Origin of the sequence: Thiocystis violacea, from assembly GCF_016583565.1 — a bacterium.
GTDB lineage: Bacteria > Pseudomonadota > Gammaproteobacteria > Chromatiales > Chromatiaceae > Thiorhodococcus > Thiorhodococcus violaceus_A.
In genome coordinates this window covers 57672-115342 of the sequence record NZ_NRRF01000002.1, presented here as the reverse complement: position 1 = coordinate 115342, position 57671 = coordinate 57672, and the positions used below count along the sequence as shown (strand labels likewise).

At 64.6% G+C, this 57671-nt stretch carries 52 protein-coding genes; 34 read left to right on the top strand and 18 right to left on the bottom strand.

Annotated features, from left to right (window positions below; translation table 11 throughout):
- Window positions 1-310: 310 nt before the first annotated feature.
- The 3 genes from hemP (at window position 311) to CKO23_RS01315 (ending at window position 2394) form a co-directional block, all read left to right on the top strand.
- A complete protein-coding gene (gene hemP / locus CKO23_RS01325; RefSeq protein WP_200327940.1) occupies window positions 311-502 on the top strand; it encodes a hemin uptake protein HemP in 192 nt (63 codons plus the stop codon).
- Between the two features lie 125 nt (window positions 503-627).
- Window positions 628-888: an ATP dependent RNA helicase gene (locus tag CKO23_RS01320; RefSeq protein ID WP_200327939.1), complete on the top strand. Its 261-nt coding sequence runs from the start codon at window positions 628-630 to the stop codon at window positions 886-888.
- Window positions 889-1218: 330 nt separating this feature from the next.
- Window positions 1219-2394: a hypothetical protein gene (locus tag CKO23_RS01315; protein ID WP_200327938.1), complete on the top strand. Its 1176-nt coding sequence runs from the start codon at window positions 1219-1221 to the stop codon at window positions 2392-2394.
- A 52-nt stretch (window positions 2395-2446) separates the two neighbouring features.
- On the opposite strand, the gene dnaB is transcribed toward CKO23_RS01315, so the two are convergent.
- From dnaB to rpsF, 5 genes are all read right to left on the bottom strand, one after another.
- Window positions 2447-3853, bottom strand: a complete 1407-nt coding sequence (gene dnaB, locus CKO23_RS01310) for a replicative DNA helicase (RefSeq protein ID WP_200327937.1) — start codon at window positions 3851-3853, stop codon at window positions 2447-2449.
- A 286-nt stretch (window positions 3854-4139) separates the two neighbouring features.
- Complete coding sequence (gene rplI / locus CKO23_RS01305; RefSeq protein WP_200327936.1) at window positions 4140-4589, bottom strand: 50S ribosomal protein L9; 450 nt, start codon at window positions 4587-4589, stop codon at window positions 4140-4142.
- A 41-nt stretch (window positions 4590-4630) separates the two neighbouring features.
- Window positions 4631-5542, bottom strand: a complete 912-nt coding sequence (locus CKO23_RS01300; protein WP_200327935.1) for a hypothetical protein — start codon at window positions 5540-5542, stop codon at window positions 4631-4633.
- Between the two features lie 87 nt (window positions 5543-5629).
- Window positions 5630-5854: a 30S ribosomal protein S18 gene (gene rpsR, locus CKO23_RS01295; RefSeq protein ID WP_164653615.1), complete on the bottom strand. Its 225-nt coding sequence runs from the start codon at window positions 5852-5854 to the stop codon at window positions 5630-5632.
- Window positions 5855-5904: 50 nt separating this feature from the next.
- Window positions 5905-6303 carry a 30S ribosomal protein S6 gene (gene rpsF, locus CKO23_RS01290; RefSeq protein WP_200327934.1) on the bottom strand — a complete coding sequence of 133 codons (399 nt, stop codon included), beginning with the start codon at window positions 6301-6303 and terminating at the stop codon, window positions 5905-5907.
- 207 nt (window positions 6304-6510) lie between these two features.
- On the opposite strand from rpsF, the gene CKO23_RS01285 reads away from it, so the two are divergent.
- Window positions 6511-6996 carry a cyclic nucleotide-binding domain-containing protein gene (locus tag CKO23_RS01285; protein WP_200327933.1) on the top strand — a complete coding sequence of 162 codons (486 nt, stop codon included), beginning with the start codon at window positions 6511-6513 and terminating at the stop codon, window positions 6994-6996.
- A 116-nt stretch (window positions 6997-7112) separates the two neighbouring features.
- Here CKO23_RS01285 and CKO23_RS01280 read toward each other — a convergent pair whose 3' ends face one another.
- Window positions 7113-7622 carry a hypothetical protein gene (locus CKO23_RS01280; protein WP_200327932.1) on the bottom strand — a complete coding sequence of 170 codons (510 nt, stop codon included), beginning with the start codon at window positions 7620-7622 and terminating at the stop codon, window positions 7113-7115.
- Window positions 7623-7923: 301 nt separating this feature from the next.
- On the opposite strand from CKO23_RS01280, the gene CKO23_RS01275 reads away from it, so the two are divergent.
- Window positions 7924-8130: a YgaP family membrane protein gene (locus CKO23_RS01275; RefSeq protein WP_200327931.1), complete on the top strand. Its 207-nt coding sequence runs from the start codon at window positions 7924-7926 to the stop codon at window positions 8128-8130.
- Window positions 8131-8256: 126 nt separating this feature from the next.
- Here CKO23_RS01275 and CKO23_RS01270 read toward each other — a convergent pair whose 3' ends face one another.
- Window positions 8257-8835 carry a hypothetical protein gene (locus CKO23_RS01270; protein ID WP_200327930.1) on the bottom strand — a complete coding sequence of 193 codons (579 nt, stop codon included), beginning with the start codon at window positions 8833-8835 and terminating at the stop codon, window positions 8257-8259.
- 246 nt (window positions 8836-9081) lie between these two features.
- On the opposite strand from CKO23_RS01270, the gene CKO23_RS01265 reads away from it, so the two are divergent.
- The 6 genes from CKO23_RS01265 to CKO23_RS01240 all read left to right on the top strand — a co-directional run bounded on the left by CKO23_RS01265 (window position 9082) and on the right by CKO23_RS01240 (window position 13578).
- Window positions 9082-9756, top strand: a complete 675-nt coding sequence (locus tag CKO23_RS01265; RefSeq protein WP_200327929.1) for a Fe2+-dependent dioxygenase — start codon at window positions 9082-9084, stop codon at window positions 9754-9756.
- 87 nt (window positions 9757-9843) lie between these two features.
- On the top strand, window positions 9844-10401 hold the full coding sequence (locus CKO23_RS01260; RefSeq protein WP_200327928.1) for an FmdB family zinc ribbon protein: 558 nt from the start codon (window positions 9844-9846) through the stop codon (window positions 10399-10401).
- A 110-nt stretch (window positions 10402-10511) separates the two neighbouring features.
- Window positions 10512-11051, top strand: a complete 540-nt coding sequence (locus CKO23_RS01255) for a glycine cleavage system protein R (RefSeq protein ID WP_200327927.1) — start codon at window positions 10512-10514, stop codon at window positions 11049-11051.
- A gap of 108 nt (window positions 11052-11159) precedes the next feature.
- A complete protein-coding gene (locus CKO23_RS01250) occupies window positions 11160-11633 on the top strand; it encodes a peroxiredoxin (protein WP_200327926.1) in 474 nt (157 codons plus the stop codon).
- Window positions 11634-11739: 106 nt separating this feature from the next.
- The gene (locus tag CKO23_RS01245; RefSeq protein WP_200327925.1) at window positions 11740-13158 is read left to right on the top strand and encodes a PhoH family protein; all 1419 of its coding nucleotides are present in this window, start codon (window positions 11740-11742) and stop codon (window positions 13156-13158) included.
- Between the two features lie 6 nt (window positions 13159-13164).
- Window positions 13165-13578, top strand: coding sequence for a hypothetical protein (locus CKO23_RS01240; protein WP_200327924.1), 414 nt, complete (start codon window positions 13165-13167; stop codon window positions 13576-13578).
- A 130-nt stretch (window positions 13579-13708) separates the two neighbouring features.
- Here the strand turns inward: CKO23_RS01240 and CKO23_RS01235 are convergent, their stop codons facing one another.
- Window positions 13709-14977, bottom strand: coding sequence for a glycosyltransferase (locus CKO23_RS01235; protein WP_200327923.1), 1269 nt, complete (start codon window positions 14975-14977; stop codon window positions 13709-13711).
- A 127-nt stretch (window positions 14978-15104) separates the two neighbouring features.
- A complete protein-coding gene (locus tag CKO23_RS01230) occupies window positions 15105-16139 on the bottom strand; it encodes a hypothetical protein (RefSeq protein ID WP_200327922.1) in 1035 nt (344 codons plus the stop codon).
- 892 nt (window positions 16140-17031) lie between these two features.
- Here CKO23_RS01230 and CKO23_RS01225 point away from each other — a divergent pair.
- The gene (locus tag CKO23_RS01225; protein WP_200327921.1) at window positions 17032-18222 is read left to right on the top strand and encodes an alkaline phosphatase family protein; all 1191 of its coding nucleotides are present in this window, start codon (window positions 17032-17034) and stop codon (window positions 18220-18222) included.
- Window positions 18223-18237: 15 nt separating this feature from the next.
- Here the strand turns inward: CKO23_RS01225 and CKO23_RS01220 are convergent, their stop codons facing one another.
- From CKO23_RS01220 to sufB, 4 genes are all read right to left on the bottom strand, one after another.
- Window positions 18238-18642, bottom strand: coding sequence for an SUF system Fe-S cluster assembly protein (locus tag CKO23_RS01220; RefSeq protein WP_200327920.1), 405 nt, complete (start codon window positions 18640-18642; stop codon window positions 18238-18240).
- Between the two features lie 93 nt (window positions 18643-18735).
- Window positions 18736-20055, bottom strand: a complete 1320-nt coding sequence (gene sufD / locus CKO23_RS01215) for a Fe-S cluster assembly protein SufD (RefSeq protein ID WP_200327919.1) — start codon at window positions 20053-20055, stop codon at window positions 18736-18738.
- On the bottom strand, window positions 20052-20807 hold the full coding sequence (sufC, locus tag CKO23_RS01210) for a Fe-S cluster assembly ATPase SufC (protein ID WP_200327918.1): 756 nt from the start codon (window positions 20805-20807) through the stop codon (window positions 20052-20054). The genes sufD and sufC overlap by 4 nt, the downstream gene beginning before the upstream one ends.
- 22 nt (window positions 20808-20829) lie before the next feature.
- Window positions 20830-22275 carry a Fe-S cluster assembly protein SufB gene (gene sufB, locus CKO23_RS01205; protein ID WP_200327917.1) on the bottom strand — a complete coding sequence of 482 codons (1446 nt, stop codon included), beginning with the start codon at window positions 22273-22275 and terminating at the stop codon, window positions 20830-20832.
- 429 nt (window positions 22276-22704) lie between these two features.
- Here sufB and CKO23_RS01200 point away from each other — a divergent pair, with 429 nt between their 5' ends.
- A complete protein-coding gene (locus tag CKO23_RS01200; protein ID WP_200327916.1) occupies window positions 22705-23145 on the top strand; it encodes a hypothetical protein in 441 nt (146 codons plus the stop codon).
- A 156-nt stretch (window positions 23146-23301) separates the two neighbouring features.
- On the opposite strand, the gene CKO23_RS01195 is transcribed toward CKO23_RS01200, so the two are convergent.
- Both CKO23_RS01195 and CKO23_RS01190 read right to left on the bottom strand, forming a co-directional pair.
- A complete protein-coding gene (locus CKO23_RS01195; protein ID WP_200327915.1) occupies window positions 23302-23907 on the bottom strand; it encodes a hypothetical protein in 606 nt (201 codons plus the stop codon).
- Window positions 23908-24203: 296 nt separating this feature from the next.
- Window positions 24204-25457 carry a hypothetical protein gene (locus tag CKO23_RS01190; protein WP_200327914.1) on the bottom strand — a complete coding sequence of 418 codons (1254 nt, stop codon included), beginning with the start codon at window positions 25455-25457 and terminating at the stop codon, window positions 24204-24206.
- Between the two features lie 321 nt (window positions 25458-25778).
- Here CKO23_RS01190 and CKO23_RS01185 point away from each other — a divergent pair, with 321 nt between their 5' ends.
- Entirely contained in the window at window positions 25779-26744 is a 966-nt protein-coding gene (locus CKO23_RS01185) for an HAD family hydrolase (RefSeq protein WP_200327913.1), read from the top strand.
- A 111-nt stretch (window positions 26745-26855) separates the two neighbouring features.
- On the opposite strand, the gene CKO23_RS01180 is transcribed toward CKO23_RS01185, so the two are convergent.
- Entirely contained in the window at window positions 26856-29249 is a 2394-nt protein-coding gene (locus CKO23_RS01180; protein WP_200327912.1) for a phosphoketolase family protein, read from the bottom strand.
- 715 nt (window positions 29250-29964) lie between these two features.
- Between CKO23_RS01180 and CKO23_RS01175 the strand changes: the two genes are divergently transcribed.
- From CKO23_RS01175 to clpX, 18 genes are all read left to right on the top strand, one after another.
- Complete coding sequence (locus CKO23_RS01175) at window positions 29965-31191, top strand: LbtU family siderophore porin (protein ID WP_200327911.1); 1227 nt, start codon at window positions 29965-29967, stop codon at window positions 31189-31191.
- Between the two features lie 165 nt (window positions 31192-31356).
- Window positions 31357-32238, top strand: coding sequence for a metal ABC transporter solute-binding protein, Zn/Mn family (locus tag CKO23_RS01170; RefSeq protein ID WP_200327910.1), 882 nt, complete (start codon window positions 31357-31359; stop codon window positions 32236-32238).
- Between the two features lie 511 nt (window positions 32239-32749).
- Entirely contained in the window at window positions 32750-33160 is a 411-nt protein-coding gene (locus tag CKO23_RS01165; protein WP_200327909.1) for a YMGG-like glycine zipper-containing protein, read from the top strand.
- Between the two features lie 377 nt (window positions 33161-33537).
- Window positions 33538-34440 carry an alpha/beta fold hydrolase gene (locus tag CKO23_RS01160; protein WP_200327908.1) on the top strand — a complete coding sequence of 301 codons (903 nt, stop codon included), beginning with the start codon at window positions 33538-33540 and terminating at the stop codon, window positions 34438-34440.
- A gap of 37 nt (window positions 34441-34477) precedes the next feature.
- Window positions 34478-37657 carry a response regulator gene (locus CKO23_RS01155; protein WP_200327907.1) on the top strand — a complete coding sequence of 1060 codons (3180 nt, stop codon included), beginning with the start codon at window positions 34478-34480 and terminating at the stop codon, window positions 37655-37657.
- A gap of 4 nt (window positions 37658-37661) precedes the next feature.
- Window positions 37662-38756 carry a response regulator gene (locus CKO23_RS01150; protein ID WP_200327906.1) on the top strand — a complete coding sequence of 365 codons (1095 nt, stop codon included), beginning with the start codon at window positions 37662-37664 and terminating at the stop codon, window positions 38754-38756.
- Between the two features lies 1 nt (window position 38757).
- A complete protein-coding gene (locus tag CKO23_RS01145; protein ID WP_207168382.1) occupies window positions 38758-40083 on the top strand; it encodes a hypothetical protein in 1326 nt (441 codons plus the stop codon).
- A gap of 264 nt (window positions 40084-40347) precedes the next feature.
- Window positions 40348-41676, top strand: a complete 1329-nt coding sequence (locus tag CKO23_RS01140; RefSeq protein ID WP_200327904.1) for a hypothetical protein — start codon at window positions 40348-40350, stop codon at window positions 41674-41676.
- 9 nt (window positions 41677-41685) lie between these two features.
- Window positions 41686-42090 carry a hypothetical protein gene (locus CKO23_RS01135; RefSeq protein ID WP_200327903.1) on the top strand — a complete coding sequence of 135 codons (405 nt, stop codon included), beginning with the start codon at window positions 41686-41688 and terminating at the stop codon, window positions 42088-42090.
- 176 nt (window positions 42091-42266) lie between these two features.
- Window positions 42267-43430, top strand: a complete 1164-nt coding sequence (locus tag CKO23_RS01130) for an efflux RND transporter periplasmic adaptor subunit (protein ID WP_200327902.1) — start codon at window positions 42267-42269, stop codon at window positions 43428-43430.
- Between the two features lie 108 nt (window positions 43431-43538).
- Window positions 43539-46787: an efflux RND transporter permease subunit gene (locus CKO23_RS01125; RefSeq protein ID WP_200327901.1), complete on the top strand. Its 3249-nt coding sequence runs from the start codon at window positions 43539-43541 to the stop codon at window positions 46785-46787.
- A gap of 339 nt (window positions 46788-47126) precedes the next feature.
- Complete coding sequence (gene nifV / locus CKO23_RS01120) at window positions 47127-48275, top strand: homocitrate synthase (protein WP_200327900.1); 1149 nt, start codon at window positions 47127-47129, stop codon at window positions 48273-48275.
- Between the two features lie 21 nt (window positions 48276-48296).
- Window positions 48297-49079: a serine O-acetyltransferase gene (gene cysE, locus CKO23_RS01115; protein ID WP_200327899.1), complete on the top strand. Its 783-nt coding sequence runs from the start codon at window positions 48297-48299 to the stop codon at window positions 49077-49079.
- A gap of 4 nt (window positions 49080-49083) precedes the next feature.
- The gene (locus CKO23_RS01110) at window positions 49084-49626 is read left to right on the top strand and encodes a hypothetical protein (RefSeq protein ID WP_200327898.1); all 543 of its coding nucleotides are present in this window, start codon (window positions 49084-49086) and stop codon (window positions 49624-49626) included.
- Between the two features lie 115 nt (window positions 49627-49741).
- On the top strand, window positions 49742-50086 hold the full coding sequence (nifW, locus tag CKO23_RS01105) for a nitrogenase-stabilizing/protective protein NifW (RefSeq protein ID WP_200327897.1): 345 nt from the start codon (window positions 49742-49744) through the stop codon (window positions 50084-50086).
- Window positions 50070-50579 (top strand): nitrogen fixation protein NifZ, encoded by a 510-nt coding sequence (locus CKO23_RS01100; protein WP_200327896.1) that lies wholly within the window; start codon window positions 50070-50072, stop codon window positions 50577-50579. The genes nifW and CKO23_RS01100 overlap by 17 nt, the downstream gene beginning before the upstream one ends.
- 2 nt (window positions 50580-50581) lie before the next feature.
- The gene (gene nifM, locus CKO23_RS01095; protein WP_200328000.1) at window positions 50582-51475 is read left to right on the top strand and encodes a nitrogen fixation protein NifM; all 894 of its coding nucleotides are present in this window, start codon (window positions 50582-50584) and stop codon (window positions 51473-51475) included.
- Entirely contained in the window at window positions 51472-52758 is a 1287-nt protein-coding gene (clpX, locus tag CKO23_RS01090) for an ATP-dependent Clp protease ATP-binding subunit ClpX (protein ID WP_200327895.1), read from the top strand. The genes nifM and clpX overlap by 4 nt, the downstream gene beginning before the upstream one ends.
- Window positions 52759-53191: 433 nt before the next feature.
- Here the strand turns inward: clpX and CKO23_RS01085 are convergent, their stop codons facing one another.
- On the bottom strand, window positions 53192-53638 hold the full coding sequence (locus CKO23_RS01085) for a hypothetical protein (protein ID WP_200327999.1): 447 nt from the start codon (window positions 53636-53638) through the stop codon (window positions 53192-53194).
- Between the two features lie 257 nt (window positions 53639-53895).
- On the bottom strand, window positions 53896-55479 hold the full coding sequence (locus CKO23_RS01080; RefSeq protein ID WP_346014539.1) for an alpha/beta hydrolase: 1584 nt from the start codon (window positions 55477-55479) through the stop codon (window positions 53896-53898).
- Window positions 55480-55603: 124 nt separating this feature from the next.
- Here CKO23_RS01080 and CKO23_RS01075 point away from each other — a divergent pair, with 124 nt between their 5' ends.
- Both CKO23_RS01075 and CKO23_RS01070 read left to right on the top strand, forming a co-directional pair.
- Window positions 55604-55801: a Trm112 family protein gene (locus CKO23_RS01075; RefSeq protein WP_200327997.1), complete on the top strand. Its 198-nt coding sequence runs from the start codon at window positions 55604-55606 to the stop codon at window positions 55799-55801.
- A 264-nt stretch (window positions 55802-56065) separates the two neighbouring features.
- Window positions 56066-57223 (top strand): GGDEF domain-containing protein, encoded by a 1158-nt coding sequence (locus CKO23_RS01070; protein ID WP_242482144.1) that lies wholly within the window; start codon window positions 56066-56068, stop codon window positions 57221-57223.
- The last annotated feature ends 448 nt before the right edge of the window (window positions 57224-57671 follow it).

Here is a 57671-nt window from a genome sequence, read left to right as displayed (position 1 = left end):
ATGGAGAAGCAAGAAACAAACCGCCTTCCTCGACTGACGCAAGACACCTATGCATCTGTTTAATCAGCATTCTCGAAGATGTCAGGATCGACACTGACGCCTGCGCCGCACCATAAGAGTGCGCACGCGACTCAGACCGGGCGCAGCGGACCAATAACCGCACAAAGACGGAGCATGGCGTTTGCGCCTTGAGTCACCCGAAACCCTCGCGACGCCTTCGTTGACGCCTTAGTCTGGAATCGATATTCTTAATACGAATCGTTCTCACTAATGAAAACGTACCCGACCGAAACCAGCGCCGAGGGTCACCATGATTGCAAACACCGCACCTACAAACCGCCAACTCAAGATCCAATCCTCCGACCAGAGCGGCCAGGCACAGCCGCGTCGCATCGACAGCCATAGCCTCATGGCTGGACAGCCCCTGCTCATGATCGAGCACGCCGGCAGCCACTACTATCTGCGAATGACCCGAAACAATAAGCTCATATTGACGAAGTAGCCGCCAGACCTCCCCGGCCACCGTCCGGGTAAACCTCGCCAGCCGGTCCGACACCTGCTTCGGTTCGCCAGCCAGGTACTTGCAAGGCCTCAGATTCCGACTGCCCACAATTGGAGCGCCCGAGCATGCAAGAACTCATCAACCAACTCACGATCGATGACCTGATCCGCCTGGAGCTCGACACGCTGAAGGCCAGACTGCGGGAGCTGATCAACCGTGGCGAGGACCGAGAACCAAGAGCCGCGGCGCGAACGGCTCGCGCAGAGTCCATACGGCTGCACAGCCTCGCGCTCGGGCTGCATCCCGACCATCGCCCAGAGCAGGCATGCGCCTACCGCCATTTCGCCCTGCACCTGCGCTACCGCCGCGATGCGACCCCGTCTTGACGAGCGCATCGACAGACCGACCAACCGTGCCGTCAGATCACCGGTGAGGCCAAGGATGGCCACAGGCCAGACGCCGTGCCCACACCCTTGACATCTGGTAACCTCCGAGCAGCCGCGTCTCGACCTGACTGCGGCCTGCCGTTCGGCGATGCGTCGGTTCGAACTCGACCAGGACACGGCAAGGCTCTTGCGCGACGACCCTTTCGAAGCCTCGACCCAGCCGTTGCGCCTTGCCTGATTCAAGTGATTCAAGAGCCGTTCGCCCCGCCCGCGTTGGTTGCCGGATCAAGCGGCTGCATCGAGGTCGCGCAACCGAGTCAAGTCGACACCATGCCTCGCGTCATTCTCCACATCGGCCTCGAAAAGACCGGGACCACCAGCATCCAACGATTCCTGAGCGCGAACCACCGGCGCTTGATCGAACGGCACCGGGTGCTCTATCCCCTGCATCCATCGCTCTGCCGCGACGACGCACACACCCCGCTCACTGCGGGGCTCCTCCCCGCCTCGGCCTGTGACTTCATCTCGCCCGAGGCAAGACCCGGCGTGACGGACATGATCGATGCCTTGGAAGCATCCCTGGACAAGGCTCCAGAGACCCTGATCTTCAGCGCAGAGCATCTGTCGTCCCGACTGGATCGTGCGTCGATCGCCCAGCTCGCTCAGCTGCTGTGCCTTTTCGCAGTCGAGATCCTGGTCTATGTCAGGACCCAGGCGGAGATGGGCGTCTCCGCCTTCTCCACCCACCTCAAATGCGGCCGGCGCGACTGGTTCCTGCCGCGGGAAATCTCGCCCAAGAATCCCTACTACGACGTCGTCGGCATGCTCGCACCCTGGGTCGAAATCTTTGGCCAGGACGCCATTCGGCTCCGAGTCTTCGACCCGCAACAGCTTCACCGTGGCGACATCATCGACGACGTCCTCGCCATGATCGGCATCCAAGATACAACGGGGCTGGAGCGCGAGGCACCGCTCAACACCTCCTTGAATCTCGCCGAGGCCGCACTGCTCCATCGATTCAACCAATGCGTGCCAACCTGGGAAGAGGCGGTGGAGCAAGGACGTCCGCAGGACTATCACCACGTACACCAACTGAGACTCAAGATCCTGGAAGAGGCCGCGAGTATCCCAGACCTACGCAACGCGCCGCCGCTGTCATCCTTGTTGACGGCCTGGGACCGGCTTCGCATCGGCCAACGTTTTGCGCGAACGAACGCTCGAATCGCACGAGACTACCTCGGCGGCGACCAGCTCTTTCGGGAGAGCGCCCGCCCAGGCATTGCCTCCCAACAGCTCATCATGCGGCCGAAGCCGCCGCTCGACGCGCAACAGCTCGCCGAGATCCTGCTTGCCCTGATGGATCGGCTCGACGGGCACGTTGAGATCCCGATCAAGACGCGACTCGCAGACCGCCTGACCGCGTTGCTCCGCAAGGGCGCGCAATGGTCACTCGCGCAACCGGTCGATAGATCGCGCGACAGAGGCGCGGCCACCCTGGACGCATAGGGGACGAACTCGTCCATCGGCCAGCGGAATACCGCCCGAGACAGCCGCCCGCTCAATCACCACTGTCGCCATAGTAGTTGCCGATGTAGTTCTCGAACTTGGTGTACTTTCCGAGGAAGGTCAGTCGCACGGTTCCAATGGGGCCATTTCGCTGTTTGCCGATGATGATCTCGGCAATACCCTTGTCATTGCTGTCCTCGTGATAGACCTCGTCGCGATAGATGAAGACGATGAGGTCGGCGTCCTGCTCGATGGCGCCGGACTCGCGCAGATCGGACATCACCGGGCGCTTATTCGGCCGCTGCTCAAGACTGCGATTGAGCTGAGACAAGGCGATGACAGGGACACTGAGCTCCTTCGCCAGACTCTTGAGCGATCGGGAGATCGCCGAGATCTCCGTCGCGCGGTTTTCGTTGGATCCAGGCGCCTGCATGAGCTGCAGATAGTCCAGCACGATCAGCCCCAGATCGCCCTGCTCGCGCTTCAAGCGCCGCGCACGCGCGCGCACCTCCGTCGGCGAGAGCGCGGGCGTATCGTCGATGAACATGGACGCATTGGCCAGGATATTGACCGCCGAGGTCAGCCGCGGCCACTCGTCATCCTCGAGCTTGCCGGTGCGCACCCGGTGCTGGTCGATCCGCCCCAGGGACGACATCATGCGCATGGCGAGCGAGTCGCCCGGCATCTCCATACTGAAGACCGCGACCGGGCGCTTGGATTGGATGGCGACGGTCTCGGCGACGTTCATCGCAAAGCTGGTCTTCCCCATCGACGGGCGACCGGCGACGATGATGAGATCGGCGGCCTGCAGACCGGAGGTCATCATGTCGAAATCCGCGAAGCCGGTCGCCAGCCCCGTGATCGGCTCGTCGCGCTGGTAGAGCGCGTCGATGCGCTCGACGGCCATGGTCAGGAGGGTCTTGATGGGCTGGAACCCGCCGCCCCCGCGCGCCTCCTGCTCGGCGATCGCGAAGACGCGCTGCTCGGCTTCGTCGAGCAGCTCCGCCGCATCGCGCCCTTGCGGGTTGAAGCCGCTATCGGCGATCGCCGTGCCGGCGGAGATCATCTGGCGCAGCACCGAGTTGTGCCGCACGATCTTCGCGTAGGCCTTGATGTTGGCCGCGGTGGGCGTCTCGTTCGCGAGGGTGCCGAGATACGGCAGCCCCCCGGCATCCGCCAGCCGATCCGTCCGCTCGAGCGTCTCGGCCAGGGTCACCACATCGAAGGGCTGATCCTCCGCCGCCAGCCGGGCAATGGCGCCGAAGATCAGGCGATGCTCGCGGCGGTAGAGATCACCCTCGGTGACCATGTCGGCGATCCGGTCCCAGGCGCTGTTGTCCAGCATCAAGCCACCGAGCAGCGCCTGCTCCGCATGGATGTTGTGCGGCGGAACACGCAGCTCATCCATGGGATCAGCCCCGCTGGACATCATCATTTCGTCAGCATTGGATTCGAACATGCTTCCCCGTCAGGACACCGCTGCCGGCGCCAAGAGTGGTCGAAGTGGAACATCTGGATCCGCGCGATGACGCTCGGAACAGGGAAGGATCCGATCCCTGTGAGAGGGATTTTCGGCGGGCGGCGCCAGCGCGACAAGGCATCAGAAATCAGGCCAAGTCCCGGCGAGAAAGACAAACCGACGCGAGAGATCAGAAGCACGCCAGCGCGAGATCGGCGCCAGCTGGAGATAGCCGTAAGTTCGGGGAGACAGCCTGCCCCGGTGTCACACCGGGGCGGCTGGACGATCAGTCGCCGGGGACGACGTCCACCTTGATCTGCGTGTCGACATCCGCGTGCAGGTGCAGCAGGACTTCATACTCGCCAACGGCACGGAAGGGGCCCTGGGGGAGGCGAACCTCGGCCTTGTCCAGCTCATAGCCGGCGTCGACTGCCGCCTGCGCGATGTCCGCAGTACCCACGGAGCCGAACAACCGACCCTCGTCGCCCGCTTTACGGGCGATGGTGAGCGTCATGCCGTCGAGTTTCGCCTTACGGGCCTCTGCTGCGGCCAATACCTCAGCGGCGGCCTGCTCGAGCTCTGCGCGACGCGCCTCGAATGCCTCGAGATTCTCAGCGGTTGCGGACACGGCAAAGCCGCCGGGAAGCAGATAGTTGCGCCCGTAGCCCGAGCGGACCTTCACTTTATCGCCGAGCACACCCAGGTTGCTCACATTCTTCAGCAGGATCACTTCCACGTTCGTATTCCTCTCAAAATAATCTGGTTACCTTGGCGCGCTCAGCGCTGCCCGGAAACACGTTGCGCAACCCGCGCGCGAATGTTCGCCCAGAGATCGACCAATCCGACGCTGGCCAGTAACAGGCCGACCTGCGGCATGAACAGAACCAACAAGACATAGAGGCCAATCAGCCAACCCCGCTGCGCGCCCAAGAGCGCGCGCAGACCATGGGCCACGGACAGACCCTGGAGTATCAACAGAACGCCAAGCACGGGGATGAGGTCCAGCGCCAGCCCAGCACCGTGCGAGAAGGTTGCCCAAGCCAGGAGCGTCAAAAAGACGGCTCCGACCGACCAACCCAGGTTCAGACCGCGGAACTCCTGCCCAAACCCGCCCGGGTTGTACAGCTGCGCCTGCCAAGCACGCGCAACGAACAGGCTTATCAGGTACTGAAAGACCAAGGCCGCCGCGAAGGTCCCCGTCATCCACTTGGACAACTGCTCGAAGAGCGTCTTGCTGGCATCCGCCTGGATCAACCCATCGGTGACCAAGGACTGCCGCACCGGCTCCAGAAGCTGCTGCCAGTAGGCTGCCGGATCCCCCAGGGTCAGATGGATGATCAGCACCATTACCAAACCGCCCAGACCCGCGAGTTGCGCCACGAACCCCAAGGCGCGAGTCGAGCGCAGGATGGCCGCCAATCCCCAGATCGGCACCCAGAGCACCACCAGCACTCCGACCGCGACCCAGGGAGACCCCAGAGCGATCAGTGAGATGAATGCTGTCGCCACTGCGGACAACCCCAGCAGCACGAGCCCCTCGCGCGGCCCCCTGCGCAGCGTGACCAAGCCGACGACGCCCGAGCTGATCAACCCGAAGAAGGGCATCAACAGGGAGAGTACAGCACTCGCGGTCGCGACCAGCGTCGCCTGCGAGTATCCCCGCATCACGAAGTTTGCGAGCGCTTTCATGGTCGCGAATCAGTGCCGGAGGGCAAGGCGCCGGACATCCCGAGCAGGCTGGGCAAACACGCAGCTACCCAGCCCGGCGCCATGCTGTCAGTGCCCGTCGGTGTAGGGCAGCAAGGCCAGGTAGCGTGCGCGCTTGACGGCCTGCGCAAGCTGGCGTTGGTACTTCGCCGAGGTGCCGGTAATCCGGCTCGGCACGATCTTGCCGGACTCGCTGACGTAAGCCTTCAAGAGGTTGAGATCCTTGTAGTCGATCTCGGTAATGCCTTCAGCGGTGAAGCGGCAATAACGCTTGCGGCGAAAAAAGCGGGACATGGTTCTCTCCGTTGCGTGAGCGTGATGGTTCGAGCGTCGCTGAGCGCGGCTCAGTCGTTGCTGTTATCGGCGTCGTTGTCGCGATCGTCATCGGAGTCGCGGTCCGAGGTCTCGGAACGTTCGCGCTCGTCGCTGCCCTTGGCGAGCGGAGACGCCTCGGTCACGGCCGATTGACGATGGATGATGAGATTGCGCAGGACGGCGTCGTTGAACCGAAACGTGTTTTCAAGCTCGTCGATTGCCTCTTGATCGCATTCGACGTTCATGAGCACGTAGTGCGCCTTGTGGACCTTATTGATCGGGTAGGCCAATGGGCGCCGACCCCAGTCCTCCATGCGATGGACCACACCGCCACGCTTCTCCAGATTGCCCTGATAACGCTCGACCATGCCGGGCACTTGCTCGCTCTGGCTCGGATGCACCAGAAAGACTACTTCGTAGTGTCGCATTGAAGCTCCCTTCGGATTGACAGCCTCCCGCATCGCGATGCGGTGAGGCAAGGAGTAACCCCAGGATTTGGGGAATCGCCCATCATAGAGCCAAGCGAGCTCGATGGGAAATCTTTTTACACTTGCTGACGCACGACACTTGCCCTTCAATCTCGGCTGCATCACACTCAGGATTGAATCATTAATTTAGAATATTGGAGGACTCCGATGAGTATCGAGCAAGACTTCGCTTCGCTGCGGCGCTCCAGCTTGAGCGCCAGCTTGAGCGACGAAGAGGTCACGGCGCTCGCCGGCATCGCCTGCTGCCGGCGCCTGGCGGACCAAGAGGTGCTGATCTCGGAAGGCAACATCGACAACAGCCTGCACATCATCACCGAGGGCGCGATCGCGGTCACGCGCGAGCTGGGCAAAGGCGACTACACCACCATCCATGTACTGCGCACCGGGGACTTGGCGGGCGAAATGGGGTTCATCAGCGGGCAACCCCACACCGCGACCCTGCGCTCGCTGGGCCGGACCCAGGTCTGCAGCTTCGAGCGCGAGGCCTTCGAGCAGCTGCTGCCCGAGCATCCCTGGCTCGTGTATCGCGTCATGCAGAACATCGTCAAGGTCGGGCAGGACATTCTGCGCCGGATGAACGCGCAGCACGTGGAGCTGACCAAATACGTCAACCGCTCGCACGCACTCTACTGAGGCGCCCGCCCGCCGCGCACAGCCGCGCCAAGCCCCTGGACGTCGATCTCAAGACGGGCCACTCAGCGGCGACCCCGCAAAGCGCCCCGTCCAGCACAGCCAGGTCGCCCCGCGAATCAGCGCTGCGGCGCCCCGCCGAGATGATCCTGTACGCCTTGCGCGGCCTTCTGCAGGCCGCGCTGCACACTGTCCAGGAGCTCGCCACCCTGCTTGAGCATCGCCTGCTTGATCGCCTGGGCGAGGCGTGGATTGGTGATCACCTGATCGTTGAGCGTCAGGCTGTAGGGGGATGTCGAATAGGCCGACGTTGGATCAGCCATGGTCAGCGCCGTTTCGTCCACGGCGTCGTAGCGGTAATAACAGGCCGCCCGCATGGGTTCGACCCGCCCGCTTGCCGGATCGGCGACCTCGAATCCGAGGTCGACGATCAAGTGCTCGGATCGCCGCATCTCGATGCGGGCATCCCGCCAAACCAGAGACACCGGATCATCGAGCAGGCCGCGCGCGAGATCCTTGCAGAGTCTGACCCGCACGTTCTCACCAGGATTCGAGCAGCCGGCAACGAGCCAGCCAAGGAGCAGACAGAGGCCCAGGCGGCCCATCCTTCGCAGAAGCAAGTACGTCACCGAGCTTGGTCTCCTCTGGAATCGATCGTCTTCATCAGGTGTCAGGTGTCAGGTGTCAGGTGTCAGGTGTCAGGTGTCAGTGTCGCGCAAGCTGCCGATCGAGGCCACATCGCCGGTCATCCGAGCAACCACAACGGTAACCGCGGACCACGATATCGCAATCCCCTCCGACAGGGCCGTGCGTATAATGCGCGCGTCCCTGCATCGACGGTCGCAGGGAACCACCAGGCGCACCGTCGCACCCACGCGAGAGCGCATGCACGCGCCTCTCGTACCGACTCCCCACCGAGGAACTGAAGCTATGGCCCTAACCAAAAACGTTGGCCCGATGGACAAGAACATCCGCCTCGCCGCCGCTGGCGTGCTCATTCTTGCCGGCCTCATGGTGTCTTCCGTGACCATGAAGATCGTCTTGACCGTTGCCGGCCTCATCGTGCTGGCCACTGCCGTCCTTGGCGTGTGCCTCGCTTACATCCCGCTCAACATCAATACCAACAAAGACAACTAAACCAGCACAGACAACGACAGCCAATCCGCCGAACGACCCGCGCCGCCCTCTCCGGGCGGCCCGGTTATTCAGGACGACCGACCTCCGCCCCCAGCACCCTGACCGCAGCGCGACCGCCACTCCCGCTCAGTGACGCCTTTGGCCAAGCAGCGCTTCATAGCGCGCCTTGAAAGCCTGCTGACGCAGACGCGCCGCCTCCTCCTGCGTCGCGGCAAGCGGAGCATCTTGCCAGCTGCCGGCCGCATGATCGAACACCGAGAAACGATAGCCGCGCCCCACCTTGAAGACGTTGGTCACGTCCTTGCCTGCCTGCTCCATGGCGTCGAGCTTGCTCATGCCACCCGCGCTGGCCTGCGGAGCCTCTGGCGCAGGCGTCAGCGCCTCGGCGATGGTGAAGTTGTTGTTCTGAATCTCGCCCTGAACGTCCAGCTCGACCGACTCAACGCCTGGCAGACGGGCGAGGATATAGCCCGCCATGAGCAGCCCAAGCTTCTCATTCTCGGACTCCAACGCCGTCAGCAGCTTATCGGCGACGATCTGGCAGCGTTGCAGACGATCCGGCTTGCTCACCCACTCACGACTCATCTGCCAGCCTGCATCCATGTCCAGATCCAGTCGATCGAAGTAGTCGCGCGCCTGAGAGAGCAAGGCATCTGGGACATTGAGCTGGTAGACGTGATCATCGATCATAGCTTTCAGAATCATGGTGCGCCTCTCTTCATCAGGGTGTTGCGGGTCATGAGGATGTACGCCCGGTCTTCATGGGTCTCGGCCCGCGCGGGTCGATCCCGATTCTCCAATGCTGGGGCTCGCCCTGCCAAGCTCGGAATCGACTCAGCGCGTGATCACAACGGATGTCCAAAGGTTGGGCCAAGGCACGAGCCCCAACGAAACGGCGAATCTTGGCCATAAGACCCACTGACTGCCACTCCAGCCAACATGAGGCCCGCGATGCTCTTGACCATCCCCGAGCTCCTCAACGCCGCCCAGCTGCAAAAGATCCACGAAACGCTCGCCAACGCCACCTTCGTCGACGGCACGCTCTCCGCGGGCTTCGCCGCCGCCCGCGTCAAGCACAACCAAGAGCTGCAGCCCGACCCCGAACGCATGCAGCGCCTGATCCGCATTCTGATGGCAAGTTTGGGGCACCATCCGACCTTCCGCTTCGGCGCCCTTCCCCATCGGGTCGCGGATCCCATCTTCGCGCGCTACACCAAGGGCATGGCCTATGGCGACCACGTGGATGACCCGATCATGGGCTCGACGGGGCCACGCTTTCGGACCGATGTGTCCATGACCATCTTCCTGAATCCACCCGAGGCCTATGCGGGCGGCGAGCTCGTCGTGCGGACCCCTTTCGGCGAGCAACGCGTCAAGCTCCCGGCCGGTCACGCGGTCATCTACCCCTCCGCGAGCCTCCACCAGGTCGCCGAAGTCCAATCCGGAGAGCGCCTGGTCGCGCTCACCTGGATCCAGAGCTATGTGCGCGATCCGGCCAAGCGGGAGCTGCTCTATGAGTTGAACCTGGCGCGCGAGCACCTGCTCAAGGAGGCGCCAGGCAGCGAGACGACGGGCCATGTCGACCGCTCCTACGCGAATCTGCTCAGGATGTGGAGCGATCTCTGAAGGCCCGGAAGCGCTCCGCAGCCCTGACACCTGACACCTCAAAAGAGACGATAGAATTTCGCCCGCATCCAAGTCGAGGTTATCCAGATGCCCGTCTACGAGTTCTACTGCCGGGATTGCCACACCATCTACAGCTTCTTCTCACGCCGGGTCGACACCCTGACCCATCCCGCATGCCCGCGCTGCGGACGCGCCGAGCTCGACCGTCAGGCAAGCCTTTTCGCCATCAGCTCCGGCCGGGCGGAGGGGGGCGAGAGCGCAGACGATTCGCTGCCAGCCGGCATGGATGAGGAGCAACTGATGAACGCCCTCGCCTCCATGAGCGGCGAGTTGGAAAACCTCGACGAAGACGACCCGAAGCAGGCCGCGCTGGCCATGCGCAAGCTCTTCCAGGCCAGTGGACTCAAACCGGGGGACGCCATGTCCGAGGCGATCCGACGCATGGAAGCCGGCGAAGAACCCGATCAGATCGACGCCGAGCTGGGCGACGCCATCGAGCAGGAGGATCCTTTCGCGACATCCGGCGGCAACCGCACCCTCGAGACGCTCAAGCAGCTGCGCCGGGACCTGCTCGCGCCGACCCGGGATGAAACCTGGTACCCATTGCACGCCCCGCGCGGCGACAGCAAGACCACTGAAACCTGACGACCGCGAGCTCCCGACCGCGCTAGCGCCCCGTATGGTTGCAGCCCCCCCCATGCTACACTCGGGCGCCAATTACACAGACACTCACACCTCCGACCATCGGCAAGGACATGACCAGGCAGAAGACCTATCTCGTGATCTCGGCCCTGGGTGAAGACCATCCAGGCATCGTCAATCAGCTCTCCAAGGCCGTGCTGGAGCACGACTGCAATATCGAGGACAGCCGCATGACGGTCCTGGGTGGAGAGTTCGCGGCGATGCTCCTTGTCGAGGGCAAGTGGAACACCCTCGCGAAGATCGAAAACGGGCTTCCGGAGCTCGAACGCCAACTCGGCATGACGATCATCTCCAAGCGCACCGGCGAACGCGCCAGCGGCCGTAACCTGCTGCCCTATGCCATCGACGTCGTCTCCATGGACCATCCAGGCATCGTCAACAACCTGGCGGGCTTCTTTGCCGAGCGCAGCATCAATATCGAGGACATGGCTACCAGCACCTATGCCGCGGCCCATACCGGCACGCCCATGTTCGCCGTGCACATGACGGTCGGCATCCCGGCGGATGTGCATATTGCCGGACTGCGCGAGGAGTTCATGGACTACTGCGACGGCCTCAATCTCGATGCCGTACTGGAGCCGCTGAAAGGCTGAGCCAACTCGCCGGTCTTTTTTGGACAGACCCTGGTCATCCCCACCTTGGAGCAGGCAACAGCGCAGCCTGCCTGAGCGCACAACTCTCGACATTCGGAGTCAATGACCATGACACTCAAGACCGGCGAGACCATTCCCGACATCGCACTAGCCGCCACCGGAGACAAGCACATTCAGCTCTCGGACTATCGAGGCAAGAACCTGGTGCTCTACTTCTATCCCAAGGCCAGCACGCCAGGATGCACGCAAGAAGGCCAGGACTTCCGCGACGCGACCGATGCCTTCACCGCGGCCAACACGGTCGTGCTGGGCGCCTCGCGCGACGGGATCAAGGCCCAGGAAAACTTCAAGACCAAGCAGGACTTCCCCTTCGACCTACTGTCAGACAAGGACGAAGCCCTGTGCAAGGCCTTCGACGTCATCAAGCTCAAGAAGATGTATGGCAAGGAAAGCCTGGGCGTCGAGCGCAGCACCTTCCTGATCGATGCCCAGGGCGTCCTGCGCCAGGAGTGGCGCGGCGTCAAGGTGAAGGGCCATGTCGATGAGGTGCTGGCGGCCGCGCAGGCGCTGAGCGCCGACTAGCCGCGGCGGCAGCCCGCCGATCAGCCGGCGCAACGCCGGCTCACCGACCCCCGGACACTCCACCTCAGCCAGCCCGCGCGGCACGGACACCTCGGTCCCCAAACCCATGATCAAACGCGAAAACGACAAGCCCTGCCTCTTCGTCCTCGACACCAACGTGCTGATGCACGACCCGACCGCCCTGTTCCGCTTCCAGGAGCATGACATCTTCCTCCCGATGGTCGTGCTCGAGGAGCTGGATCGAGCCAAGAAAGGCATGTCCGAGGTCGCGCGCAACGTCCGCCAGGTCAGCCGCTTCCTCGATCAATTGATGAGCAACGCCAACAAGGAGGAAATCGACGCGGGCCTGCCGCTCGGTCCGACCTCAGCGAACGGCGGCGGTATCGTGCTGCCGGCGGCCGGGCGCCTCTTTTTCCAGACCGAGCTGCTTGCGCTCAAGCTGCCGGCATCGCTCCCCGGCACCATCCCGGACAACAACATCCTCGGCACCGTCCAGGCACTGCGTGAAACCCACACAGACCGCCAGGTCATCATCGTCTCCAAGGACATCAACCTGCGCATCAAGGCGGCCGTGCTCGGGATCCCGGCCGAGGACTACTCCAACGACCAGGTCCTGGATGACGCCGCACTGCTCTACACGGGCCTGGAGGTGCTGCCGGAGGACTTCTGGGAGCACCACGAAAAGACCATCGACGCCTGGAAAGAAGAAGGCCGGACCTTCTATCGCGTCGCGGGACCCGACATCGCCGACTGGTATCCAGCCCAATGCGTTGCCCTGGGCGAGGATGGCGCCTTCGAGGCCATGGTGCGCGAGAAGCGCTCGGAGACCGAGGCCGTCATCGAGCTGGTGGACGACTATCGCCAATCCCGCCACAACGTCTGGGGCATCAGCGCACGCAACCGCGAGCAGAACTTCGCGCTCAACATGCTCATGAATCCGGAGCTGGACTTCGTCACCCTGCTCGGCTCCGCCGGCACGGGCAAGACCCTGCTCGCCCTGGCCGCCGGCCTGGCGCAGGTGCTCGACCGCACTCTCTATCGCGAGATCATCATGACGCGGGTCACCGTCCCGGTCGGCGAGGACATCGGCTTCCTGCCAGGAACCGAGGAAGAGAAGATGACCCCCTGGATGGGCGCGCTCATGGACAACCTCGAAGTCCTGACCCAGCCCGAAGGCGGCGAATGGGGCCGCGCCGCGACCAACGACCTCATCCGCAGCCGCATCCGCATCTCCTCGCTCAACTTCATGCGCGGCCGGACCTTCCTCAACAAGTACATCATCCTGGACGAGGCCCAGAACCTGACCGCCAAGCAGATGAAGACCCTCATCACCCGCGCCGGCCCAGGCACCAAGTTCGTCTGCCTGGGCAACATCAGCCAGATCGACACGCCCTATCTGACGGAGACGACCTCCGGCCTGACCTATGTCGTGGATCGCTTCAAGCACTGGCCACACAGCGGTCACATCACCCTGATGCGCGGCGAGCGCTCGCGGCTGGCGGACTTCGCCTCCCAGGAGCTTTAAGGTCGCATGTCAGTCCGACCGGCCACGCCCGAACTCGAGCGCTTCGTGCGGGATCGCCTCGGCTGCACCTGCCCAGCCGAGGTCTTCGAGCAGGTCGACGATGCGCCTTCCGAGACTTCGCGCGCGGCCGGCATCGCGCAACGCCTTGCGATCGGCGGGCGACTGCTGGTCTATCTGGCCGAGGCGGACGATGCGCATGACGCGCTTGCGAAGCTGCCGCAGTGGGTCTCGGCCGGGCTGACGGAGCGCGATCGGATGCACATGAACCGCCTGCGGTTAGCCATCGTCTTGAGGCAAGCCGACGAAGACGCAAGCGCCGCGCTCCAGAGCGCCTTCCAGGCACTCAGGGCTCGGACCGATGAGCGTGTGCACCTGCACGTCATGGATCCGGCATCTGCCGCGGTCTTGCGTCAGACGTAAGCCGAAGAGGCAAACCGCCCCAGTCGCGCCGGCTAGGCTGTCAGAGGGATCGCAGTGAGCACGCGGGAACGCAAGACCGTCGCTTCCCAGGCTTGAGGCGCGGCACGGGCTCTATCTGCCGCGCCACGCTTCATCGCGATCTGCGTGACAGGAACTGCTCGATATGATCGCAGGCAACGACCGCCCCATCCTCCTGCGCGACCTCAGTCGACGCCTTGCGCAAGCGCGCAGCCATTGCGTCATCACCCAGCACGGTTTCCAAGGCGCTGGCAACCGCCGAAGCACGATAGCCTCGCCGTGGTAATACCTGAGCCAGGCCGCCGCGCATTGCGCGGAAGCTGTTGTCGAACTGGTCATCCGCGCCGGGAACCAACAAGGATGGCCGGTTGCATCTGATTGACCAACCAATGGTGCCGATCCCACCCGAATGAACCACGGCAAGGACATGCGGAAAAAGGAGCGAGTAAGGCAGGTAGGACGTCACACAGACATCGGCGGACGCGGGAATCGCCGCGTGAAATCGGCTCGAAGCCACGATCAAGGTCCGCATCCCAAGCCTGCGACTCGCCTTCAGGCTTTCTTGAAAGAAGCTGCCCGGTCTAGAGCGGGCGTTCCCCCCCAGCGCATAGAGCAACGGAGGACTGCCGCCTTGCATGAAGGCTAGCGCGCGTTTCTCTTTCTCCGAATCGCGAAGGAACCAGGGTTCCAACCAGGTCCAGCCCGTAACCACGGCATGCGGTGGAGAGACTGGAAGCCGACCGAATAGGCGGGGAGACGTGAGAATCAGGTTCAGCTCTCGCGAGAACAATCCCGCGAACCGCGGATGCCCAAGATGCCTGAGCCCCAACCGGACTTGAGCCCGCGCCACGAAGGAGCTGAAAAGCGAGCTGTAACCGCGAACCAAGGCCAGACTGCAAGCGTCAACCAATGCGTTTCCAATGAACGGTCGTTGCAGTCGATGAATCAGGGGAAAAAGGCAGGGATTGTCTTGAGAGGCCAGACCAAGAGGAGAGACGGCACAGTAAATCCATGGACACCCCCGAGATCCCGCGACCAGTGGCCCCGAAATCGCGAGTTGATTCCCGATGACGACATCCGAAGTGCGCGCCAGGGGCATCAGCACCTCCAGCTCGGCCTGGAAGGAGCGCCGCGTCCCCCCAAGGGCATCGTTCGAAATCCATGGAAGGAAACGTGACGAACGCGCCTTTGAGCTCGACGACAGATCGTCGCATCGATCAATCCGCGCCACGTCCAGACCAAGGCTGTGTGCGGCATGAAGATGGCGAGCCTGGGTGGCGAAGAGCACCCGATGCCCTCGGCCCCTGAGCTCTTTGGCGATGGCATACATCGGGATGATGTCGCCGAACGAGCCTTTCGCAATGATCAGAGCGCGCCCCAACCGCCCCTCCCGTGCTCGGACGAGCGATCACGCGACCTGGAAGAGCCTTGATTGCAAGGGTCGCCGATCGGCCGCAAGGACGCGGCACAGCGAAACAGCGGCCGCGCGCAATTGACAGGGCGCGCCTTCAAGACAGTTTACTCACCCTGTCTTCCAATTGACCAAGACGTCGGTCGAAATGCACCAAGAATCCCGTGATGATAGACACTAGATCATTGGCGTCGAACGATAGATGCCTCAAATCCACATAACCCGCCTCTTCGTACGCTGGAAACGCCTCACCGTTCGCATAGCAAGTCGCGAATAAGGCATTCTGCTCAGAGAAATACGCCAAGATCTCTTTCACCAGCTCCGGCGCCAATATATCGTGCGTTGCATATTCCTCAGAACGCCCCGTCAACGCACTATTATTCAGCAAGATGTCCGAGAACCTCATCCTTGGAGTATATTGGTTCGCAAGCAACAGAAGCTTGAGCTCCGCGGGTGACGGGCTCGTATTCACCGATGGCTGCGGCCTAAGCCATTGCGGACAAACGCCAAACATCCGTTCTAGGAAATCACCCGCAAGACCTCGTGGGTGCTTCCTTGTCGACTCGTAAACACCGGCGATGACATTCCCTTCGCCAAAGACGCCCTCAAAACGCCGCGCCATATCGTAGTAGTTCAACAGCCTATTGTTCCGATAGGCGCCCTTGACGAAATCTTCCGGATAACCTTTAAAGCGATGACGCTTGACTCTCTGCATATAACCGGAAATCAATGCTTGATCCTGCCTTCTGACGTAATAGATGAACTTACATCGACACTCTATGTTCGCCAGATCATCAAGCAGTTCGCGATAGGCATCTTCACCGACGAAAGAAAAGAACTCGGATGAAACAAGACACTTCGCCGAACCTGATGCCTGAATACGCTCGATCAACAGACCATAAGACGCTCCGTTATCTTGAAGATAGCCCTCGTCCGACTCGCGCAACATCGACCTCGACAAAGACCCCGCATTGCCGGATGTGATGCCGCCCTTCTCAGCCCGACTCAAATCGCTCAACTCAAGATAATCGACCCCTTCAGACAGAAGAAGCGTCCTGTTTCTCGCAAAAAACACCTGCAAAGCGGATGAACCACTTTTCGGCATACCCGCATGAATCCACAATTCTTTCATATCGCGTCCAAACGTCTCAGCGCACCAAGAAGCAGTGCCAAGATCGACCGTAATCTCAATGTGAAGCTCGCCATCCAGTCACTGAAGATCGAGCACTGAAGATCGAGCAGACTCTCGCGAACGCAGAAGGCCCCAAAGCGGGGCGCCAGGAGCTCAAGGATAGGGGCGATGCGCAAACCTCAACCGATTCTCGCGGCCAGAACCATCATCGGGACGAAGCCAGCCATCAGTCCCTGCGTCGCCGGAGTCTGATGATCATCGCAGCCCGTCTCCGGGATGACCTCGTCGGCGACGACCACGATCCTGGCGCCAGCGGCAACCCCCAGCCCAAGGGGCCAATCCGCCACCGAGCCCCACCCCGAGCAAAGATACGCAGAGGGCCATGCCCCCAGCATCCGCCGGGTTCTGCCAACCACTATCGCGAGGATCGATACAAGCGCGAGTCCCAAACCCAGCACGGTCCCTAGATGGCGGTGTGCCTGCCCTACCCAAGCGGCCGCCGCCTTGCTCGACGCCGTCCATGGGCACGAGACCTTCGAGAGCACGACCTCGGTGGCAGGACGATACCGCATCTTACCGAGATGAAGGAGTGGCGTGTCGGGAGGCGGGGCGAATGGGACAAAAGCAACGTTGGAGAGCGCCGCGCCCCGGAATCCGCGATCGCCCAAGAGAAAGGACTACCCGGATGTCCTTGGTAGACTCTGGCGATTTGTGCTACTCCTTTCGCCTCGATCAGATTCCGGTCTCAACCAGGCGCCAGTCTCGATCGGACTCAAGACAACGGAGGATCGCCTATGTCACGCGGCAGGCTCCGCCCAACCAGGGTTTCATCGCAAGATCTCGACGTCGGCTATCCCCGCGGCGCCATCCTGCTCGGCGGGGCCGCCTCGCAATGACGAGCGCCAAACCGGACTATCAGGGCGGCGGGATCGTCAACCTCATGAGCAGCATCATCGGGGGCCGCGGCGGCCAACCGGACAGCCCGCCCTTGGATCTGCTGCCGATCCACGACCTGGCGCATGCGACCAACATCGTCCTGCTTGTCATTGACGGCTTGGGGGCGGATTGGCTCGCGCGGCGTGGATCCGACACCTTGCTGGGGCAATCCGTGCGCGGTGCCATCACCTCGGTCTTTCCCTCGACGACGGCTGCAGCGATCCCAACCTATCTCACCGGCGATGCCCCGCTCCAACACGGCCTGACCGGCTGGTTCACCTACCTGCGCGAGTTGGGGTGCGTCATGACCGTCCTGCCGGGCGTGCCACGCTATGGCGGTGTGCCCTACCGGCGAGCCGGAATCGATGCCCGGGCTCTGTTCGGCAATACCTCGGTCTTCGAGCGCATCCGCACGCGCGGTATTGCGGTTTCACCTGCCTTCATCGCCCATTCAGACTTCAACCTGGCCCACACAGGAGGAGCTGAAATCCTGACCTTCGAAACGCTGGAGCAGATGTTTCGGCAGTGTCTGCGTGTGATTCGACCCGCTCCGCGCTGGGGACGTGCTCGCCCCTCGCCCGCCCCCAGCTTCCTCTATCTCTACTGGCCCAAGCTGGACAGCATCGGGCACGCGATGGGCATGGAGAGCGACGCGGCTCAGGCACACCTGATCGAGCTGGATCAGGCGCTCGGAGACTTTCTCGTCGCCGCCAAGGGGACGGACACCCTGATGCTCGTCTGCGCCGATCATGGCCAGCTGGATACCCAGGCATCGGACGTCATCGACCTGGCCGAGCATCCGGATCTCGCCGAGTGCCTGCTCCTGCCGCTGTGCGGAGAGCCGCGAGCGGCCTACTGCTATGTGCGACCGGACGCGGTGCGACGGTTCGAATCCTACTGCCGGGAGGAACTCGCGGGGCTAATCGACCTGATTCCGAGCCGGCAGCTGGTCGAGGAAGGCTACTTTGGGCAGGGCCGGATGCATTCCAGATTCATGGACCGCGTCGGAGACTACTGCCTGCTCCCCACGGGAAATCACATCATTCAGGAGCGCCTGCCGAACGAGCAGCCGCATCGACAGGTGGGCGTTCACGGCGGCCTCAGCGAGGCCGAACTCATGGTGCCGCTCTGCGTGCTGGAGACCTGAGCCGGCACCCGTCGATTACATCAGCCCAAGCTGCAATCTCGCCTCGTCGCTCATGTTCGACTGGTTCCAGGGCGGATCCCAGACGAGGCTCACATCGACCTCGCCGACCCCCTCGACCCGTGCCACGGCACTCTTGACCATCAGCGGCATCATTCCGGCGACGGGGCACCCTGGCGCGGTGAGGGTCATGTCGACATGCACGTCGGCGTTCTCCGCGATATCGATCCGATAGATGAGGCCCAGATCGTAGATGTTGACCGGGATCTCAGGGTCGTGGACCGTCCGCAGTGAGGCAATGATGGGCTCCCGCAGCTCCTCCGGGTCCATCTGTTCGACGGCTACGTCCTCTTCCAGGACGGCCGCCTCTCCCTGTTCTTCGCTCTTCCTACCAAAACCGGCGAAGCGAGCGAGTCTGTTCATGATCGACCTCTCGACAACAGGCTATAGCCACAATGACAACAGGATCGCGTGCGACCCCGACACTTCGATGCGCGCGACATCGCCCCGCGCGAATCAACTCAGCGGAGCAGACTCCAGGCGTTGACCCACCAGCTCCGAGACCTGATCGCGCAGCGCCTCGGCGCTCAAACGCTCGATGATCTCACCGGCGAAACCGAGGCAGAGCATGCGTCGCGCAAGCGGGGCCGAGATCCCGCGAGACCTTAGATAGAAGAGCATCTCGGGCTCGATCTGGCCGACCGTGGTGCCATGGCTGCACTTGACGTCGTCGGCATTGATCTCGAGCTGCGGCTTGGTATCCACCTCAGCGCTCTCGGAGAGCATGAGGTTGCGGTTGGACATGGCCGCATCCGTCTTCTGCGCGTCCTGAGCGACGAAGACGCGCCCATCGAAGACCGCGCGCCCCTTGCCATAGAGGATGCCCTTGAAGTTCTCACGGCTCGCGCAGTTGGGGACGGAGTGATCCACGTCCAGGTGGTAATCCATGAGCTGACCGTCTCCGGCCAGATAGAGCCCCTGAAGGTCGCACTCGGCATGCTCGCCGCCGAAGGTGGCGTTGAGATCGGTTCGCGCCCAGCGGGCACCCAGCCCCAGGTTCACACCGAGATAACGGCTGTTGGCGTCCTGCCGAAGATAGAGCCCCGAGATATGGAAGGCGCTGGGGCTTTCGGTCTGAATGCGGTCGTGCTTCAGCACGGCATCCCGCCCGAGCGAGACCTCGGTGACACAGTTGGTGCAATAGAGCGAATCGCCCAGACTCAGATAGCGTTCGATCACGATCGCCTGAGCACCAGCGCCGAGCACGATGACATTGCGCGGCTGCGCCACGCGCGGCTCGTCCAGGCCGACGGAGACGTGAATCAGCTCGATCGGCCGCTCCAGGAGCACGCCCCGATCGACGAGTGCGACCACGCCATCGTCCAGACCCGCGGTGTTGAGGGCGGCGAACAGCGCCAGGTCGTCCCCCGCGACGGCGTTCAGCCTGTCTTTCAAGACGTCGGGATCGCTCGCCAAGAGGCTGGCGAGCCCGCTCACCCGCACGCCGGGCGGCAGATCCTCCAGCAGCGAGAGTTCAGGCACGAAACGCCCGTTGACGAGGATGACCCGGTGGCTCGCGAGACCAGGCACCAAGACTTCCTCGAGATCATCCGGCTGCAGTGCCGTGATGGGCTCGTCGGGTTGCAGAAAGCCCTGCTCCAGCAGACCCTTTAGATTGGTGTAACGCCAGCCCTCGTCCCTGCTGCTCGGCACGCCTTGCTCACGGACACGTTCGGCCGCGTTGCGCCGCCGCGCGTCGAGCCAGTCGATGCCCGCGTCGCAGGAGCGCTCGTGCGCGAGCCAGCTCGCGAAGCCCGTCGGCATGTCGCCGTTCATGCCGCCTGGCCCTCCGCGTCGATCCAGCCATAGCCCTTCTCTTCCAGCTCCAACGCCAGCTCCTTGCCACCGGAGCGGATGATGCGGCCCTTGGAGAGGACGTGGACGTGATCGGGCTGGATGTAGTCGAGCAGGCGCTGGTAGTGGGTCACGACGATCATGGAGCGCTCCGCGCTGCGCAGGGCATTGACCCCATCGGCCACGACGCGCAACGCGTCGATGTCCAGACCCGAATCCGTCTCGTCGAGAATGGCGAGCTTCGGCTCCAGCAAGGCCATCTGGAAGATCTCGTTGCGTTTCTTCTCGCCGCCGGAGAAACCGGCGTTCACGGCGCGCTTCAGCAGCGAATCGTCGAGGTGCAGGATCTTCAGCCGCTCCTTGATGAGACGCAGGAAGGACACGGCGTCCAGCTCCTCCTCGCCGCGCGCCTTGCGGATGCTGTTGAGCGCGGCCTTGAGGAAGTAGGTGTTGTTCACGCCGGGCAGCTCGACCGGGTACTGAAAGGCGAGGAAGAGCCCCAACTGGGCGCGCTCCTCGGGCTCCAGCGCGAGCAGATCCTTGCCTTCGAAGGTCACGGAGCCCGCGGTCACCTCATAGCCCTCGCGGCCCGAGAGGACATGCGCGAAGGTGCTCTTGCCAGAGCCGTTCGGCCCCATGATGGCGTGCACTTCACCGGGGCCGACCTCGAAGTCCAGGCCGCGGAGGATCTCTTTATCGCCGACGTTGGCCCTCAGGCCTTTGACAGAAAGCATCATTCAGACTCCGAATATTCGTTCAACCGACCGCGCCTTCCAGGCTGATGCTCAAGAGCTTCTGCGCCTCGACGGCGAACTCCATGGGGAGTTCGTTGAAGACCTCCTTGCAGAAGCCGTTGACGATCATGGACACCGCGTCTTCCTCGGTCAGGCCGCGGGAGCGACAGTAGAAGAGCTGGTCGTCACTGATCTTGGAGGTCGTCGCCTCATGCTCCATCTTCGCGGACGGATGCTTGACCTCGATGTAAGGAAAGGTATTGGCCGTGCAGCGGTCACCGATGAGCAGTGAATCGCACTGGGTGTGATTGCGCGCGCCCGCGGCGCGCTGCCCGATCCGAACCAGCCCCCGATACGTCTGCCGGCCCTCGCCGGCGGAGATGCCCTTGGAGACAATGGTCGAACTGGTGTTCTTGCCGATGTGGATCATCTTGGTGCCGGTATCCGCCTGCTGACGGCCCTTGGTCACGGCGACCGAATAGAACTCGCCCACCGAGTCGTCGCCGCGCAGCAGGCAGCTGGGGTATTTCCAGGTGATGGCCGAGCCGGTTTCGACCTGGGTCCAGGAGATCTTCGAGCGTGCCCCCCGGCAGTCGCCCCGCTTGGTCACGAAGTTATAGATGCCGCCCTTGCCCTGGGCGTCGCCGGGATACCAGTTCTGCACCGTCGAATACTTGATCTCCGCGTCTTCCATGGCGATCAGCTCGACGACCGCGGCGTGCAGCTGATTCTCGTCCCTCTGGGGCGCGGTGCAGCCTTCCAGGTAGCTCACGTAGCTGCCCGCTTCCGCGACGATGAGCGTGCGCTCGAACTGCCCGGTATTCCGCGCGTTGATGCGGAAATAGGTACTGAGCTCCATGGGGCAGCGCACGCCCTTGGGGATGTAGACGAAGGTGCCGTCACTGAAGACGGCTGCATTGAGCGCCGCATAGTAGTTGTCGGTGTGCGGGACGACCGAGCCGATATGCTGCTTCACCAGCTCAGGGTAGTCGTGGAGCGCCTCCGAGATGGAGCAGAAGATGACGCCCGCCTCGGCCAGGGTCGCGCGGAACGTGGTCGCAACGGAGACGCTGTCGAAGACGGCGTCCACCGCGATCCCCGCCAGGGCCTTCTGCTCTTCGATCGGGATGCCGAGTTTGTTGTAGGTCTCGATCAGCAGCGGGTCGATCTCGTCGAGGCTCTTCGGCGCGTCTTCCGGTCGCTTCGGCGCCGAGAAATAGGAGATCGCCTGGAAGTCGATCTTCGGGTAGTGCACCGCCGGCCACTGCGGCTCGGTCATCGTCAGCCAGTGGCGGTAGGCCTTGAGGCGCGCCTCGGTCATGAACTCCGGCTCACCCTTGCGCGCGGAGATCGCGCGAACCACGTCCTCGTCGAGACCTGGAGGCAAGGTATCGGACGCAATCTCGGTGGCGAAACCGTGCTCGTACTCCGATCTGACGATGTCATCGACGGCTTGGGTTGAGGTCATCGCTCCTGGCTCCGTGTTTCTGAGTGTTTTGCTAGGTTATTAATATACGTCCGCTCGGGATCGAATCAAATCCCCCCAGGCGAGATGTTTGACGCGAACCCCGCGGGCTGCGGGGCAGATTCCGTCTGAAAACCAGGATTTCAAGCTGAACGGCGATGGTGCGGCGCTCACCCGTCGAGGCGCGATCGAAGGCACGGCAGAACGTGCTGGAAGAAGGATGCCTGAGCTGAGATTCCTGAATCACTGTCCGATTATATTCTGACTCTTTCACTTTGCTCAAAGGCCGACATGCTCAACGGGGTCCGAGCACCATCGGATTCGGCTCAGAGGCATCCGTTCCCCCATTGCACGGAGCCGCTCGCCCGCCCCCCAAGAGTCCGGAGTCGTCCTGTGGTAGAGTGCCCGCCAGGATTTACGGAGAGCCCGTCCATGTTGAAAACGCCTGCCAAGACGCACCTCGTCACCCTGACCGCTGCCGCCCTGATCGCCGTGCTCATGGCCGGCTGCGAAGGCATCATGCCGCGGACGACGGCACCTCCGCCGACGGGGGAGGTGGACAGCGCCTGCATCTCGCAGTGCGACCTGAAGAAGAGCCAGTGCGAGGAACGCCAACTGCTACGTGAGCAGGATTGTCAGCAGTATCAGAGCCAATTCAAGGCATCGGGAAGGGCCTGCGAGACGCGCTACGGTTCCTATTGCGTTCAGCCGGTCGGCTGCCTCGGCGCGGATGTCAGCATCTGCGAAACCGAACTCCGAGAGTGCGCTCTGGACTGTCGGCCCATCGCCACCCCACAACCGACGCCGACCAGCGAGCAGGAAGACCCCATGACCGACCCCGGCGCGGATGCGCGCCCGCGCGAGCCGAGTTGATGGCACATGCCGGATGCCGAACGCGGGGATGATAAGGGCCTGCAGCGCGCCATTTTCGGAACCGCCTGACGCCATCCGCCGCGAACAGCCGACGCACCGCGCGAGCCGCAATGATGGCGTGGACTCGCGGCTCTCGAATGAGCACTGATTCCGACCTCAGACATCCTCGATCTCTTCATCCTTACGCCGCGGCAAATTGCGCTTTGCCGGCGCGGCATCGATCACCTGAAGCGCGCGCTCCTCGGCCGCCAGGCGTCTTGAACTGATGAGCTTCTCTTGACGGGCGCGAACCGTATAGCCCAAGGCCGCGCCGCCCGCCGCCGTCAGCGTCACCAGCCCCAGCGTCATGAACTGGGCGAGCATCATGGCGACACCGACCCCCACGGCCCCACCGACCACGACGCCGGTCTTCAGGCTCATTCCCGCGGAGGCACGCCGACCCGCTTTCGCCGCCATCCGCTCGCTGTCACGGGTCGCCTTGACGCGCTGCTGCTCGGCCCGCACGCGGATCTTCTCGCGCTCCTTGGAATACCGCTCGCTGACCTTGGAGACGACGCGGTGCCGATCCGCATAGACGATGGTGTTGAACCAGAGCGCAACGACGACGCCGAATGAGGCACCCAGCAAGACGAAGAGCGGCCATGTCGTCGTCCAATCAGTGCTCACCGCCGTATAGGCAAGGAGCAGGGTCAAGCCTTGCAGGAGGAAGATGCCGATGACAAAACGGACCAGGCTTCCCAGACCAAAAGGAATGATGTTCATGACTGAATCAGATCGCCTCCTTGGGCGTTGACAGCATGCGCTCATTGAGCGCGGCGGATGATCGGCTCAGGAAAGCCCTTGCCCACTCGGACCAATCACTGACGAGGCCCCACCCCAGAGCACTGAGTGGTCATTGCCAAGCCCCATTGAGCAGTGGTCGCTTGCCGAAAAATCGACGGATTGACAGCATGCTGGAGGACTGGCCAGACGCTCAAGAGCGGCATCATCGCATCGAGACAACCGACCAAGCCTGATCGGCGGCGCACGCGAGAGAGCCGCCCCCAGTCGACCAGGCGCTAGGCGAAGTCACCGAGCATGAAGACCCAGGTGCTCGCATCCACCTTGACGCCTTGATTGCCGGCAGCCCTGACGGGCAACCCGAGCAGACGTTCGCGGATCAAGGACAGACTCTCCGGCCGGCCGCTCATCTCGGCCGGAATGGGCCGATCGAAGGCATCGACGACACCATAGACATTCTCGGGCCCCAGATCCGAAAGATCCGTGATCAGCCAGGGCACGGTCGAATCGGACGGCAACAGGCTGGGCTCCAAGGTCGCAACCAGAAAAGGCCCGGCGCCCTTGTCCAGGCGGGCGGCCAAGGCGCGGTGACCCTCGTGACGCAAGGTCTGGATGAGGTGGCGGCGCATGACGTCGGCAAGGTCCGCGGCCGACTGATCGACGAGCGGCGTGCCGATCCGCTCCGGGTTGATCGGAACCAGGAAGACGTGCGCCTCGGCGCTCGGCCCACCGTCCTCGCCGTCGGCCGCCGAAACATAGGTTTCGAGCATCCGGAAGAACTCGCTGTAGCGCGCCACGTCCTCCCCGCGCGGATGCGTGAAACCGCGCCCGGAGAGCACGAAGGTGTAGATCCCATAACCGGGGATCGCCTCCTCGTAGAGCCGGTTGAGCGCCACGGCCGTGACCAGCTTGCTGCCCTCCGCCACGGAGGGGAAGTAGAGCATGCCATAGGAGGGCGGATCCTCCTGGGCGAGACCCTGCTCGACCTCGGCCAGTCCAGTGCGACGGGCCAATCCGGCCGCCGCGGCCGACTCGATCTGACGACTGGCCCGCTCGCCCTCGATCATGCGGGCACGTTCGACCACGGCATCCAGCGCCTCTCGTCCGCCCTGGGCGACCATTTCCTCCACCACGTCGCTGACGCCCCCGCAATTGCCCTTCAAAAGGGCTTGCGTCGCAGCGGCCGGATGGACGGCGGAGAAGTCGAGATCGGCGACCAATGCGCGCAGGATCTCCGACTCACCACGGCTGCGTGCGCCCTCACAGGCCTGCGACACTTCGCGTTCGAGCTGACGCGGATCATGACTATAGATATAGGAGCCCGCGCCAACCCGTAGCGATTGCGCCGGATCGCGCACCGCCGTCGACACGGGACGCATGGGCGAGATCGCCTCGTCGGCGGCGCCAAGGTCCGCCGCAGGTGGCTTCGGTGCCTCCCTGAAACCGGCACCGTCAGCCGCCGCGGGGTCGCGACTCACCTCTGGCAGGGAGCCACACCCAAGCAGCGGAAGCGTCAACGCAATGAGAAGCATCCGCCCCAGTCGGGGCAGTAGAGGCTGCCGACGACGGGCGTCAGCCGGCAAGACGGTCGACACAAAAGAGGTTGCGTTCATGGGGTTGAAACGTGGCTGACTTAGAGCCCAACAGCACTGTTCGTGCATCATACCGGATAGAGAGATCCGATCCGTGGTTGATTTTTACGCATCGACTGACATGCTCATAATGACCAAGGATAAGCCCCCCACCCACAAGCATGACATCACGAGCCCGAGCCACGCCGAAGATTGGCCCCATCCGCCGCGCCTCGTGGACAGCGAGCGGACCCGAGTGAACATGCGAGACCAGGAGGCATGATGCACGAAAGCACGCGACCTCAACTGATCGATCACATCCGCTCGATGTGCACACCCAGACACCCACAGCCGGCCAGAATCACGCCTCGCACCGAATCCCTTCCCTTTATCCGGGCCGTTCTCTTCGACATCTGCGGGACGCTCCTGGTTTCCAGCCAACCCAAGGACGCGCTGAGCCTCGCGCCACAGCCTGTCGATGCCTTCGCGTCGGCCCTGCAGGCTGCGGGCTGGAGCGACGTGCGTCTCCCCCAGGACTTCGATCCCGCCGCGGTGTTCTCGCAGCAGAGGGAATCCGCCTTGGCCGCCAAGCGCGCGGAAGGCATCGACGTTCCCGAGATCGATTTCCGCTCACTCTGGCGCGAAGTGCTCGCGCACCTGACCAACCGCTCACCCAAGAAGCTGGACGCGGCGGCGGTCGAGCGTTTCGCCATTGAGCTGGAATGCCGCATCAATCCCCCGTGGCCGATGCCAGGACTGACCGAGACCCTTGCGGCCCTGCGTTCGCGCGGATGCAGCCTCGGCATCCTCGCCAACAGCCAGTTCTTCACGCCCATCATGTTCGAGGCCGTAGTCGGTCGATCTCTGGCGGCGGCCGGATTCGCGCCCAGCACCTGCATCCTGTCTCACGAGATCGCAGTGGCGAAGCCCTCGCCACGCATCTTTGAGGAGGCTGTGATCGCGCTGGAGAACGAATTCGCGATCCTCAGCGACGAGGTCCTCTACGTCAGCAGCACGCTCCTGCAGGACATCAAACCCGCCGCGGAGGTGGGTTTCAGGACCGCGCTCTTCGCCGGAAACGCCAGCGCCCCGGAACTCCGCGACCTTGTCAGCGACGCCACGACAGAGGATCCGCCGGATCGGATCTTGACCGATCTGCGACAGCTCATGGAGGTGATTCCGCCCGCCAAGCGCAGGGACAAGACGCGTCATCTCGACCTGGAAGCGGACCTCGACGGCGACGATTGAGCCTAGCGACGGCGGCAAGAGGCGCCGCCGCCGGCCCATGGCCACCCGGGCGGAGGGACGATCACCGAGGCACCCGCGGCGCCCTCCGCCTCGCACCGCCAGCTCAAGCCCTCAAAAAGGCCAGATCCATTCGTCGACCTCCGGCTTATCGATGCCGTGCTCGTGGGCGTAGTTGCGGCACTCGATCTGCATATCGCGCAGCTTCTCTTTCACATGCGCCCCGGCTACCTGTAGCCGCGGCACCCGGTTGATGACGTCGATGGCCAGGCTGAAGCGGTCGATCTCGTTGTTGATCGCCAGCTCCAGCGGGGTGTTGATGTTGCCCTTCTCCTTGTAGCCACGCACATGGAAGTGGGCGTGATTGGTGCGCCGATAGGCGAGCCGGTGGATCAGCCAGGGGTAGCCGTGGAAGTTGAAGATGACGGGCCGATCCTTGGTAAAAAGGCTGTCGAAATCGGCATCGCTCAGACCGTGCGGATGCTCGCCCGCAGGTTGCAGCTTGAAGAGATCCACGACATTGATGAAACGGATCTTGATGTCCGGGAAGTGCTCGCGCAGCAGGGCCGTGGCCGCGAGCGCCTCCTGCGTCGGGATGTCGCCGCAGCCGGCCAGCACGGCGTCGGGCTCCGCGCCCTGATCGTTGCTCGCCCACTCCCAGATGCCGATGCCCTTGGTGCAGTGCTTGATGGCCGCGTCCATGTCCAGAAACTGCAGATGGCTCTGTTTGTCCGCGACGATGACGTTGATGTCGTCGCGGCTCTGCAGACAGTGGTTCACCGTCGAGAGCAGGGTATTGACGTCCGGCGGGAGGTAGATCCGGGTGACCTCCGGATTCTTGTTGACCACCACGTCGAGGAAGCCCGGATCCTGGTGCGTGAAGCCGTTGTGATCCTGGCGCCAGACGGTGGACGTGATGAGCAGATTCAGCGAGGAGATGCGCGCGCGCCAGGGGATGTCCTCGCAGATGGCCAGCCACTTGGCGTGCTGGTTGTACATGCTGTCGATGACGTGGACGAAGGCCTCATAGGTGGCGAAAAAACCATGGCGCCCGGTGAGCACATAGCCTTCGTACCAGCCCTCGAGGGTGTGCTCGGACAGCATCTCCATCACGCGACCGTCGGGTGAGAGTTCGCCGCCATCGGCGTCCTCGGGCCTGTAGTCGCAGAGCCAGAGCTTCTTGCTGACCTCGTAGATGGCGTCGAGCTTGTTGGAGGTGTTCTCGTCCGGGCCGAAGACGCGGAAATTGTCCATGTTCTTGGCCATGATGTCGCGCAGTAGGGCGCCGGTCGGCTTGGTGTTCATGTGCCGTGTCGTGCCGGGCGCCTCGACCGGAATGGCATAGTCGCGGAAGTCCGGCATGCGCAGCGCCCGGCGTAGCAGGCCGCCGTTGGCGTGGGGGCTGGCGCTCATGCGCAGATTGCCCGCTGGTGCGAGGGCCTTGAGCTCGGGGATGAGGCGCCCGGTCGCATCGAAGAGCGTCTCGGGCTTGTAGCTCTTCATCCAATCCTCGAGCTGCTTGAGGTGCGCCGGGTTGTTGTGCATCCCCGACAAAGGCACCTGGTGCGCGCGCCAGAAGCCTTCCACCTTATGCCCGTCGACGGACTCGGGTCCGGTCCAGCCCTTGGGAGTGCGCAGAACGATCATCGGCCACTGACAGCGGCTCGCCTGACCATCGGCGCGCGCCGCGCGCTGGAAGCCGCGGATCTGCGCGTAGCAGGCATCCAGCGTCTCGGCCATCGCCAGGTGCATCGCCATGGGGTCGTCGCCCTCGACGAAGTGCGGGGTCCAACCGTAACCGCGCAAGAGGTCCGCCAACTCCGTATTCGGGATCCGCGACAAGAGCGTCGGGTTGTTGATCTTGTAGCCGTTGAGGTGAAGGATCGGCAGAACCGCGCCGTCGCGGATCGGATTGAGGAACTTACTCGAATGCCAAGAGGTGGCGAGCGGCCCCGTCTCGGCCTCGCCATCGCCGACGGCAACAGCGACCAAGAGGTCCGGATTATCGAAGGCCGCACCGAAGGCGTGCGAAATGGAATAGCCCAACTCGCCGCCCTCGTGGATGGAGCCCGGTGTCTCCGGCGTGCAGTGCGAGCCGATGCCGCCGGGGAAAGAGAATTGCTTGAAGAAGGCCCTGAGCCCCTCCTCGTCCTCGCTCTTGTTGGGATAGATCTCCGAATAGGTGCCTTCCAGATAGACGGGAGCCAGCACGCCGGGTGCCCCGTGACCGGGTCCGGCCAGGAAGATCGCCTCCTGCTGGTGGGCGTTGATGATGCGATTCAGGTGCACATACATGAAGGCAAGCCCAGGACTCGCGCCCCAATGACCCAAGAGACGGGTCTTGAGATGCTCCTCCTTCAGCGGCTCCTTGAGCAGCGGATTGTCGCGCAGATAGATCATGCCGACGGCCAAGTAGCAGCAGGCGCGCCAATAGGCGTCCATCTTGGCCAAGACATCCGGCGAGACGGGGGTTGTGGGGAAGTCTGACGCGGATCCGGTAGCGTGCATGATGCTGTCCTCTGGGATCGGGTGGAAGGAAACGCCAACATCGACCGGGAGTCCATCGGGCCTGGACCGAAGGGCTACCAAAGCTGACCACGGCCAGCCCGGCCGCCATGCCGAGACGCACTGTCAATGGGTTCGAACAGGGAGCCAGACCGATAGGGGCAAAGTCGCCCTTAAGGCTCCGCGGATAGCCGTCACCCTTCATGACAGCGGCGGTGATGCGTTGTTCCATGAAGGTTTCGAGACATCGAGGCACCAGCGCCCATCAGCGCCACCTGCGCGCCGAGCCTGGCTGGGGACGCGCCACGAACGCCCCATACCCAACCGCGGAGAGGCAATCCGCCAAGACGCTGGAGCACGGCTGTCGCGCGCCCGACGGCACGCGCGTCCGGGATCGCCGCTCGCGAGGTCAGTAGAGACACCACTTTACAGCCAAGCCTTATTTGCAAATAATAGTCACTCGCATTCGCATCAAAGGAGAGCACGACAGATCATGGAGTCACGCGGGACACGCAAGAACCGGCCATCGCATCAACCAAGCGTAGCAGCGCCATTGCCGATCGACTGCATCATGCGCCGCCCATGCCCCCGAGAATGCAGATCCGGCTAAGACGGCTCAATCCTTCAAGCCTTTTCTTTCACATCGCTTTCTTTCACATCGAGCATTCGCCACGGCGCTGCCGTGACGCCCGATACACAGGTTCGGAGACAGTCACCCATGAAGAAACCACTCGGAACGGCCACAATCGCGCTGCTGATGGCCAGCCCCGCCGCCGTTTCGGCCGAAAGTCTGGAAACCCGCTTGGAACGGCTCGAATCCCGTACCGCGGAACTGGAGGCCAACACACAACGCCAGGAGCCGGATCCCGCCGAGCGGAAGGCGAGGACCGAGGGCGAGCCCGAGCGCCTCAAGCCATTGAGCGAGGAACTGAGCGCCTCCGGACTGCGCCAGATGATCGGTGGGTTGATCGAAGTCGAGGCGTTTCATGTCTCACCCTATGAAGGCGATGACGAGAGCGACATCGTCCTCGCGACCTTCGAACTCGGCATCTCAGCCCAGATCAACCACTGGGTGGAGGCCACCGCCTCGCTCCTCTACGAGCAGGACGAGACGGACCTCGAGGTCGACGTCGCCTACCTCAGCATCGCCAACGCCGAGGCCTCGCCATTCTTCCTGAGCGCCGGTCAGCTCTATGTTCCCTTCGGCAGCTTCGAGACCAATCTGGTCTCAGACCCGCTGACGCTCGAGATCGGCGAGAGCCGCGAGACCGCATTGCAAGTGGGCTTCGTCGCGGGAGACGTCCTCGGCAGCCTCTATGTCTTCAACGGTGACAACAGCATCGAGGGCGAGAGCACGATCGGCAGCTGGGGCGCCAACCTCGGCTACGCGCATGAGGAGCAGGAGCGCGCCTGGGCCTTCGGCGTCGGCTACATCAACGACCTCGGCGATTCCGACACCCTCCAGGACGCCACCAACGACAACCGCGTCACGGCGCTCGATGCGCAGCTCGCGGAAGGCATGGACACAACCGGGTTCAACGTCGATCCCACAAGACGCGTCGGCGGCTGGACCCTCAACGCCTCCACGGCCATCGGCCCCTTCAACCTCATCGGCGAATACCTCTCGGCCACCGATCACTTCGACGTCGACAGCCTGGCCTACCGGGGTGCCGGCGCAAAACCCGCGGCCTGGAACATCGAAGCCGGTTTCAGCTTCCCCGTCCTGGGACGCGCGTCCGTGGCCGCGATCGCCTACCAAGGAACGCAGGAGGCACTGGCGCTCGAGCTACCGGAAGAGCGCTGGCTGGTCGGCTGGTCGATCGCGCTCTTCGAGCAAACCTCGCTCTCGTTTCAATGGGCGCACGATCGCGACTACAGCGAATCCAATGGCGGAACCGGCGAGTCCGCGGATACCATCACCGCTCAATTGGCGGTCGAATTCTAGGAGACTCTCCGACGCGGTCGGCAGACAGCGGACCGACAGGGACCGTTCTCCCACGTCCACGGCGGACTCACCCGAAGTCCGATCGCCGCCCCGCTCCGCGCGGCTTCCGACACAGGCTCAACGGCGTCCGCAGAGCCACTCGAAACCAGCGATCGAGGAAGATCGATGCGCAAGCGCTTCATCCTGTTCATTGCCCTGCTCGGCATGCCCGCCCTCCTCTTCGGAGCGGAGCCGATCCGAGTCTTCGTCACCATCCTGCCCGAGCAGACCTTCGTCGAGCGCGTCGGCGGACCCCATGTGGCGGTCGAGGCTCTCGTCAGGCCGGGCTTCAGTCCGCACGCCTATGAGCCGACGCCCAACCAGATCACGCATCTCGCCAAGGCGGACGTCTATTTCGGGATCGGACTGCCGTTCGAGTCGGCGTGGAAGACGCGGATCCGCGCGGTCAATCCCGAGATCCACTTCGTCGATCTGAGCGAAGGCATTCGACATCGGCAACTGGAGGCGCATGACGACGACCCTCGGGACGCGCACGCCGACCACCACGACCACGCCAGCTCAGAGCAAGATCCGCATCTCTGGACCAGTCCCCCACTGGTGATCGACATGGCGGAGCGGATCGCCGCCACCCTCGCCGCGATCGACCCCGCCCATGCGGCGGACTACGCGGCCCGGTTGGCTGGCTTCAAGGCGGAGCTGGATCAACTGGATCACGACATCAGGGCCGAGCTTGCCGGACTCAGCCACCGCCGCTTCATGGTCTACCATCCGGCGTGGGGCTATTTCGCCGACACCTACGGACTCACGCAGATCCCGATCGAGGCAGAGGGCAAGGAGCCAGGCCCACAACAGCTGACCACCCTGATCGACCAGGCGCGCCGCGAGGACGTTCGCGTCATCTTCGTCCAACCGCAGTTCGCCAAGAAGGCCGCCGAGCAGATCGCGCGCGAGATCGGCGGACGGGTGGAAGTCGTCGACAACCTCGCGCCCGACTATATCGCCACCATGCGGAAGGTGGCCGCGCTCATCGCCTCAGCCAATCGATGACCGCGCCGCTACGCCGAGCAGCCTAAAGGAGGGAGACTTCAGCCGGTCCTCTCGCCATGGCGCCAGGCGCAGCTCCAAATATCCCTCGCGAACCTCGGGGCGACGGCACCGCATCGCCGCCGCGGGCGGGAAGCGCCGATACAGACCCCGGATTCGGGGGCCTGCGTCGCGTTGACAGCCACCAAAGCCCGCGTAGAATACGGGCCAGGCACGGCCAACCACTCGTAAACTGTTATTTTTATTAACACTTCATTGGTCACACAAATCTCGCGCAGTCTTCGACAGCGTGGAGAAGAGACTGGGCACGAGAGCGGTTGTCCGCGCCAGGTGCGCGGTCACAATCGGAGCCAACGCGCATTAGGAGCGAAAGCACTGCGTCCGCGGGATCAGAATCCATCAAGAATGAAAGGAGCATTGAATGCTTAGCAGAAGTCGATCATCGCGCATCCTGATTGCAGCCTCATTGAGCTCAACCCTACTCGCGGGCTGCTCCGGCATGCAGGCGACCCCCATGATGCCTACCTACCCGGCCCAGATTGGCAGCGGCGGTGTCTCGCCCGGCGAGGAAAACGCCTGCCGCCAGCAGGCCTATGCCGCGGCTGACAAGGCCAAGCAGGACAACGTCACCAAGGAGGTTGCCTTCACGGCCGTGGGAACCATCGCCGGCGCCGTGATCGGCAATCAGATCAACGTCCCCAGTGGCGGCGGACATGGCCCAGGCCCACGCGGGCCGCGTGGTCCTGGCGGTCCAGGTGGCCCCGGTGGTCCGGGTCGGCCCAAGACGCAGGACATGGCCGGGGCCGGGGCAGTCGCCGGCGCCGCCACCGGAGCGGCATTGAGCCAGGGCAGCCTGCAGGACACCCAGCAGATCTACGACGTCACGTACAACAACTGCATCCAGTCCTACCTCAACTACCGCTGAGGCCCATCGCGGACTCAGCGCACCAAGCAGCCTCTCGCCTCGGCCCCGCTCGCAGTCTCCGAGCTGGCGAACCGAGGCGGCGGGGCACCGTCCCGCCCCCGTTCGCGCCGATATCCATCAGCCCGACCTGCCGTCGTCCTGACAAACAGCGGACATCCACACCATGAATCCGCCGCCGCGAGCGGCTCGGGCGCGGGTCCATGGCGAGAAGTCGGGCTTTGCGCCATGATGCGGCCAACCACGTTCGCACTCCGTGATGATCCGCACCCTTTTCGCGGCGATTCAACGCAGGTGGCTCAGATGCTTTTGCTACACTGACCAGCGCTGCGGTGGGCGCACCCCCATCGCGCCTCCGACACCAGGGAGACCCCGCACTCATGGAAACCAACCCGCCCTATCAGGCCCAATTCGCCGAGCCGGACAGCCTCTTCGTCGAGGTCGATGGCTTCCGACTCCACTACAAGCGCTTCGGGTCTGGGCCGACCTTGATCCTGCTGCTGCACGGCAGCTTCCTGAGCCTGAGATCATGGCGCGAGGTCACTCAGCCGCTCGCCCAGCAGGCAACCGTCGTCGCCTTCGATCGCCCGGTGTGCGGACTCACCTCGCGACCGCTGCCCCAGGCAACCGACCCATCGCCCTACAGCGCGGACGCCCAAGCCGACCTGGTTGCACACCTGATCGAGGCACTGGGTTTCCAGCAGGCCGTGCTGGTGGGGAGCTCGACCGGCGGAACCATTGCCGTGCTGACCGCCCTGCGCCATCCGCAGCGGGTGCGGGCACTCGTGCTGGTCGGCGCCATGATCTTCAGCGGCTATGCGACTAGCGAGGTCCCGGCGCCCGTGCTGGCGATGATGAAGGGGCTGCGCCCGCTCTTCTCGCGGATCATGAAACTGATGATCGTCCGGCTCTACGACAAGGCGATCCGCAAGTTCTGGCACCACCAGGAACGGCTGCCGGGCACCGTCATCCAGACCTACAAGCAGGAGTTCATGCTGGGGCCTTGGGACCAGGCCTTTTTCGAACTCTTCCTGGCGACCCGGCGGCTCCATCTGGACGGACAGCTAGGGCGCATCGGGGTCCCGACGCTGGTGATCACCGGCGAGCACGATCGCGCCGTCAAACCGGACGAAAGCCGCCGCCTGGCCTCTGAGATACCGGGCGCCAGTCTCGCCGTCATCCCGGACTGCGGCCATCTCCCCCAAGAGGAGTGCCCGGACGCCTTCCTGACGGCCATCCAGGGCTTCCTACTGGAGGCCAGTCGGCTCGCCCCCAGCGGCTGAACCGCCGCGCCTCTGAGCACAGGGAGTCCAGAGCAAGGTGAGGCTCAGCCGTCTATCCGCCGTCTTCTCGATCGCGCTGCTGCTCATGCTGGGCATCAACGGCGCTTTCACCCTGCTCGTCTCCAAATCCCACACCCTGCTGAGCGAGGCCCAGGAGCATCGCCAGCGCGCCCTGACACTGGTCGAGGCGTTGCGCCAGGAATCCGAGCTGCTCGGCCGGCTCGTAAGCCTCTATGCCAACACGGCGGATCCGCGCTTCCTGCTCTACTACTACGACATCCTCGGCATTCGCGAAGGCGAGAAGCCCGCGCTCCCAGTCAACAACGCCATGATCTATTGGGAGAAGGTCATCGCGGGCGAGGTCGAGCATGCCCTGCCCGCGGAGGGCGTGCGCCGATCCTTACAGGATCGGATGCGCTCCCTCGGTTTCAACGACCTCGAGCTCGCCGCACTCGGACAGGTCTTCGCGGCGAACGAGGCGCTCAAGGATGTCGAGCAGATCGCCTTTGCCGCCACCCAGGGCCTCTACGACCCGGTCGCGCGGGAGTTCGTCTCCGATGGCGAGCCCGACCGCGCCTTCGCCAGAGCACTGATCGATAGCCGCGACTACTACACCCGCCGGCTGCGGCTGTCCGAGGCCATCGAGTCCCTGGTGGCCCTCGTCGACCAGCGCACGGGCGCCGAGCTGACGCGCGCCCGCGCCCGACTCCAGGACTGGATCTGGGCCTCGGGCATCGGCTTGCTGCTCATGTTCCTGCTGGTCGGCATCGGCATCAGCGTCATCATGAGTCACGTACTGCGCCCGATGCGCAGCCTGCGCAACACCGCGGGCCAGCTTGCCGAGGGTCGCTACGACGCCCGAGTCGGCAGGCTCGGCGGGGTGGAGGAACTCAAGGTGCTGGGAGGCATCCTCGACGACATGGCGCGCGCCATTGCCGCGGACATTCGCCAGCGCGAGGCGGTGCGGCAAGAGTTGGAGGCCGCACGGACCAAGGCCGAGACCGCCACCCAGGCCAAGAGCCGCTTCCTGGCGAACATGAGTCACGAAATCCGCACGCCGATGAACGCCGTCATCGGCATGCTGCACCTGGCGCTTGGAACCCAGCTGACCGCGCAGCAGCGCGACTATCTCACCAAGACACAGTCGGCGGCCCAGTCACTTCTCGGCATCCTGAACGACGTCCTGGACTTCTCCAAGGTCGAGGCCGGCCGGATGGAGCTCGACGCAGCGCCCTTTCAACTCGAACAGGTGGTCAGCGAGGCCCTGCTGCTGGTCCAGCAGCGCGCCCAGGAGAAGGACATCGAGCTGCTGTTCGACGCCCGCGACCTCTGGATGGTCCGCGAGGGCGGCGAGCTGATCGGCGACTCGCTGCGCCTGCGCCAGGTGCTCGTCAACCTCCTCTCGAATGCCGTCAAGTTCACCGACAAGGGGCACGTGCGCCTGGTGTTGGAGATGCAGCGCCAGGATCAGGACGAGGCCCTGGTGCACTTCGCGGTCGAAGACACCGGCATCGGGATGACCGAGGAGCAGCTCGCCCGGCTCTTCGAGGAGTTCACCCAGGCGGACGGCTCGACCACCCGCAAGTACGGCGGCACCGGACTCGGGCTCGTCATTTCCAAACGACTGGTCGATATGATGGGCGGACACCTCGAGGTTCGCAGCACCCCGGATAGGGGCTCGACCTTCGACTTCAGACTCCGCTTTGCGCGCGTCGCCGAGCCACTGAAGCCAGCGCCGGCGCTCTCAGAGTTCACCGAGCTGCGGACCTTGCTGGTCGACGACTATCCAGCGACCCGCGCCGTCCTCGCCGATCTCTTGGGGCAACTCAACATCGCGCGTGTCGATCAGTGCGCAAACGGCGTCTGTGCCGTCGAGCGTATCGCCTCGGCCTGGTCGGCCGGCGCCCCCTACGACCTACTCCTGCTCGACTGGCTGATGCCGGACATGGACGGCAGCGGTGTCCTGCAACGGCTGCGCGAGCGCGGCGTCCCCGCCCCGCGCAACAGCATCATCGTCTCCGCCTACGACCTCGGTGCGATCCGCGAACATGCGCAGGCGCTCGGCGCCACCGATTTCCTCGCCAAGCCCATCATGCCGGGGCTCCTCTACGAGCGGGTCAGGCGCCTCTCCGACCCCGATGCGCCAAGCCCGCGGACGCACGCCACGGACACGCATGACGACATCGCGGGCATGCGCGTGCTCCTGGTGGAAGACAACGCCCTCAATCAGCAACTTGCCGTTGAGCTGATGCGCAACCGCGGCGTCGAGGTGGATGTCGCCAACAACGGCGCCGAGGCACTGAGCAGGCTCGCCATGCTCCCAGCGGATCACTACGCCCTGGTCTTGATGGATCTGCAGATGCCTGTCCTGGATGGCTACCAGGCGACCGCCCGGCTGCGTGCCGACCCGCGCCATGCCGAGCTGGCCATCATCGCCATGACGGCGCACGCCATGTCGGAGGAGCGCCAGCGTGGGCTGGATCTTGGCATGCAGGGCTATCTGGCCAAGCCCTTCGATCCCGCGGATCTCTACGCCCTCCTCGCGCGCTATCACAGCGGCGCCGACCGGCCAGCGACGGGCGCCGCAACGCAGACTCTTCCCGGCACGGCGGCAGCAGCCGATGACCTGCCTCGCATTCCTGGCCTGGACACCAAGCGCGGCCTCATGCGCACGGGCGGCAACCGCGTGCTCTACCTGGATCTGCTGCTCAAGTTCCGCACTCAATACCGAGCAACGCAGACCACGCTGCAAGGCCATCTGGACAACCGCGACTGGGAGCAGGCGATGCGCTATGCCCACACCTTGAAGGGCTTGGCCGGCACCTTGGGCATGGACGCGGTCGCCACCGCCGCGCTCGCCATGGAGCAATGCGCCAAGTCGGAGGACGCCGGCGCCGCGAACAAGCTGAGTGACCTCATCGAGGTCCTGCAGCCGATCCTGGATCAGCTGCGCGCGCTGAACGAACCCGCGCCGGCCGAGCCGACGACCACGCCGACCTCGCCCGAAGAGGCCGCGCAGCACCTCCAGCGCATCCGGGCGCTGCTGGCCGAGGGCGATATCGAGGCCGCGGATCTCTGGCGCGAGCATGCCGATGCCTTCGCCCAGCGGCTACCCTTCGCCACCCTGCAGCGGATCAAGCATGCCATGGACAGTTTCGACTTCGACAACGCCCTCATGCTGCTGGAATCACTGAACGACACCCAGGAGGCAGGCTGACGTCATGCTCAACCCAGGCACCGAGCGCCCCACAGTGCTGGTGGTGGACGACACGCCCGCCAATCTCAGCCTACTCGCCCAGATCCTCAAGGCCGACTATCGCGTCAAGATGGCCAACAATGGCCAGCGCGCGCTGGACCTGGCCAACCAGTCGCCACCGGACCTGGTCCTCTGCGATGTCATGATGCCCGGCATGAACGGCTTTGAGGTGTGCCGTCGACTCAAGGCCAACCCTGCCACCGCGCGCATCCCAGTGATCTTCGTCACGGCTGCCATGGACATCGAGGACGAGCGGATCGGCTTCGAGGTCGGCGCCGTGGACTACATTCACAAGCCGCTCACCCCCTCCATCGTGCTAGCCAGGACCAAGACCCATCTGGAGATCAAGCGCTGGCAGGACTTCATGGAGGACCAGAGCGCCTGGCTGCAGAAGGAGGTCGACCGCCGAGTCGAGCAGGTTCTGAAGCTCCAAACCGCGGCCATCCACGTCATGGTCTCGCTCGCCGAGTTCCGCGACGAAGACACCGGCAACCACATCCACCGAACTCAGGAATACGTGCGTCTGCTGGGCGACTGGCTGCTGCAACGCGGTCTGCATCAGCCGGAGCTGACCGCCACGACCTTGGACCAGATCGCGCAGGCGGCCCCGCTGCATGACATCGGCAAGGTTGCGATCCCCGACCAGGTTCTGCTCAAACCCGGCCGTCTCGACCCCGATGAGTTTGCCATCATGAAGACCCACGCCATCCGCGGCTTCGAGATCCTGGAGCAGGCGCGCAAGTCCATGGGTGAAGACAACCCACTCTTGCGCTTCGCCTCCCAGATCACGCGCCATCATCACGAACGCTGGGATGGCAGCGGCTATCCAGACGGTCTGAGCGGCAATGCGATCCCGCTCTCGGCACGACTGATGGCGGTCGCCGACGTCTACGACGCCGTGCGCTCGCCACGACCCTACAAGCCGCCGTTCAGCCACGCCGAAACGCTGGCACTCGTCGCGAAGGGCCGGGGAAGTCACTTCGACCCGGACATCGTCGATGCCTTCATGGCCCTGGAAGGGGAATTCGCGCGGATCGCAGCCAGGTTGGCAGATGATTGACATGAAGCGCCCACGGAGATCTCGACCCAGCATCTGTCCCACCGCCCAGACCGCGATGGTCTGGCTCGGCTTAGCCGGTTGGCTCGCACTCAGCCCGATCGCCGTCCTCGCCGAGACCACCCTCTCTGGTTTCGGCACCCTGGGCGGCGCCGTCTCGGATCAGGACTTCATCTACCAGCGATACATCGACGACGGCGGGACGCTGAATCCCGACTCGCTGATTGGCGTCCAGATGGATGCCGATCTCAGCGACGCCTGGCGTGTCACGCTCCAAGGCGAGTTCGCCCCGGCAACCAACGACGAAAACGCCTGGAAGCCGACCCTGACCTGGGCCTTTCTGTCCTGGCGGCCCAGCAACGATCTGCTGCTGCGCGCCGGCAAGCTCCGGCTGCCGCTGCTGCTCTACTCGGCGAACAGCGATGTCGGGGTCACCTTCGACTTCGCCCGGCTCCCGACCGAGGTCTACTCGCTCCTGCCGACGACGGATGTCACGGGGCTGTCCTTCACCAAGACCTGGTTGGACGGCGATCGCGAGTGGACACTCGATGGCTATCTCGGCCGAGCCGACACCGAATGGCGCTACTACCTGCGCGAAGGCCTTGAGCCCGACTTGACAAGCGGAAGCCTGTTCCTGGGATTCACGATGGACATGGTCGGACTGGTGGCATCGCTGCGCGACGGCGAGAACATCTATCGCATCGGCCTGCACCGCGCGGATGCGAGAGCGGACGCCGGCCCCATACCCAAGACCCTGCCATTCGTCACCATCCTGCCCGGAATCGGCTATTACCAGATCGCGGACACGATGCCAGGCCCCGGCGTCCCCACCGTCGACACGCTGGAACTCTATGTCCTGACCCTGGGGGCCGAGATCGCCCTACCACAAGACTTCCGTCTGGTCGGCGAATACGGCCGGCGCCGGCTCAGCAACGCCACCATCGGGCCAGATACCAGCGCCGCCTATCTGGCACTGCTCAAGGACATCGGACGCTGGACACCCTACGTCTACTGGGCCTACATCCGTTCGAGCGAGGACGCGCTGGACCTCACGGATGCGCTGAACGACAACCAGATCCCCAACTCGATCAGCGGGGCCGAGGCCATCAATCGCTCACAGCGCGCCGGGTCCGACCTGCTGAGTCCCTACGATCAGCAATCCATCGCGGTCGGCGCCTCCTACAGCCTGTCGCCGACGAGCAAGATCAAAGCGGAGTGGATGCACACCCGCACGGGACGACTGTCCAGCTTCGTCAATTCGCCAGCGGACGAGGACAGCGGCGGACGGCAGATCAACGTCTTCTCACTCTCCTACAGCCTCACCTTCTGACGTTGAGGCCCTGAAACCATGAAGCCCAATGCCCCGGAAGGCGACCGCTCAGGCAGACCGGCGGACAGCCGAGCCCAGTGCAATCCACACACGAGCGATAGAACCAAGAACCGTTATGATTCGCGTCATATCCTCATGGCAATCACAGGGAACCGATCCCAGACGAGCAGCGCCCGCATCCGCCCAGCCATCCTCCGGCCCCGGTGGGGTCACTCCGTCCCGGACACCAAGACGCGGACTCCTAGACCAATGTACCGAAAGCCGATGAAAGCGAGCGCAACCCAAGGAGCCAAGCCGACGCACCTTCACCGCCGGGCGCGCTCCGTCGGGGCACTGCTCGCCCTATCCCTCGGCGCGAAACCGGCCGGCGGCGAGATCAACTATGACCTCTCGGGTTTCGGCACCCTGGGCGGCGCCATCTCCGATCAGGACTTCATCTACCAGCGCTACATCGATGACGAGGGGACCATCAATCCGGATACGCTGCTCGGGATCCAGCTCGACACCAAACTCAATGACGCCTGGGGCATCACGCTCCAGGTCAAGGGCGCGCCCTCGAATCACAGCGACACGACCTGGGAGCCGACGCTCACCTGGGCCTTCCTGTCCTGGCGCCCGACCAATGACTGGCTGCTGCGCGCCGGCCGTCTGCGCCTCCCGCTGCTGCTCTACTCCGCCAACAACGACGTCGGCGCCACCTTCGACTTCGCCCGCCTCCCCACCGAGGTCTATTCGGTGACCCCAACCCCGGACGTCACCGGCCTCTCCTTCTCCAAGACCTGGCTGACCGATGCTCGGGAATGGACGCTCGAAGGCTATCTAGGCATGGCGCACACGGACTGGAGATTCTACCTTCGTGACGGATTCGAGCCCCTGCTTCAGGCCGGAAGCCTCTACCAAGGGCTCGACATGGCCCTCGGCGGCTTGGTGCTGTCACTGCGGCTCGACAAGAGCTACTGGCGCCTCGGAATCCACCATGCGGCGGCCCAGCTGGACTACGGTGAGGTCTATACCGGGTACCCGTACGTCGAGATCGCACCGGGAATCGGCTACTACCAGACCTTCGAGGAGCTCCCCGGTCCGGGCGTCCAGACGACCGGCACCGTCGGAATCAACCTCCTGACACTCGGCACCGAGATCGAGCTGCCCTTTCAGACCCGCTTCGTGGGGGAGTATGTGCGGCGCCAGTTCGAGAATGCCGACATCGGCCCCGACGTCAACGCCGGCTATCTCGCGCTGCTGCGCCCGGTGGGGAGGCTGACGCCCTACGTCTATTGGGCCGGCATTCGCACCACGGATGACGCGCTGAATCTCTTCGAGGCGACCAACGGCACACGCGTGCCCGCCTACATCCCGAGCGCCGACTTCATCAACGCCGCTCAGATCGCCGGAGCCGACTTCCTGGCGGCTCAGGACCAACAAAGCTTCGCGGTTGGAGCATCCTACAGCCCTACACCAACCTCCAAGATCAAGGCGGAGTGGATGCATGTGCGCACCGGCGCGGTCTCGAGCTTCGTCGATGCCCCCGCAGGCGAGGAGAGCGGCGGACGCCAGCTCAACGTCTTCTCGCTCTCCTACAGCTTCATGTTTTGAGCAAAGGACATGCGCATCCTCATCACACTCCTGCTGATCTGGTCTTCCGCCGCGATGGCGGAGCTTGCGGTCATCGGCCACCCCGGGCTGAAACCCATCGACCTGGCCACGCTGCAGCGCATCTACACGGGAAAGGTCGTGGAGGTGGACGGGATCCGCGTCACGCCGCTGAATCTGCCGCCGGGCCATCGGGTCCGAGAGGCGTTCCTGCGCGCCTATCTGGATCAGGACGACGCCAAGTACATCGGCTATTGGACGGTGCGGCGCTACGTCGGCAAGGGCACCCCGCCCCGCGAACTGGGCAGTGAGGCCGCCATCATCCAGTACGTCTCGAAGAACCCCGGCGCCATCGGCTATATCGACGCCAATGGCCTGACAGGCGAATTCAAGGTCCTCTACCGGTCGTCTCCCTGACCGCTCTGGCGTCCACGCCGATCAGCCGCTTCGGATCCGATCAAACCCCTGCTGTGCTATTCTTCGCGCCCGCCAAAGGGAGGCGCGAGCAGGTCGCGACCTCCCGCCCCGCGGCGCGGCGCACCCTGACGCGGCGACCGCGGCCATCGTGAATCCTGGAGGACGTTGTGATCGCCATGCCTCACCGAATGCTTGTCCTTTCCGCCATCCTGATCGGCGGAGGGGCCTCTTTGCTCGGACTCGTCGCGGCCGACGAGCCCGCCGCTCCCGCCGCCGACATCACGCCGCCCGGCGCCACCGAGATGATTCCGCCGCCAGCCAGCGAGAGTCCGCGCTGGGCGCTGGTCGAGCGCCGCAACCTGGGCGGCAACACCACGGTCGGCGGCACCGTGGTCCCACTGGAGGAGATCACCTTCACCGCCCAGATGCCGGGCAATGTGGAGATGATCGCCGGCAACGAGGGGGACTTCTTCAAGCGCGGCGCCACCCTCGCCGTCCTCGACGAGGCGGCGCTGCGCGCGCAGCGTCAGGCCGCCCTGGCCGCCATCGCCAACGCCCAAGCCACGGTGCGCAATGCCGAGGTCCAGTATCAGCGCGAACGCGAGGATCCCAGCCCCAAGCAGGGCGGCAACATGATGAGCCAGATGATGCCCGTGCCCTTCTTCGGCGGCGACCGCGAGACGGGCGTGACGCGCGAGGCCACGCTGCACCAGTACAGAACGCAGATCGAGCAGGCACAGGGCACGCTGGTCACGGCTCAGGCGCAGCTGCGCGAGGTCGACGCCAAGCTCGAAGACATCAAGAGCATCGCCCCCTTCGACGGCTACATCACGCACAAGCATGTGAATGCGGGCGACACCGTCCAGCCCGGCCAGCCCCTGCTCAGCTTCGCCGACATGAACCACCTGCAGGTTCAGAGCGACGTCCCGACGCGCCTCTCGGCCGCCTTGAGCCCGGGCTTCGTGACCAAGGTCAAGCTGGACGATCCCAGCCAGACCGTCGTGATGGCGCGGGTGGCCCAGGTCTTCCCCATGGCCGATCCGACCCGCCACACGGTCCGCGTCAAGCTCGATCTGCAGGAAGGCGCCCCGGCCAAGGCGGGCATGTACGCGGAGGTGCTGATCCCGCAGCCGGAGTCGGACATGGGCTCGGCCCCGGTCATCCCGGTCGCGGCCCTGGTCTACCGCGGCGGTCTGCCGATGGTCTATGTGCTGGACGACCGGGACAAGCCACGCCTGCATCTGCTGCGCCTCGGCGAACAGTACGGCGATACCGTCAGCGTCCTGACCGGACTCCAGGGCGGCGAGCGCGTGCTGCTCAACCCCTCGGACGCCAACTGAGCGAACGCCCTCCCGCGCCGCCCCAACCCGATCCAAGCCCCAGCCGAGCCAGCGTTCGGCCGGGCCAAGCATTGATTGCGCGCGCGCAGCCATCCTAGAGACACCCTCATGTCAAAGCACACAAGCAACGCGTCCGCCGATGAGCGGCAGGGGCTCGGCCTCGCCGGCCTGACCGCCCGGACCTTCATCCACTCGCCCCTGTCGCCGCTGCTCTTCTTCGCCATGCTGGCGATGGGCATCCTCGGCCTGATCTCGACCCCGCGCCAGGAGGATCCGCAGATCTCGGTGCCCATGGTCGACGTCTTCGTCCAATACCCCGGCGCCTCCACGGAGCAGGTCGGCAGCCTCGCCGTCGAGCCCCTGGAGCGCCTGCTCTCCGAGATCCCGGGCGTCAAGCACGTCTACTCCGCCAGCGAGCGCGAGCAGGGCATCATCACCGTCCGCTTCAAGGTCGGCGAGCAGATGGGGCCGTCGCTGGTCAAGGTCCACGACAAGCTCCAGGCCAATCAGCAGGTGCTGCCGCCGGGCGCCCTGCCGCCGGTCGTGCGACCCAAGGGCATCGACGACGTGCCGGTCGTGACCCTGACTCTATGGTCGGACGTGCTGGACGACGCCGCCATGCGCGCCCTGAGCGCCAAGCTGCTGCAGAGCCTGTCGCAGATCCCGAACGCGGGCCAGGGCTTCCTGGTCGGCGGCCGCCACGAGCAGATCCGCGTCGAGGTCGAACCCCAGCGCCTCGCCGGCTTCGGCGTCACCTTCGACCACATCGCCAACACCATCAAGACGGCCAATGCCGAGCGGCGCACCGGCGATTCCGAATCGAACGAGCGCCACCTCACCGTCTACACCGGCTCCTTCCTGCAGAGCGCCGCCGACGTCGAGCGGCTCATGCTCGGCACTTACAACGGCGCACCCATCTACGTCCGCGACGTCGCGCGCGTCAGCCTGGAGCCGGAAGAGTACAGCCAGCAGGTCAGCTACTTCACCGGCCCGAGCTATCCGGGAGAGACCAAGGCGGACGGCATGCCGGCCGTCACCATTGCCCTGGCCAAGAAAGAGGGCAGCAACGGCGTCACCGTCGCCAACGCCATCCTGGACAAGGTCGAGCAGCTCAAGGGGCAGCTGATCCCGGACAACGTGCAGATCGAAGTCACCCGCAACTACGGCCAGACCGCCAACGACAAGGTCAACGAGCTGATCTTCAAGCTCTTCGTCGCCACTGGCGCGGTGAGCCTGCTGGTCCTGCTCGCGCTCGGCATCAAGCCGGCCATCGTGGTGACCCTGGTCATCCCAGTGGTGCTGCTCATGACCGTCTTCTCGGCCTGGATCCTCGGCTACACCATCGACCGCGTGAGCCTCTTCGCCCTCATCTTCTCCATCGGCATCCTGGTGGACGACGCCATCGTGGTGGTCGAGAACATCTACCGCCGCTGGCTGATCAAGGGCGAGACGGATACCGCAACCGCCGTGGCGGCGGTGGCCGAGGTCGGCAACCCGACCATCATCGCCACCCTGACCGTGGTCGCGGCGCTGCTGCCCATGGGCTTCGTCTCCGGACTCATGGGGCCTTACATGGAGCCCATCCCGGCGCTGGGCTCGGCGGCCATGATCTTCTCGCTGTTCGCCGCCTTCGCCTTCACGCCCTGGCTGGCGATGCGCATCAAGCCCGGGCTCGCCGCCCTCAAGAAGGCGGAGGACCGTGAGCACAAGACCGCCACGGCACTGGACGGCTTCTTCCGTGGTTTGCTAGTCCCGATGATCGAACGCAAGCCGCTGGGCTACGCCTTTCTATTCGCCCTCATCGGCGCCTTCTTCCTGTCCTGCAGCCTTTTCTACGCCAAGGCCGTCGCCTTCAAGATGCTGCCCTTCGACAACAAGCCGGAGCTGAGCGTGGTGCTGGACATGCCGGAGGGCACGGCACTCGGGAAGACGGCCAACACCGCCCGATTGCTCGCCGACCGGGTGCGCGAGATTCCCGAGGTGCTGGCCATCCAGACCTACGCAGGCGTCGCCAAACCCTTCGACTTCAACGGCATGGTCCGCCACTACTATCTGCGCCAGCGGCCCTGGCAGGGCGAGGTCCAGATCCAGGTCACCGACAAGCACGAGCGCAAGCGCAGCAGTCACGAGATCGCGCTGCAGGTCCGCGATCTGCTCACGCCCCTGGCCCGCGAGGCCGGCGCCCGCATCACCGTGGTCGAGATGCCGCCGGGGCCGCCCGTGCTGCAGTCCGTGGTCGCCGAGATCTATGGACCGGATGCCAAGACCCGCCGCCAGGTCGCGACCGACATGACCCGGATGTTCGAGGAGGTCGACAGCCTGGCCGACGTCGACAACTACATGCAGGAGCCCTACGAGATCCTGCGCTTCGAGGTCGACGCCGAGAAGGCGGTGCGCATGGGCATCTCGGTGGACACCGTCATCCGCAACCTCGACATGGCACTCGGCGGCTTCAAGGCCGGCGACGTCAAGCGCGGCAGCCTGCTGGAGCCGACCTTCATCACCATCGAGGTGCCGCTGGCGGTGCGCGCCAACCTGACCCGCCTCGCGGACCTGCCCATCCCGGCGGCTGAAGGCCGTTCCATCCCCCTCTCCGAGCTCGGCAGCTTCGTCAAGACGCCGCAGGATCCCATCGTCTATCACAAGGATCTGCGGCCGCTCGAATACGTGGTCGGCGACGCCGTCGGCAAGCTCGGCGCCCCGCTCTACCCCATGCTCGAGATGGATAAGAAGCTGGCGGACTACCGCACCCCGGACGGCGTAACCCTGTCCGGCACCATGTTCAGCGGCGCGCCGCCGGACAACGGCAAGTCCGGCTTCGAGTGGGGCGGCGAGTGGACCGTGACCTACGAAACCTTCCGCGACATGGGTCTCGCCTTCGGCGTCGCCCTGGTGCTCATTTACATGCTGGTGGTCGCGGAGTTCGGCAATTTCGTGACGCCCGGCGTCATCATGGCGCCCATCCCGCTGACGCTGCTCGGCATCGTGCCCGGCCACTGGCTGCTCGGCGCCGACTTCACCGCCACCTCCATGATCGGCTTCATCGCCCTGGCCGGCATCATCGTGCGCAACTCCATCCTGCTGGTGGACTTTTCCATCGAGGAGGTCGAGCAGGGCCACAGCGTCACCGAGGCCGTTATCAACGCCTGTAAGGCGCGCACGCGCCCCATCCTCATCACGGCGCTCGCCCTGGTGGCCGGCTCCAGCGTCATCCTGACCGACCCCATCTTCCAGGGCATGGCCATCTCGCTGCTCTTCGGCGTGCTGGTCTCCACCCTGCTGACCCTGGTCGTCATCCCCTTGGGCTGCGTCAGCGCCGGTAAACACCTCCACCGGCGCCACTCCGCGGTGGCCTGAGGCCCATCGGCGCCGGCCGCCCGTTCCAGGCGGCCGGCCTGCGCCGTATCGCCGGCATGGGCATCTTCGCTCGCACAACCGACCGGAGCACCTGGGCGCACCCCGCGGAGGGTGCCGAGAGGTTCGCCGTTTCACGGTGACGCAAGCGGACTCCCGCCCGGGAGATTCCAGGAGTGATTTCCTTGGTCATCTCCCCGACAAGAGGCCGTCCCAGGCGTTGTCGCAAACCCATCAATCCAGAAAGACCAACGCATAACCTATTGACTTCAAAAGACGCCAGCGAGTGGTACAGGCTTTGCTTAATCCTCACCAAGAGGCCGTATGGAGCAAGCCACGTCAATGAAGCACAACAAGGTCACCATCAACGATACGACGCTGCGCGACGGCGAGCAGTCGGCCGGCGTCGCCTTCTCCCTGGATGAGAAGCTGGCGATCGCACGCGGCCTGGACGCGCTTGGCGTCCCCGAACTGGAGATCGGCATCCCCGCCATGGGGGACGAGGAACGCGAGTCGATCCGCGCCGTCGCGGCACTCGGACTATCCGCCCGACTGATGGTCTGGACCCGGATGCTGCCCGGCGACATCGCCCTCTGCCGAGACCTGGGGGTCGACCTGATCGACCTCTCCATCCCGCTCTCGGATCAGCAGATCTTTCGCAAGCTCGGACGCGACCGCGACTGGGTCCTGGCGCAGATCCGCACTCAGGTGCGTGCCGCACAGGATCTGGGGATGGAGGTCTGCGTCGGGGCCGAGGACGCCTCCCGCGCCGATCCCGAACTGCTCTGGCTGGCCGCCGAGGCCGCGCAGGAGGCCGGCGCGCGGCGTTTCCGCTTCGCCGACACCGTCGGCCTCATGGACCCCTTCGGCGTCTTCGAGCGCATCCGCGATCTGCGCGCCATCGTGGACCTTGAGATCGAGATGCACGCCCACGACGATCTGGGCCTGGCGACAGCCAATACCCTAGCGGCCGTGCGCGGCGGCGCGACTCACGTGAATACCACGGTTCACGGCTTGGGCGAGCGCGCTGGCAATGCCGCGCTCGAAGAGGTCGTCATGGGTCTGCGCCACGTCCACCAGATCGAGACGGGGGTCGACCTGCATCACTTCGACAACCTCTCGCAGGTGGTCGCGCACGCATCCGGCCGTCCCGTGTGCTGGCAGAAGAGCCTGATCGGCGGCGGGGCTTTCACCCACGAGGCCGGTATCCACGTCGACGGTCTGCTCAAGGATCCGTTGAACTACCAGGGCATCGACCCCGCCGAACTGGGCCGCATGCACAGCATGGTGCTCGGCAAGCACTCGGGAAAGCATGCCGTCCAGCAGGTCTATGCCGAGCGGCTGCGCTTTCAGCTGGACACGGATCAGGCCGAGCGCGTCCTGCCGCTGGTCCGGCGCTTCGTCACCGAGACCAAGCGTAGCCCCGAGACCGGCGACCTGAGACGCTTTCTGGCCGAGATCGGCTACCCACAGGCGGCAGTGCTGCAGTAGCCAGCGCGGGAGACCTTGAGCATGAGCGAGGCCATTCTTGAGCAACCACGGGGACCAGGCGTCTGGTCGATCATCGCCGAGGACGTGGACTGCATCTTCGACCGCGACCCCGCCGCCCGCACCCGCTTCGAGGTCTACACCACCTACCCTGGAATCCACGCCGTCATCCTCTATCGCCTGGCGCATCCGCTCTGGCGCCGGGGTCTGCGCTGGCTGCCGCGTTTCATCGCCTACATCGCGCGCATCTGGACCAGCATCGACATCCATCCGGGCGCGGACATCGGCCGGCGCTTCTTCATCGACCACGGCGCCGGCGTCGTCATCGGCGAGACGGCCGAGATCGGCGACGACGTGACCCTCTACCATGGGGTCACGCTAGGCGGCACCTCCTGGCGCAAGGGCAAGCGCCACCCCACGCTCGGCGACGGCTGCGTGGTCGGCGCCGGGGCCAAGATCCTGGGCCCCGTCATCCTGGGGCAGCACGTCAAGGTCGGGGCCAACTCGGTGGTGATCGGCAATGTCCCCTCGGACAGCACGGTGGTCGGCATCCCCGCCAAGGTGGTCAAGTCGCGCCAGTCGCGCAACCCCAACCCCCATGGCATCGACCTCGACCACCACCTGATGCCAGACCCGGTCGCCGGGGCCATCTCCTGCCTCCTGGAGCGTATCCGCCACCTCGAACAAGCGGCCGGCATCCATGGCTGCCTGCCCGGCGGAACCGAGCACGAGGACGAATGCGGCAGCTGCGACGCCATCCAGGTGTGCGAGCCGCCCGACCAACGCACCGCGCTAGGGGAGGCCTGATCCCATGGACCTTCTCGACTTCAGCGGCGAGGACATGTACTTCGACGAGCCGGTCAGCCCGGAGGTCGAGTCGCTGCTCGCCGACGCCGCGCACCGCTATGGCGAGCCCGGCGCCGAACTGAGCCTGCTCCACGCCTACTTCCTGGAGCCCGAGCACTTGACCGTCCTGGTCGCGCTCTATCGCTACTTCTATTACCGCCACCGCTATCAGGAGGCCCTGATCACCGCCGACCGCGCCATCGCCATCAGCGCCGAGCGTCTGCGGATCCCGATCGATTGGCGGGCGCTGACCGAGGCCGACCTGGGCCGCTCCGTCCAGGTCTCCATGTCGCTGACGCGCTTCCTGCTGCTCGCGCTCAAGGGCGCGGGCTACCTCTTGATGCGCCTGGGTCGCTCGGCGGAGGCGCTGACGCGTTTCGAGAAGCTCGCCGAGGTCGATACCAGCGACCGCCTCGGCATCAACGAACTGCTCGCCATGGCGCGCAGCGCCGTCGCCGAGGAGCAGATCGCCGAGGTCGGCGGCAATGTGCGCTTCCTCGGACGCTGAGCCCCGGACGCGGACAACTCGGCAAGGCGGGCCTGGCGGACTTCGCTATCGCTCGTCCACCCTACGGCGCTGAAAACTGACAACTGACAACTTCCCCCAACCCCCGGAGACGACCATGACCGACGACGATTTCGAACTCGACATGAGCGAACTGTCCAGCGCCGAGGACTTCCTCGACTACTTTGGCATCCAGTACGAGCCCAGTATCGTGCAGGTCAATCGTCTGCACATCCTGCAGCGCTTCCATGACTATCTCGGGCAGGTCGAGGAGATGCCGGACAGCGCGCAGGCGAAGTGGGCCGTGCACGCGGATCTGCTCAAGGCGGCCTATCAGGACTTCGTCGCCTCCGACGCCGCGACCGAGAAGGTGTTCCGCGTCTTCCACATGAACGACCCCAAGACGGTCGCGATCCCGCTCACCGACCTCATGGAGCAAGTGCCCCATGCGCCCCCAGTATGACTACGGCGACCAGGTCCGCGTCCTGCGCAACCTGCGCAACGACGGGACCTTTCCGGGCGAGCCGACGGGCACCCTCCTGATCCGCCGGGGCAGCACCGGCTATGTGAAGGACGTCGGCACCTTCCTGCAGGACCAGATCATCTACTCGGTGCACTTCCTCGACAGCGACCGCATCGTCGGTTGCCGCGAGGAAGAGCTCCAGCCGGCGGACGCCCCCTGGACCCCAAGTCGTTTCGAATTTCGCGACCTGGTCGCGACACGGCAGCCGCTCGGCATCGAGGGGCGGGTCATGGTCCAGACGGGAGAGGTCGGCGAGGTGATTCGGGTCCTGCGCGATCACCCCGGCGGCGTCGCCTACCACGTCCATTTCCCCGATCGCAACACACTCGTCGTCCCGGAAACGGCGCTCACCGAGGCGGAGTCGGCGCACGCCGACACCTCGGACTCGACAGCCAGCCTGGACACGACGACAGACACCAGCCCTGCATCATGACCATGAGCCTCTCGCACTCCAGCCCCCAGGAGCCCAGCTCCGAGTACCGCTATCACCTCCTGCGCGCCGCAACCGAGCGCTTCCAGAGCGGTCTGGATGCGCTGGACGCGCCCCAGATGCGTCAAGTGGAGCAGCAGGCGCGACAGACCTTCGACCTCGAGAGCCTCGTCCTCTCGACCAGCGAGGCGCGAGATACGCTCATCCCCGAGCGGAGGCTCGACGCGGCCGTCGCCGAGATCCGCGGGCGCTACCCCGACGAGGCCACCTTCGCCAGCGAGCTCGCCAACAACGGCCTGGATCCAGAGACACTGCGCCGCGCACTGCGCCGCGAGCTGATGTTCGACGCGGTCATGCAGCGCATCGGCGCCAGCGCGCAGCCCGTCAGCGAGGTCGACGAGCGGCTCTTCTACGAGCTTCATATCGAGCGTTTCGACGCACCGGAGCGGCGCACCGCGCGCCATATCCTGGTGACCATCAACGACGCGTACGCCGAAAACAGCCGCGCGGCGGCACGCGAGCGGATGGAGCGGGTCGCGGCCGAACTCGCCCAGCGCCCCCAGGACTTCGGCGCGCTAGCGCAACAGCACTCCGAGTGCCCCACGGCAATGCAGCGGGGCGAGCTCGGCACCCTGCCGCGCGGCCAGCTCTATCCCGAGCTGGATGCCGTGCTCTTCGCACTCGCGCCGGGCGAGATCAGCCAGGTCGTGGAGTCCGAGATCGGCTTCCATCTGCTGCTGTGTGAAAGGGTCGAGCCAGCCACCACGGTCAGCTTCGAGCAGGCGCGGGAGAAGATCCGCTCGATCCTGGACGCACGCCAGCGCCGGGACTGCCAGAAGCGCTGGATCGCCGAGCTCAGACAACAGGCACCACCCCGAACGGAGGGCTCGACGGCATGAACGACAAGGTCCACACCTGCTCCTTCTGCGGCGCGCCGCAAGCCCCGGAGACCCCGCTCATCGCGGGCATCGAAGGCCACATCTGCGAGGCCTGCGTCTCGCTGGCACACCAGGTCGTCAGCAGCTGGGGGCGCGCGCGGGCGCTGAGCGGGCCGCTCAAGTCACCGCCCAAGCCGCTGCAGATCAAGGAGCATCTGGACCGCTATGTCATCGGCCAGGAGGCCGCCAAGGAAACCCTCTCGGTCGCCGTCTACAACCACTACAAGCGCCTCGCCGTCGAGGCCAAGCACCCCAAGCGCACCCTCGAGGACGACGATCGCGTCGAGATCGACAAGTCGAACATCCTGCTCCTAGGCCCATCAGGCACCGGCAAGACCCTGCTGGCGAGCACCCTGGCCCGCATCGTCGGCGTTCCCTTCGTGGTCGCGGACGCCACCACGCTGACGCAGGCCGGCTACGTCGGGGAGGACGTCGAGAGCATCCTCGCCCGTCTCCTGGACGCCTCCAGCGGCAACCGCGAGGTCGCCGAATGGGGCATGGTCTACATCGACGAGGTCGACAAGCTGGCGCGGCAGGGCGAGACGGCGCACGGAACCCGCGACGTCTCCGGCGAGGGAGTCCAGCAGGCGCTGCTCAAGCTGGTGGAGGGCACGCAGGTCAAACTCAGCCCCAAGGGCCGCAAGGACGCCAGCGAGCCCATGCTCATCGACACGCGCAATATCCTCTTCGTGGTAGGCGGCGCCTTCGCCGGGCTGGAGAAGATCCTCAGCCGACGCCGCCGGGAAGGTGGATGCGGGATCGGCTTCCACGCCAATGTGGCCTCGGATGCCGGATCGGACGGGCGCGACCCGGATCTCTACCGCGACACGCACCCGAACGACCTGCGCCAATTCGGACTCATCCCCGAGTTCATCGGCCGCTTCCCGGTCATCGTCGGTCTGCACGACCTGGACGAGGCGGCGCTGGTGCGCATCCTCACCGAGCCCAAGAATGCGCTGGTACGCCAGTACCAACAGCTGTTCAGCTTCGAGGGCGTCGAGCTGGCGTTCTCGGCCGAGGCGCTCACCGCGATCGCGCACAAGGCCATCGAGCGCGGCACGGGCGCCCGCGGTCTGCGGAGTGTTTTGGAGGCGCTACTGCAGCGGCCGATGTTCGAGCTACCCTCGCTCGAGGGCGTCGTCGGCTGCCGGGTCGACGCCGATGCCGTGCTGGGTGTGAGTCCGGTCGAATGGTGCCATGCGCATCCCGGCGAGGACGCCGCACGCGTGGAAATGGGCGCCTAAGGCCGGATCCGTGGAGAGAGGACGTCGAACCTAGCGGACGCAGGATGGGCAAAGTCCGCGCTTAGGAACTGTCCATCAACGGCTTCCCCCCTTTCTGGTCACGAAGCTCCAGCTTCGTGACCTCAGCGATGAAGCTCTGCTTCACGATGTCGGCGGCTTCCGGCCCTTGCTTGAGTCGATCCAGTCGCTGATCCTCGGGTTCGCGAAGCGGAGCTTCGTCTCGCGAGCGACGAAGCCGGAGCTTCGTCACCAGGCTCAAATCAGGACGTAGAAGATAGACAGTTCCCTAGCGGCCCAAATCTTGCCGCTCGGTTTGCCAGACACGCCCATCCCGCGAGCCACCGAGCAGGAACGATGGGCAGGCCCGTCATCGAACGGCACGCCAACTCGGCATCAGCGCGCGGACCTTGCCCATCCCTCGCGGCACGGGGGGTCAGGCAACCTGCTTGTCGTCGCCTTCGAGCTTGCGCAGCAAGGGATAGAGGTGCTCGGTCTCGCGCTGGATCCGATCCATCACCAAGGCGAACATCTGCTCGGTATCCTGCAGGAATGACGAGTAGTCGCTGATGGTCAGCGCGTGGCGTTTCTGCGAGCACCATTCCTTCACGTAGGCGCCGAAGATCCGCTTGATCTCGGTGGAGCCGGACAGGAAACGGTTGGCGGTGTTCTTCACCGCCTGATCCGGGTACGAGATCAGCTGGCCGCAGATATCGCGGTCCACAAGCTCCATATGTTCGCGTACCCGATTCGTCAGGTCGAAGAAAACGTCACAGGCGACATCGGTGTCGCACATCGAACGCTCGCGCACGAGATAGAGAAAGACGTTCGACAACTCGGTAATCTTGTGATTCTGTGCATGCAATTGCGCAAAAGCGACCATCTTCGATACTCCTCCAAGTCGGTCGGTGGACAGCGGCCAAGGCACTTTCTTCTTGTCTCCCGCAGAGGAAACGCGCCGTCCTTTTTTCTCGGGAAACAGTGTCCTTCAGGCGTGAGGCTGCGAACACAGGCCGTGATAACCTCCACAGCTCAAGCAAACCGCAACCAGTGTCTGATATTACGCTAAACCGCGACGCGAATGTAGATTGAGCCCGATCAACTTTTCTGTCTCCGGACAAGATTGACCTAATGACCGGGTCACGCGCCACCGACCAGGGGAAAGGTCACGGCGGTCGCCGTTGCGAAGGCCACGGCGAGCGCAATGGCGCTGACCCAGGGATGCTTGGCGCGGCGATACACCCAGCCGCTCATCACACCGTAGACGAAGAATAGGACGAGAATCGCCGGCACGATGATGATCAGGAAGAACAGCTCATTGAGATTCAGGCCGACGGCCAGCAGCAGGGAGAGGAGAAAGAGCAGCTTCGTGAAGGCATAGGCGCCGCGGGCAGCGCCCTCCCCCCTGGTGAGCCATTCGTCCGCGGTGAAGTAGCTCAGCGTCCCCGCCAGCATGGCCAACACCACCCAGGTGCGTTCCGGTCCCGGCAGCAGGGCGGTCACGAAATGATCCGTCGCCAGACCGAAGACCAGCGTGAAGTAAATGGCAGTCGCCGCCGCGCCCAACGCCAAGCGGCGCCAATGGATCCCGGCAGACACCGGGTTCGGCTGCCCGCCCCGCCCGCGCATCAACCAGAGCGCCAGCCAGGTGAGGAGGCCGTAGACGGCGAAATGGAGGGCCAGATAGTCCCCGATCAGGACCGGCAAGAAGTCGGTCGGCAGCTTCCAGAGGATCAACGGGGTCAGCACTGCGGGAAGCAACGCCGCCGGGAGCAGGCGTCGCCAGCCCAGACCGGCGCCGAGCGGCCGCGCCGCGACCTCCGGCAGCAGTCGCGACAGGGGCCAGGCCAGCGCCACCAGCCCAAGATAGAGCAGGCCGAGCCAGGGACCAGGCTTGTCGATGAAGCCGCTCCCGCTGCGACCGAAGGTCTGGTTCAGCCAATCGAGCGTCGCCGCGAGTCCTTCCGCGGCATAGAGCACGCCGATGTGCTCGACACCCTCCGCGAGCAGCAGCCGGCGCGCGCTGCCATCGGCAAGGCTGCCGTAGATCGGCCCCGCCTGTGGCGCCTCACCCCCGGCCCCCGCCAGCACCTCGATCCCCTGCCGATGCAGCATCTCCGGCTCCAGACCGCCGTAGATGAGCAGCAGATTGCGCAGGTTGTCGGTCCGCGTCTCCTTCGACAGATAGGGTGACAGCAGCACCAACGCCGAGACCTGCCCAAGATGGGCCTGGGCGTAGCGCGCCAGCACGTCCGCCGCCATGGAGTGGCCGACGAGTGCGAGCCGCCCGTCGGCGCCCGGCTGCGCCAGTGCCAGCGCCACCGTCGGCTCCAGTCCATCGAGCAGAACGCGCAGACGCCGCTCCTGATCCATGAGGCTGGCGACGAAGGGGGCGGCATTGCGACCGTGACCGGCGAAATCGAAGGTCGCCACGATGTAGCCGTTCCTCGCCAGGGTGATGGCATAGGGCTGCATCAGCTGCTGAGAGCCGGCGAATCCATGGGCGACCACCACCACGGGCGCGGGCGCCGTGCTAGCCGGACGATAGAGGGTGATGGGGACGGGACCGGCTCGCAGATGCGTGATCTCCAACCCCCGCGTCGCCGCCGTCAGGTGCCAGAGCGCCGTCAGGATGCTCGCCAGGGCGACCACTGCAATCGCGACCGCGGCCAGGCAACCACGGCGGCAGCGGTTTCGGGTCCGAGACTCGGGGTGTGGCATCATCTCCTGCATCCTGATTCCAACAGCGGATGCGACCCGGCGCCGGTCGCGATACCCAGCGCACTGCCAGGGAGTTACACTCTCGCCTCATTCGACATAGATCTCTCTGCGGAGCAATCAACCCATGCTGGACAAGAAACTGCTCGACATCCTGGTCTGCCCGGTGACCAAGGGTCCACTGATCTTCGACAAGGACCGGGGCGAGCTCATCTCGCTGTCGGCCCAGCTCGCCTACCCCATCCGCGACGACATCCCGGTCATGCTCGAAGAGGAGGCCCGACAGCTCTCGCTGGAAGAGATGGACAGCTATCGCCAGGCCCGTTAACCGGCCTTTGCGGGAGACCTCGGCCGGCGCTCGGAGCAGAGCTTGGCGCCAAGGGCCTTCGCACCCAGGGTGCAACGGGGTTGGGAGTGGATGGCAAGCCGAAATCGGGTTCCGGCACCCTGCCACCACAGCCCTGCCTAGGATCGAGGAGCGACCCCCGCGCTTGCGGAATCAGACGCGATGCTCGGCACGGGAAACAGAACAGCCCCCCCTCGAAGCCCACCGGAATCGCCGGGCCGATGCCGTGCGAAGGCGCATCCGCGGATGATCGACCTGCTGCCAATGCCCAGGACAGCGCTGACCAGGAAGGTGCTGGCACTGCAGATCGAGCATGCCTACCAGCAGCTTGGCACCTCGCTGGCGGTGAACCTCGTCAACGGCCTGGTTCTGGTCCTCATCTTTTATGGCGATATCGACGGTCGCAAACTGCTGCTGTGGATCGCAGCCATCTACGCGGTCACCCTGGCGCGCTACGCCCTACTGCGCCGCTTTCGCGACCCGCGTCTCAGGCAGCAGACGCACGAAACCGAATGGGGATCCCTCTTCCTGATCGGCGCACTGGGCTCCGGGATCCTGTGGGGGGCCGCCGGCATCGCCCTTTTCCACCCCACATCCCAATTGCACCAGATCTTCCTCGCCTTCGCGCTCGGCGGCATGATCGCCGGCGCCCTGCCGCTCCTCTCCGCTCTGACCCCGGCGTTCCAGCTCTTCGCCATTCCGGTGAGCCTGCCCATCATCCTGAGGCTGATCGCCGAGGGAGACCGCGTCTCACTGACCATGGCGGTCCTCTTCCTGATCTTCATGGTCGCCATGCTCGTCTCCTCGAGTCAGTTCAGCCATATCCTGCGCGAGTCCATCGAGCTGCGGCTCAAGCTCCTCTCGTCGATCGAAGAGAAGCAGCAGCAGGCCATGCTGGCCAGGATCGACAGCCTGACCGGCATCGCCAACCGCCGCCTCTTCGAGGAGGCGCTCGCCAACGAGTGGAAGCGCGCCGCACGCACGCGGACCCCGCTGTCCATGGCGATCGCCGACATCGACTACTTCAAACGCTACAACGATCATCTCGGGCACCCGGGCGGAGACCAGTGTCTCAGGAAGGTAGCGGAGTCCATGGCCACGGCCGCCCGGCGCCCGGGCGACCTCGCCGCGCGGATCGGCGGCGAGGAGTTCGCCTTCATCCTGCCGAACACCCAGTTGAGCGACGCCGCCGCCATCGCCGAGCGCATCCGCGAGGACATTGAGTCGCTGCGGATCCCACACCCGACCTCACCGACCTCCGACTGCATCACCGTCAGCCTGGGCGTGGCGGAGATCCTGCCGGACGAGACCACCTCCACCCGCGACCTCATCAAGGCGGCCGACGCCGCCCTCTACGAGGCCAAGGACCGGGGACGCAACCGCGTGATGGTCGCGGGCGACTGACGGCGCGCTCAGACGACGATGGGCACGCCCGTGAAAGCTCAACGCACGGGCCTTGCCCATCCCACGCGATCCAGCCCTTGTGTTTACTCGGCCGGTAGGATGGGCAAAGTCCGCGCTCCGACCCCGCAGGCGGCCGCGACGCTGGTCGGACGTGCCCATCTTGCAAGGCTCGGCGTTGAGAGGATGGGCACGCCCGTAAACGCTCGACGCCAGCAAGAACACTCATCGCGCGGGCTTTGCCCATCCTACGCGATCCAGCCCTTGTGTTTGCTCGGCCGGTAGGATGGGCAAAGTCCGCGCTCCGACCCCGCAGGCGGCCGCGACGCTGGTCGGACGTGCCCATCTTGCAAGGCTCGGCGTTGAGAGGATGGGCACGCCCGTGAACGCTCGACGCCGACAAGAACACTCATCGCGCGGGCTTTGCCCATCCCACGCGATCCAGCGCTTT

Excerpts from the sequence above, each read along its gene's own strand:
- CKO23_RS01285 (WP_200327933.1), top strand. The coding sequence starts at position 6,511 with ATGAGTATCGAGCAAGACTTCGCTTCGCTGCGGCGCTCCAGCTTGAGC.
- nifM (WP_200328000.1), top strand. The coding sequence starts at position 50,582 with ATGAGCCTCTCGCACTCCAGCCCCCAGGAGCCCAGCTCCGAGTACCGC.
- cysE (WP_200327899.1), top strand. The coding sequence starts at position 48,297 with ATGAGCGAGGCCATTCTTGAGCAACCACGGGGACCAGGCGTCTGGTCG.
- CKO23_RS01245 (WP_200327925.1), top strand. The coding sequence starts at position 11,740 with ATGATCAAACGCGAAAACGACAAGCCCTGCCTCTTCGTCCTCGACACC.
- rpsF (WP_200327934.1), bottom strand. The coding sequence starts at position 6,303 with ATGCGACACTACGAAGTAGTCTTTCTGGTGCATCCGAGCCAGAGCGAG.
- CKO23_RS01250 (WP_200327926.1), top strand. The coding sequence starts at position 11,160 with ATGACACTCAAGACCGGCGAGACCATTCCCGACATCGCACTAGCCGCC.
- CKO23_RS01270 (WP_200327930.1), bottom strand. The coding sequence starts at position 8,835 with ATGATTCTGAAAGCTATGATCGATGATCACGTCTACCAGCTCAATGTC.
- clpX (WP_200327895.1), top strand. The coding sequence starts at position 51,472 with ATGAACGACAAGGTCCACACCTGCTCCTTCTGCGGCGCGCCGCAAGCC.
- CKO23_RS01225 (WP_200327921.1), top strand. The coding sequence starts at position 17,032 with ATGACGAGCGCCAAACCGGACTATCAGGGCGGCGGGATCGTCAACCTC.
- CKO23_RS01150 (WP_200327906.1), top strand. The coding sequence starts at position 37,662 with ATGCTCAACCCAGGCACCGAGCGCCCCACAGTGCTGGTGGTGGACGAC.
- CKO23_RS01320 (WP_200327939.1), top strand. The coding sequence starts at position 628 with ATGCAAGAACTCATCAACCAACTCACGATCGATGACCTGATCCGCCTG.
- CKO23_RS01175 (WP_200327911.1), top strand. The coding sequence starts at position 29,965 with ATGAAGAAACCACTCGGAACGGCCACAATCGCGCTGCTGATGGCCAGC.
- dnaB (WP_200327937.1), bottom strand. The coding sequence starts at position 3,853 with ATGTTCGAATCCAATGCTGACGAAATGATGATGTCCAGCGGGGCTGAT.
- CKO23_RS01255 (WP_200327927.1), top strand. The coding sequence starts at position 10,512 with ATGACCAGGCAGAAGACCTATCTCGTGATCTCGGCCCTGGGTGAAGAC.
- sufD (WP_200327919.1), bottom strand. The coding sequence starts at position 20,055 with ATGAACGGCGACATGCCGACGGGCTTCGCGAGCTGGCTCGCGCACGAG.
- CKO23_RS01265 (WP_200327929.1), top strand. The coding sequence starts at position 9,082 with ATGCTCTTGACCATCCCCGAGCTCCTCAACGCCGCCCAGCTGCAAAAG.
- CKO23_RS01140 (WP_200327904.1), top strand. The coding sequence starts at position 40,348 with ATGAAAGCGAGCGCAACCCAAGGAGCCAAGCCGACGCACCTTCACCGC.
- CKO23_RS01230 (WP_200327922.1), bottom strand. The coding sequence starts at position 16,139 with ATGAAAGAATTGTGGATTCATGCGGGTATGCCGAAAAGTGGTTCATCC.
- sufB (WP_200327917.1), bottom strand. The coding sequence starts at position 22,275 with ATGACCTCAACCCAAGCCGTCGATGACATCGTCAGATCGGAGTACGAG.
- CKO23_RS01100 (WP_200327896.1), top strand. The coding sequence starts at position 50,070 with ATGCGCCCCCAGTATGACTACGGCGACCAGGTCCGCGTCCTGCGCAAC.
- CKO23_RS01160 (WP_200327908.1), top strand. The coding sequence starts at position 33,538 with ATGGAAACCAACCCGCCCTATCAGGCCCAATTCGCCGAGCCGGACAGC.
- CKO23_RS01135 (WP_200327903.1), top strand. The coding sequence starts at position 41,686 with ATGCGCATCCTCATCACACTCCTGCTGATCTGGTCTTCCGCCGCGATG.
- CKO23_RS01165 (WP_200327909.1), top strand. The coding sequence starts at position 32,750 with ATGATGCCTACCTACCCGGCCCAGATTGGCAGCGGCGGTGTCTCGCCC.
- CKO23_RS01260 (WP_200327928.1), top strand. The coding sequence starts at position 9,844 with ATGCCCGTCTACGAGTTCTACTGCCGGGATTGCCACACCATCTACAGC.
- CKO23_RS01080 (WP_346014539.1), bottom strand. The coding sequence starts at position 55,479 with ATGATGCCACACCCCGAGTCTCGGACCCGAAACCGCTGCCGCCGTGGT.
- CKO23_RS01125 (WP_200327901.1), top strand. The coding sequence starts at position 43,539 with ATGTCAAAGCACACAAGCAACGCGTCCGCCGATGAGCGGCAGGGGCTC.
- sufC (WP_200327918.1), bottom strand. The coding sequence starts at position 20,807 with ATGCTTTCTGTCAAAGGCCTGAGGGCCAACGTCGGCGATAAAGAGATC.
- CKO23_RS01315 (WP_200327938.1), top strand. The coding sequence starts at position 1,219 with ATGCCTCGCGTCATTCTCCACATCGGCCTCGAAAAGACCGGGACCACC.
- CKO23_RS01220 (WP_200327920.1), bottom strand. The coding sequence starts at position 18,642 with ATGAACAGACTCGCTCGCTTCGCCGGTTTTGGTAGGAAGAGCGAAGAA.
- CKO23_RS01145 (WP_207168382.1), top strand. The coding sequence starts at position 38,758 with ATGAAGCGCCCACGGAGATCTCGACCCAGCATCTGTCCCACCGCCCAG.
- CKO23_RS01195 (WP_200327915.1), bottom strand. The coding sequence starts at position 23,907 with ATGAACATCATTCCTTTTGGTCTGGGAAGCCTGGTCCGTTTTGTCATC.
- CKO23_RS01180 (WP_200327912.1), bottom strand. The coding sequence starts at position 29,249 with ATGCACGCTACCGGATCCGCGTCAGACTTCCCCACAACCCCCGTCTCG.
- CKO23_RS01070 (WP_242482144.1), top strand. The coding sequence starts at position 56,066 with ATGATCGACCTGCTGCCAATGCCCAGGACAGCGCTGACCAGGAAGGTG.
- CKO23_RS01130 (WP_200327902.1), top strand. The coding sequence starts at position 42,267 with ATGCCTCACCGAATGCTTGTCCTTTCCGCCATCCTGATCGGCGGAGGG.
- nifW (WP_200327897.1), top strand. The coding sequence starts at position 49,742 with ATGACCGACGACGATTTCGAACTCGACATGAGCGAACTGTCCAGCGCC.
- hemP (WP_200327940.1), top strand. The coding sequence starts at position 311 with ATGATTGCAAACACCGCACCTACAAACCGCCAACTCAAGATCCAATCC.
- CKO23_RS01240 (WP_200327924.1), top strand. The coding sequence starts at position 13,165 with ATGTCAGTCCGACCGGCCACGCCCGAACTCGAGCGCTTCGTGCGGGAT.
- rpsR (WP_164653615.1), bottom strand. The coding sequence starts at position 5,854 with ATGTCCCGCTTTTTTCGCCGCAAGCGTTATTGCCGCTTCACCGCTGAA.
- nifV (WP_200327900.1), top strand. The coding sequence starts at position 47,127 with ATGAAGCACAACAAGGTCACCATCAACGATACGACGCTGCGCGACGGC.
- CKO23_RS01300 (WP_200327935.1), bottom strand. The coding sequence starts at position 5,542 with ATGAAAGCGCTCGCAAACTTCGTGATGCGGGGATACTCGCAGGCGACG.
- CKO23_RS01200 (WP_200327916.1), top strand. The coding sequence starts at position 22,705 with ATGTTGAAAACGCCTGCCAAGACGCACCTCGTCACCCTGACCGCTGCC.
- CKO23_RS01110 (WP_200327898.1), top strand. The coding sequence starts at position 49,084 with ATGGACCTTCTCGACTTCAGCGGCGAGGACATGTACTTCGACGAGCCG.
- CKO23_RS01190 (WP_200327914.1), bottom strand. The coding sequence starts at position 25,457 with ATGCTTCTCATTGCGTTGACGCTTCCGCTGCTTGGGTGTGGCTCCCTG.
- CKO23_RS01170 (WP_200327910.1), top strand. The coding sequence starts at position 31,357 with ATGCGCAAGCGCTTCATCCTGTTCATTGCCCTGCTCGGCATGCCCGCC.
- CKO23_RS01275 (WP_200327931.1), top strand. The coding sequence starts at position 7,924 with ATGGCCCTAACCAAAAACGTTGGCCCGATGGACAAGAACATCCGCCTC.
- CKO23_RS01085 (WP_200327999.1), bottom strand. The coding sequence starts at position 53,638 with ATGGTCGCTTTTGCGCAATTGCATGCACAGAATCACAAGATTACCGAG.
- CKO23_RS01185 (WP_200327913.1), top strand. The coding sequence starts at position 25,779 with ATGCACGAAAGCACGCGACCTCAACTGATCGATCACATCCGCTCGATG.